The organism is Azospirillum oleiclasticum, assembly GCF_013423485.1.
Classification (GTDB): domain Bacteria; phylum Pseudomonadota; class Alphaproteobacteria; order Azospirillales; family Azospirillaceae; genus Azospirillum; species Azospirillum oleiclasticum.
Genome location: NZ_JABFFR010000005.1, coordinates 1 through 55601, shown reverse-complemented (window position 1 = coordinate 55601; position 55601 = coordinate 1). Strand labels below are relative to the sequence as shown.

The 55601-nt window shown below is 69.2% G+C and carries 54 protein-coding genes (1 of these 54 running past the window's edge); 35 read left to right on the top strand and 19 right to left on the bottom strand.

Annotation, left to right across the window (positions count from 1 at the left end; all coding sequences use genetic code 11):
• On the bottom strand, window positions 1–713 hold the 5' portion of the coding sequence (locus HL658_RS08005; protein WP_180281424.1) for a site-2 protease family protein. The gene continues 397 nt to the left of window position 1, outside the view; the window shows 713 of its 1110 coding nt (coding positions 1–713); it begins with the start codon at window positions 711–713; its stop codon lies off the left edge, out of view.
• A 123-nt stretch (window positions 714–836) separates the two neighbouring features.
• Between HL658_RS08005 and HL658_RS08000 the strand changes: the two genes are divergently transcribed.
• Together HL658_RS08000 and HL658_RS07995 are read left to right on the top strand one after the other, a co-directional pair.
• A complete protein-coding gene (locus HL658_RS08000) occupies window positions 837–2057 on the top strand; it encodes a helix-turn-helix domain-containing protein (RefSeq protein ID WP_180281423.1) in 1221 nt (406 codons plus the stop codon).
• Window positions 2058–2097: 40 nt separating this feature from the next.
• Entirely contained in the window at window positions 2098–2748 is a 651-nt protein-coding gene (locus HL658_RS07995; protein WP_180281422.1) for a Vgb family protein, read from the top strand.
• Between the two features lie 14 nt (window positions 2749–2762).
• Here HL658_RS07995 and HL658_RS07990 read toward each other — a convergent pair whose 3' ends face one another.
• Genes HL658_RS07990 through HL658_RS07975 form a run of 4 tightly spaced genes read right to left on the bottom strand, consistent with a single transcriptional unit; the run spans window position 2763 to window position 6804 of the window.
• Window positions 2763–4004: a threonine synthase gene (locus HL658_RS07990; RefSeq protein ID WP_180281421.1), complete on the bottom strand. Its 1242-nt coding sequence runs from the start codon at window positions 4002–4004 to the stop codon at window positions 2763–2765.
• 56 nt (window positions 4005–4060) lie between these two features.
• On the bottom strand, window positions 4061–4945 hold the full coding sequence (locus tag HL658_RS07985) for an ABC transporter permease (RefSeq protein ID WP_180281420.1): 885 nt from the start codon (window positions 4943–4945) through the stop codon (window positions 4061–4063).
• On the bottom strand, window positions 4938–5780 hold the full coding sequence (locus tag HL658_RS07980) for an ABC transporter ATP-binding protein (protein WP_180281419.1): 843 nt from the start codon (window positions 5778–5780) through the stop codon (window positions 4938–4940). The genes HL658_RS07985 and HL658_RS07980 overlap by 8 nt, the downstream gene beginning before the upstream one ends.
• Window positions 5781–5784: 4 nt before the next feature.
• On the bottom strand, window positions 5785–6804 hold the full coding sequence (locus HL658_RS07975; RefSeq protein ID WP_180281418.1) for an ABC transporter substrate-binding protein: 1020 nt from the start codon (window positions 6802–6804) through the stop codon (window positions 5785–5787).
• A gap of 334 nt (window positions 6805–7138) precedes the next feature.
• Here HL658_RS07975 and HL658_RS07970 point away from each other — a divergent pair, with 334 nt between their 5' ends.
• A complete protein-coding gene (locus HL658_RS07970) occupies window positions 7139–9313 on the top strand; it encodes a TonB-dependent siderophore receptor (protein WP_180281417.1) in 2175 nt (724 codons plus the stop codon).
• A gap of 186 nt (window positions 9314–9499) precedes the next feature.
• Window positions 9500–10933 (top strand): sensor histidine kinase, encoded by a 1434-nt coding sequence (locus HL658_RS07965; RefSeq protein WP_180281416.1) that lies wholly within the window; start codon window positions 9500–9502, stop codon window positions 10931–10933.
• Window positions 10934–10958: 25 nt separating this feature from the next.
• Here the strand turns inward: HL658_RS07965 and HL658_RS07960 are convergent, their stop codons facing one another.
• Together HL658_RS07960 and HL658_RS07955 are read right to left on the bottom strand one after the other, a co-directional pair.
• A complete protein-coding gene (locus tag HL658_RS07960) occupies window positions 10959–12059 on the bottom strand; it encodes a TAXI family TRAP transporter solute-binding subunit (RefSeq protein WP_180281415.1) in 1101 nt (366 codons plus the stop codon).
• 37 nt (window positions 12060–12096) lie between these two features.
• Window positions 12097–13272: a hypothetical protein gene (locus tag HL658_RS07955; RefSeq protein WP_180281414.1), complete on the bottom strand. Its 1176-nt coding sequence runs from the start codon at window positions 13270–13272 to the stop codon at window positions 12097–12099.
• Window positions 13273–13814: 542 nt separating this feature from the next.
• On the opposite strand from HL658_RS07955, the gene HL658_RS07950 reads away from it, so the two are divergent.
• The gene (locus HL658_RS07950) at window positions 13815–14495 is read left to right on the top strand and encodes a Fe2+-dependent dioxygenase (RefSeq protein ID WP_180281413.1); all 681 of its coding nucleotides are present in this window, start codon (window positions 13815–13817) and stop codon (window positions 14493–14495) included.
• A gap of 83 nt (window positions 14496–14578) precedes the next feature.
• Entirely contained in the window at window positions 14579–15613 is a 1035-nt protein-coding gene (locus tag HL658_RS07945; protein WP_211109681.1) for a sensor histidine kinase, read from the top strand.
• 15 nt (window positions 15614–15628) lie between these two features.
• On the opposite strand, the gene HL658_RS07940 is transcribed toward HL658_RS07945, so the two are convergent.
• On the bottom strand, window positions 15629–16426 hold the full coding sequence (locus HL658_RS07940) for a porin (RefSeq protein ID WP_180281412.1): 798 nt from the start codon (window positions 16424–16426) through the stop codon (window positions 15629–15631).
• A gap of 440 nt (window positions 16427–16866) precedes the next feature.
• Between HL658_RS07940 and HL658_RS07935 the strand changes: the two genes are divergently transcribed.
• The 3 genes from HL658_RS07935 to HL658_RS07925 are packed head-to-tail and all read left to right on the top strand — an operon-like array spanning window position 16867 to window position 18619.
• Window positions 16867–17166: a hypothetical protein gene (locus HL658_RS07935; RefSeq protein ID WP_180281411.1), complete on the top strand. Its 300-nt coding sequence runs from the start codon at window positions 16867–16869 to the stop codon at window positions 17164–17166.
• A gap of 1 nt (window position 17167) precedes the next feature.
• Window positions 17168–18190, top strand: coding sequence for a hypothetical protein (locus tag HL658_RS07930; RefSeq protein ID WP_180281410.1), 1023 nt, complete (start codon window positions 17168–17170; stop codon window positions 18188–18190).
• 36 nt (window positions 18191–18226) lie between these two features.
• On the top strand, window positions 18227–18619 hold the full coding sequence (locus HL658_RS07925; RefSeq protein ID WP_180287627.1) for a hypothetical protein: 393 nt from the start codon (window positions 18227–18229) through the stop codon (window positions 18617–18619).
• 112 nt (window positions 18620–18731) lie between these two features.
• On the opposite strand, the gene HL658_RS07920 is transcribed toward HL658_RS07925, so the two are convergent.
• The 5 genes from HL658_RS07920 to HL658_RS07900 all read right to left on the bottom strand — a co-directional run bounded on the left by HL658_RS07920 (window position 18732) and on the right by HL658_RS07900 (window position 23286).
• Complete coding sequence (locus tag HL658_RS07920; protein WP_180281408.1) at window positions 18732–19208, bottom strand: cupin domain-containing protein; 477 nt, start codon at window positions 19206–19208, stop codon at window positions 18732–18734.
• A gap of 76 nt (window positions 19209–19284) precedes the next feature.
• Window positions 19285–20427, bottom strand: a complete 1143-nt coding sequence (locus HL658_RS07915; RefSeq protein ID WP_180281407.1) for a LacI family DNA-binding transcriptional regulator — start codon at window positions 20425–20427, stop codon at window positions 19285–19287.
• Window positions 20428–20522: 95 nt separating this feature from the next.
• A complete protein-coding gene (locus HL658_RS07910; protein ID WP_180281406.1) occupies window positions 20523–21299 on the bottom strand; it encodes an SDR family NAD(P)-dependent oxidoreductase in 777 nt (258 codons plus the stop codon).
• Window positions 21300–21339: 40 nt separating this feature from the next.
• Window positions 21340–22200, bottom strand: coding sequence for a TIM barrel protein (locus HL658_RS07905; protein WP_180281405.1), 861 nt, complete (start codon window positions 22198–22200; stop codon window positions 21340–21342).
• Window positions 22201–22248: 48 nt separating this feature from the next.
• Window positions 22249–23286, bottom strand: a complete 1038-nt coding sequence (locus tag HL658_RS07900) for a tagatose 1,6-diphosphate aldolase (RefSeq protein WP_180281404.1) — start codon at window positions 23284–23286, stop codon at window positions 22249–22251.
• 150 nt (window positions 23287–23436) lie between these two features.
• On the opposite strand from HL658_RS07900, the gene iolC reads away from it, so the two are divergent.
• The 18 genes from iolC (at window position 23437) to HL658_RS07810 (ending at window position 39349) form a co-directional block, all read left to right on the top strand.
• Complete coding sequence (iolC, locus tag HL658_RS07895) at window positions 23437–25242, top strand: 5-dehydro-2-deoxygluconokinase (RefSeq protein ID WP_180281403.1); 1806 nt, start codon at window positions 23437–23439, stop codon at window positions 25240–25242.
• Between the two features lie 257 nt (window positions 25243–25499).
• Window positions 25500–26063: a TRAP transporter small permease gene (locus HL658_RS07890; protein WP_180281402.1), complete on the top strand. Its 564-nt coding sequence runs from the start codon at window positions 25500–25502 to the stop codon at window positions 26061–26063.
• A gap of 27 nt (window positions 26064–26090) precedes the next feature.
• Window positions 26091–27383 carry a TRAP transporter large permease gene (locus HL658_RS07885; protein ID WP_180281401.1) on the top strand — a complete coding sequence of 431 codons (1293 nt, stop codon included), beginning with the start codon at window positions 26091–26093 and terminating at the stop codon, window positions 27381–27383.
• 18 nt (window positions 27384–27401) lie between these two features.
• A complete protein-coding gene (locus tag HL658_RS07880; protein WP_180281400.1) occupies window positions 27402–28397 on the top strand; it encodes a TRAP transporter substrate-binding protein in 996 nt (331 codons plus the stop codon).
• 271 nt (window positions 28398–28668) lie between these two features.
• Window positions 28669–29268, top strand: coding sequence for a HyaD/HybD family hydrogenase maturation endopeptidase (locus tag HL658_RS07875; RefSeq protein WP_180281399.1), 600 nt, complete (start codon window positions 28669–28671; stop codon window positions 29266–29268).
• An 11-nt stretch (window positions 29269–29279) separates the two neighbouring features.
• Entirely contained in the window at window positions 29280–29600 is a 321-nt protein-coding gene (locus HL658_RS07870; RefSeq protein WP_180281398.1) for a HypC/HybG/HupF family hydrogenase formation chaperone, read from the top strand.
• 4 nt (window positions 29601–29604) lie between these two features.
• Complete coding sequence (locus HL658_RS07865; protein ID WP_180281397.1) at window positions 29605–30003, top strand: thioredoxin domain-containing protein; 399 nt, start codon at window positions 29605–29607, stop codon at window positions 30001–30003.
• A 7-nt stretch (window positions 30004–30010) separates the two neighbouring features.
• Window positions 30011–30868, top strand: a complete 858-nt coding sequence (locus HL658_RS07860; RefSeq protein ID WP_180281396.1) for a hydrogenase expression/formation protein — start codon at window positions 30011–30013, stop codon at window positions 30866–30868.
• Between the two features lie 11 nt (window positions 30869–30879).
• On the top strand, window positions 30880–31677 hold the full coding sequence (gene hybE / locus HL658_RS07855) for a [NiFe]-hydrogenase assembly chaperone HybE (protein ID WP_180281395.1): 798 nt from the start codon (window positions 30880–30882) through the stop codon (window positions 31675–31677).
• Window position 31678: 1 nt separating this feature from the next.
• Window positions 31679–32011 carry a hydrogenase maturation nickel metallochaperone HypA/HybF gene (locus HL658_RS07850; RefSeq protein WP_343055035.1) on the top strand — a complete coding sequence of 111 codons (333 nt, stop codon included), beginning with the start codon at window positions 31679–31681 and terminating at the stop codon, window positions 32009–32011.
• Window positions 32011–32901: a hydrogenase nickel incorporation protein HypB gene (gene hypB, locus HL658_RS07845; protein ID WP_180281393.1), complete on the top strand. Its 891-nt coding sequence runs from the start codon at window positions 32011–32013 to the stop codon at window positions 32899–32901. The genes HL658_RS07850 and hypB overlap by 1 nt, the downstream gene beginning before the upstream one ends.
• A gap of 6 nt (window positions 32902–32907) precedes the next feature.
• On the top strand, window positions 32908–34383 hold the full coding sequence (locus tag HL658_RS07840) for a sigma-54-dependent transcriptional regulator (protein ID WP_180281392.1): 1476 nt from the start codon (window positions 32908–32910) through the stop codon (window positions 34381–34383).
• Between the two features lie 11 nt (window positions 34384–34394).
• Complete coding sequence (locus HL658_RS07835) at window positions 34395–34694, top strand: HypC/HybG/HupF family hydrogenase formation chaperone (protein ID WP_180281391.1); 300 nt, start codon at window positions 34395–34397, stop codon at window positions 34692–34694.
• Complete coding sequence (hypD, locus tag HL658_RS07830; RefSeq protein WP_180281390.1) at window positions 34691–35815, top strand: hydrogenase formation protein HypD; 1125 nt, start codon at window positions 34691–34693, stop codon at window positions 35813–35815. Before HL658_RS07835 ends, hypD begins: the two co-directional genes overlap by 4 nt.
• Window positions 35812–36867, top strand: a complete 1056-nt coding sequence (gene hypE, locus HL658_RS07825) for a hydrogenase expression/formation protein HypE (protein WP_196242125.1) — start codon at window positions 35812–35814, stop codon at window positions 36865–36867. The genes hypD and hypE overlap by 4 nt, the downstream gene beginning before the upstream one ends.
• Window positions 36868–36905: 38 nt before the next feature.
• Window positions 36906–37466 (top strand): HupE/UreJ family protein, encoded by a 561-nt coding sequence (locus tag HL658_RS07820; RefSeq protein WP_246337392.1) that lies wholly within the window; start codon window positions 36906–36908, stop codon window positions 37464–37466.
• A 64-nt stretch (window positions 37467–37530) separates the two neighbouring features.
• Window positions 37531–38157 (top strand): LuxR C-terminal-related transcriptional regulator, encoded by a 627-nt coding sequence (locus HL658_RS07815; protein WP_180281389.1) that lies wholly within the window; start codon window positions 37531–37533, stop codon window positions 38155–38157.
• Window positions 38158–38272: 115 nt separating this feature from the next.
• Window positions 38273–39349: a class 1 fructose-bisphosphatase gene (locus tag HL658_RS07810; RefSeq protein WP_180281388.1), complete on the top strand. Its 1077-nt coding sequence runs from the start codon at window positions 38273–38275 to the stop codon at window positions 39347–39349.
• A 2-nt stretch (window positions 39350–39351) separates the two neighbouring features.
• On the opposite strand, the gene HL658_RS07805 is transcribed toward HL658_RS07810, so the two are convergent.
• The 4 genes from HL658_RS07805 to HL658_RS07790 all read right to left on the bottom strand — a co-directional run bounded on the left by HL658_RS07805 (window position 39352) and on the right by HL658_RS07790 (window position 45209).
• Window positions 39352–40425, bottom strand: a complete 1074-nt coding sequence (locus tag HL658_RS07805; protein WP_180281387.1) for an NAD(P)H-dependent flavin oxidoreductase — start codon at window positions 40423–40425, stop codon at window positions 39352–39354.
• A 99-nt stretch (window positions 40426–40524) separates the two neighbouring features.
• Window positions 40525–41871, bottom strand: a complete 1347-nt coding sequence (locus tag HL658_RS07800; RefSeq protein WP_180281386.1) for a GH1 family beta-glucosidase — start codon at window positions 41869–41871, stop codon at window positions 40525–40527.
• Window positions 41868–43766 (bottom strand): ABC transporter ATP-binding protein/permease, encoded by a 1899-nt coding sequence (locus HL658_RS07795; protein ID WP_211109680.1) that lies wholly within the window; start codon window positions 43764–43766, stop codon window positions 41868–41870. The genes HL658_RS07800 and HL658_RS07795 overlap by 4 nt, the downstream gene beginning before the upstream one ends.
• A gap of 111 nt (window positions 43767–43877) precedes the next feature.
• Window positions 43878–45209, bottom strand: a complete 1332-nt coding sequence (locus tag HL658_RS07790; RefSeq protein WP_180281385.1) for a GH1 family beta-glucosidase — start codon at window positions 45207–45209, stop codon at window positions 43878–43880.
• 273 nt (window positions 45210–45482) lie between these two features.
• On the opposite strand from HL658_RS07790, the gene HL658_RS07785 reads away from it, so the two are divergent.
• Together HL658_RS07785 and HL658_RS07780 are read left to right on the top strand one after the other, a co-directional pair.
• Window positions 45483–46259 (top strand): class I SAM-dependent methyltransferase, encoded by a 777-nt coding sequence (locus HL658_RS07785; protein ID WP_180281384.1) that lies wholly within the window; start codon window positions 45483–45485, stop codon window positions 46257–46259.
• Between the two features lie 57 nt (window positions 46260–46316).
• Window positions 46317–46784: a hypothetical protein gene (locus tag HL658_RS07780; protein WP_180281383.1), complete on the top strand. Its 468-nt coding sequence runs from the start codon at window positions 46317–46319 to the stop codon at window positions 46782–46784.
• A gap of 4 nt (window positions 46785–46788) precedes the next feature.
• Here the strand turns inward: HL658_RS07780 and HL658_RS07775 are convergent, their stop codons facing one another.
• Both HL658_RS07775 and HL658_RS07770 read right to left on the bottom strand, forming a co-directional pair.
• Window positions 46789–49113 carry a caspase family protein gene (locus tag HL658_RS07775; protein ID WP_180281382.1) on the bottom strand — a complete coding sequence of 775 codons (2325 nt, stop codon included), beginning with the start codon at window positions 49111–49113 and terminating at the stop codon, window positions 46789–46791.
• A gap of 57 nt (window positions 49114–49170) precedes the next feature.
• Window positions 49171–49938, bottom strand: a complete 768-nt coding sequence (locus HL658_RS07770) for a DUF3750 domain-containing protein (RefSeq protein WP_180281381.1) — start codon at window positions 49936–49938, stop codon at window positions 49171–49173.
• Between the two features lie 194 nt (window positions 49939–50132).
• Between HL658_RS07770 and HL658_RS07765 the strand changes: the two genes are divergently transcribed.
• The 6 genes from HL658_RS07765 to HL658_RS07740 form a co-directional block, all read left to right on the top strand.
• The gene (locus HL658_RS07765; protein ID WP_180281380.1) at window positions 50133–51224 is read left to right on the top strand and encodes a TRAP transporter substrate-binding protein; all 1092 of its coding nucleotides are present in this window, start codon (window positions 50133–50135) and stop codon (window positions 51222–51224) included.
• Between the two features lie 181 nt (window positions 51225–51405).
• Window positions 51406–52152, top strand: coding sequence for an FCD domain-containing protein (locus HL658_RS07760; protein ID WP_180281379.1), 747 nt, complete (start codon window positions 51406–51408; stop codon window positions 52150–52152).
• A gap of 49 nt (window positions 52153–52201) precedes the next feature.
• Entirely contained in the window at window positions 52202–53176 is a 975-nt protein-coding gene (locus HL658_RS07755; protein ID WP_180281378.1) for a sialic acid TRAP transporter substrate-binding protein SiaP, read from the top strand.
• Between the two features lie 174 nt (window positions 53177–53350).
• Window positions 53351–53926, top strand: coding sequence for a TRAP transporter small permease (locus tag HL658_RS07750; protein ID WP_211109679.1), 576 nt, complete (start codon window positions 53351–53353; stop codon window positions 53924–53926).
• Between the two features lie 3 nt (window positions 53927–53929).
• Entirely contained in the window at window positions 53930–55336 is a 1407-nt protein-coding gene (locus HL658_RS07745) for a TRAP transporter large permease (RefSeq protein ID WP_180281377.1), read from the top strand.
• The coding region (locus HL658_RS07740; RefSeq protein ID WP_180281376.1) for an alcohol dehydrogenase catalytic domain-containing protein at window positions 55333–55601 on the top strand (269 nt) is incomplete at its 3' end. The genes HL658_RS07745 and HL658_RS07740, both read left to right, overlap by 4 nt.

The window sequence follows — 55601 nt, the reverse complement described above, 5'->3', positions numbered from 1 at the left end:
CGTGTGATCATGGCGTCGGCCACCAGCATGCCGCGGCTGACCGCTCGCATCTGCACCGCGTGAGCCTCCGACGCGGCCCCCAAATAGACGAACAGCGCGATGAACAGCAGGATCGGGTTGCCGAACAGCCCGAGCAGCCCCAGCCCGAAGGCGACCGCCTGCCCGACCGTAGCGGCCGCCTGGGTGCCCCGCGCGTAGCCCATGCGGTACGCGAGCAGCGCACGCAGCACCCGACCGCCGTCCATGGGAAAGGCCGGGATCAGGTTGAACAGGGCGAGGAACAGGTTGACCGCAGCCAACCGTTCCAGCATGCCGACCCCGGCATTCTGCACCTCGATTCCCGCCGCCGGGAAACCGACGATCAGATACAGCGCGGCTGCGATCGCCACGTTGACCGCAGGGCCGGCCAGCGCGATCACCAGCTCCTGGGCCGGCTGCTCGGGAATGCTCTCGAGTCGCGCCACGCCGCCGATGGGCAGCAGCGTGATGTCCGGCGTGCGCACACCGTAGCGGCTGGCCGCGGCGACATGCCCGAATTCGTGCAGCAGCACGCAGGCGAACAGCAGCACGATGAACACTATGCCTTCCAGCGCCGCGTCCCAACCACCTTGCGCGTAGTGCGCTCCCCCGATCCACAGCAGGAACAGAAGGAAGGTGACATGGACGCGCAGCACCGTCCCCCGCACCACCCCGATCGGAAACGACCACGCCATCGCTGCCTCCACCCGTCACTCCGTGCTATCGGAACATGTGGGGAGCGGGGAAGGTCCGGCGGAGGTGGCGTTCGGTCGCGGGGGGTACTCGGTGGGCAGGGGGACGGACGAGGCAGTATTGCAATGGACTCGCTGATCACGGCGGCGGCCAGGGCGTTGGCGGCAGGGGATCCTCTGGACGCTCTGAACCGCGTGTCCCTGCGCGACGACGCGCCGGCGTTGGCGCTGCGTGGCATTGCCATGGCACAGCTCGGCGACCTCGACCGGGCGCGGGTGCTGGTGCGGCGGGCGGGGCAGGCTTTCGGCCCGACGGAGGCGGTGGCCCGCGCGCGCTGCGTGCTCGCTGAAGCGGAGATCGCGCTTGCGTGCCGCGACCTGGACTGGTCGGCAGCGGCGCTGGAGCAGGCGCTGACAGTCCTGGAGGCGCACGGCGACCGCGTGAACGCTGCGCATGCGCGCAATCTGGTGGGGCGCAGGTTTCTCCTTGTCGGACGGCTGGACGCAGCCGAGAGGACCCTGGCGGGGGCCGGGCCGGAGCCTCTGCCACCTGCCGTGACGGCTGTCCGAGACCTAGTCGCAGCCGGAATCGCGATGCGGCGGCTGCGCACGCAGGCTGCGCGGGCGGCGCTGGAGCGGGCAGGGCGATCGGCGCGAGCGGCGGGCATCGCCTCCCTGACGGCGGAAATCGACGGCGCCACCGCGTCCCTCGACGCACCCGCGGCCCGGCTGGTCACGGGTGGCGAGGACCGTCCACTGCGGCTCGATGAAGTTGAGGCGCTGCTGGCGTCGCCGGCTCTGGTCGTGGACGCCTGCCGTCACGCCGTCCGCCAGGGAGAGACCATGGTGCCGCTGGCACGGCGGCCGGTGCTGTTCGCGCTTGCCCGCGCCCTGGGGGAGGCATGGCCGGGGGATGCGGTGCGGGACGCTCTGCTCCGCCGCGCGTTCGGCGCCCGCGAGGCGGACGACTCCCACCGCGCACGGCTGCGGGTCGAGATGGGACGGCTGCGCGCCGCGTTGCGCCCGCTCGCCGGCGTGCAGGCGACGACGCGGGGCTTCACGCTGGTTCCAAAGGCGTGCCACGGCGTGGCGGTGCTGGCGCGGCCCATCGAGGACGAGCACGCCGGCGTGCTGGCGTTGCTCTCCGATGGCGAATTCTGGTCCAGTTCGGCCCTGGCGCTGGCGCTCGGGACCAGCCAGCGCACGGTGCAGCGCGCGCTGGACGCCCTGGCGGAGGATGGAAAGGTGCAGTCCTATGGCCGCGGTCGGGCGCGGCGGTGGACGACGCCACCGTTGCCGGGTTTCACGACGACCTTGTTACTCCCCGGTCCGCTGCCGGCCGGATAGCCTGACCGCACCACACGACATGCGGAAGGACACGAAGACCATGAACCGTTCACAGGCTGAAATCCTCGAAGAGTACGGACCGTTTCCCGGCACCGACTGCGTGCATGGTGTCAGCCACGATGGCCGCCACGTTTGGTTCGCCACCGGCGACACGCTGAACGCGCTCGATCCGGCGACTGGTGCGGTGGTGCGGTCGCTCGACGTGGGCGCACATGCCGGCACCGCCTTCGACGGCCGTCACCTGTTCCAGATTGCCGAGGACCGCATCCAGAAGATCGATCCGGCGTCCGGCGCGGTGCTGGCGACGATCCCCGCCCCTGGCGGCGGCTGCGATTCCGGCATGGCGTGGGCGGAGGGCTCGCTCTGGGTCGGCAACTATCAGGGCCGGCGGATCCATCAGGTCGATCCGAACACGGGAGCCATCCTGCGCACGATCGAATCCGATCGCATGGTCACCGGCGTGACCTGGGTGGATGGCGAGCTCTGGCACGGCACCTGGGAGGCGGAGCAGAGCGAACTGCGGCGCATCGACCCACAGACCGGCGCGGTGCAGGAGGCGGTGGAGTTTCCGCCGGGCACGGGGGTGTCGGGGTTGGAGTCCGATGGCGCCGGGCGTTTCTACTGCGGCGGCGGGCGGAGCGGCCGGGTGCGGGCCGTCCGCCGGCCGGGCTGGGGTGCGGCGGTCGTCTGACCGCCGCCTCTGCCTTACAGGGCCTTGAAGTCGATCGGCTTGTGCCGGTCGATCGTGCGGTGCACCGGGGGCAGGGGATACTTCAGCCCGGTGGCGCAGTTGAACAGCACCGCCCGCTCGTCGCGGCGGACGCGGCCGTCGGCCAGCGCCTGCTTGTAGGCGGCGTAGGTGGCGGCCCCCTCCGGGCAGAGGAGGAAGCCTTCGGACTTCGCCATCTCGTCCAACGCCACCTGGATGGCGTCGTCGGGGACGGCGATGGCGAAGCCGTTGCTTTCGCGCACGGCGCGCAGGATCAGGAAGTCGCCGACCGCCTGGGGAACGCGGATTCCGGACGCGATGGTGTGTGCGTCCTCCCAGCGTGGCGCATGCTCCTCCCCCTTCTCCCAGGCGCGGACCATGGGGGCGCAGCCGGCGGCCTGGACGGCGACCATGCGGGGCCGCTTGGACCCGATGAAGCCGATCCGCTCCAACTCGTCGAAGGCCTTCCACATGCCGATCAGGCCGGTGCCGCCGCCGGTGGGGTAGAAGATCACGTCCGGAACGTCCCAGTCGAGCTGTTCGGCCAATTCCAGCCCCATGGTCTTCTTGCCCTCGATCCGGTAGGGCTCTTTGAGGGTGGAGACATCGAACCAGCCCACCTCCGCCTTGCCCTGGCCGACGATCTTGCCGCAATCGTCGATCAGCCCGTTGACGCGGTAGACGGTGGCGCCCTGGAGCTCGATCTCGGAGACGTTCACCTCCGGCGTGTCCTCGGGGCAGAAGATGGTCGTGCGGATGCCGGCGCGGGTGGCGTAGGCGGCCAGCGCCGCTCCGGCGTTGCCGTTGGTTGGCATTGCCATGTGCGTGATGCCGAGAGCCTTCGCCATCGACACCGCCATGATCAGCCCGCGCGCCTTGAATGAACCGGTGGGCAGGCGCCCTTCGTCCTTCACCAGCAGTTCCGTGGCGCCGAGCGATTTGGCAAGGCGCGGCATGGCGACCAGCGGGGTTACCGCCTCGCCCAGGCTGACGATGTCCTCCAGCCGGCGTACCGGCAGAAGCTCGCGGTACCGCCACAGATCCTGCGGCCGGCGGGCCAGCTCGTCCTTGTTCAGTGCCTTTTTCACGCCATCCAGGTCGTACCGCACCAGCAGCGGCTTGCCGGCGGCGGACAGGTTGTGCACCCGGTCGGCCTCGTAGCGCTCGCCGGTGTAGGAGCATTCGAGATGGGTGACGAAGGTCGGCCGCTCGATGGTCAGATTGGCGTCGAAGCGCACGGGTGATGTCTCCAGGAAACGGAATCGGATGCAGGTGGAATGGACATGCCCGCCGCCTAGCGCAGCATGCCCCAGTGGCGTACGGTGTGGCCCTCGATCCAGCGGAAGACGACGTTCTCGATGAACAGCCCGATCAGGATCACCACCACCAGACCGGCGAACACCTTGTCGATGTACAGCTCATTGCGGTTCTGGAAGATGAACCAGCCGAGCCCGCCCTTGCCGGACGATACGCCGAACACCAGCTCCGCGGCGATCAGCGTACGCCACGCGAAGGCCCAGCCGATCTTCAGCCCGGTCAGGATGGCCGGGAAGGCGGCCGGGATCAGGATGCCGAACACATAGCGCAGGCCCGACAAGCCGTAATTGCGACCGGCCATGCGCAGCGTTTCCGGCACCGCCATGAAGCCCGAATGCATGTTGAGCGCCAGCGGCCACAGCACCGCATGCACCAGCACGAAGGTCAGGCTGACGGTGCCCAGCCCGAACCACAGCATGGCGATCGGCAGCAGCGCGATGGCCGGCAGCGGGTTGAACATGGATGTCAGTGTCGACAACAGGTCGTTGCCGATCCGGGTGGACACCGCGACCGAGGTCATCACGACCGCCAGCACCACGGCCACGACATAGCCTTGGAGCAGGGTGGAGAGCGATACCCAGGCCATGGTCGGCAGGCCGTCGTTGCGGATGCCGTCCCACAGCGCCAGAATCGTGTCGCTGAAGGTGGGGAAGACCAGGGGGTTGTCGAGCCAGCGGGCGTAGCCCTCCCACAGCAGGGCGATGGCCAGCAGCAGCACGGTGCGGCGAAGCGCCGTCTGGTCGGTCAGCCGTTCCCAGGCGGAGAGCGGCCGGGCGACATCGCCGATCGGGCCGGCATCGACCACCGTGCGCTCGAATTCGGGGCGCAGCGGCGGTTCGCGGCGGAGAACGGCGTCAGACATGGGTTTCCACCGCGTCGGCGAAGAGCATGTCGTGGATGCGCCGGTGCATGGCCTGGAACTCCGCCCCGCCGGCCGCGCGGTGGTCGTAGTGGTGGCAGTTCAGCTCCGCCTTCACCTGGCCAGGGTGCGGCGACAGGACGAGGATGCGGCTGCCGACGATCAGCGCCTCCTCGATGGAATGGGTGACGAACAGCAGCGTAAAGCGCAGGTCGTCCCAGAGCTGCAACAGCTCCTCCTGCATGCGGCGCCGGGTCAGCGCGTCGAGCGCTGCGAAAGGCTCGTCCATCAGCAGGATGTCCGGCTCCATGGCGAGCGCGCGGGCGATGGCGACGCGCTGCTTCATGCCGCCGGACAGCGTGTGCGGGTGGGCGTCGGCGAACTTCGACAGGTTCACCCGCGCGATGCAGTCCAGCGCCTTCTCGTGAGCCTCCTTCCTGCCGGCCTTGCGGGTGGCGATCAGGGGATAGGCCACGTTCTGGACCACGGTCTTCCAGGGCAGGAGCTGATCGAACTCCTGGAACACCATCATGCGGTCGGGGCCGGGGCCGTGCACGTCGCGCCCGTTCAGGCTGATGGACCCTTCGACAGGCTTCAGGAAGCCGCCGACCGCCTTCAGCAGCGATGACTTGCCGCAGCCGCTCGGCCCCAGCAGGATGAAGCGGTCGGCCGCGTGCACCTGGAACTGCACGCGGTAGGTGGCGGTGACGAGTTGGCGTGCCGTCTTGTACTGGAGCGTAACCCCAGACACGTCGAGCAGCGGGCGCAGGGTACCCTGCGCCGCCGACGGATCATCGTAGTTTCGCGGCTGCCGCATCGCGCCGGCGGGTCGGGCCATGGTCTCAGCTCCCCTGCTCTCCGTGGACGTCTTCGAAGAAGTAGTCTTTCCACGAGGCCGGCTTGTTCTTGAGCGCGCCGACCTTGTGCATGAACTCCGCGTACTTGCTGGTGTTCTTGGGCGCCACTGTGAACTGGATGTCAGGATCGGCCAGCATCTTCACGATTGTGGCTATGTCCATATCGGCCTTGTTGGTGGCGAGATAGATGGTCGCGGCCTGCTTGTGATCCTTGTTGATCACGTCCATCGCTTCGCGCAGCGCGCCGACGAAGGCGGCGAAGGTCTTCGGGTTGGAGTCCCGGAACGCCTTCTTCGACCAGACCGAATTGAAGGTGGAGGCGCCGCCCAGCACGTCGTAGGAGCTGAGCACCTTGCGCACCTTGGGATCCTGCAGCTGCTGGTACTGGAAGGGCGGGGCGCTGAAATGCCCGGTGATGGAGGAGCCCGACAGCAGCGCCGTCGTGCCGTCCGGATGCGGCAGGGAAACGGTGAAGCGGTCGAGCGCGTCGAACTTGCCCTCCCCGAACGCCTGTTCCGCCGCCATCTGGAGGGTGCGCGCCTGCACCGACACCTTCACCGCCGGCAAGGCGATCTTGTCCTTCTCCGTGAAGTCCTTGACCGTCTTGACGTTCGGGTTGGTGGTGGTGAGGAACAGCGGCATCGCGTTGAGTGTGGCGATGCCCATCACGTTGGCGTTGCCCTTGGTGCGATCCCAGATCGTCAGCAATGGCCCGACGCCGCCGGCACCCACATCGATGCTGTCGGACAGCAACGCATCGTTCATGGCCGCACCGCCGGAGAGCTGCGCCCATTCCACCTGGATGTCGACGCCCTGGGCCTTGCCGTGCTTCTCGATCAGCTTCTGATAGCGGATCACATGCAGCGGCAGATAACCGATACCGAACTGCTCAGCGATGCGGATGCGCCCTTCCGCGGCCGCCGGCGCGACCATGCCGACCACAAGGACGGCCGCGCCTGTGAGCCCGATGGCGACGTGCCGCAACGTCTTCGTCACTGCGCGCATGAACCCGATCCCTCCCGACTGTTCTGGTGGTGCAGCCAATTGTTTGTATGTGAGCGTATTTCGAGGCCGCGTCCGACACAACAGGAAATGCGGACCTCCAACCCACCCGGAAATTAGACAGCTCAGATTTAAACGATGCAATATAAATAACATTAAAGAATTGATGGTTGTTAAAAAATAACAAAGATATTTTGTATATTTTATGGTGCCGCGCGCTTGTCCGCAGGGGAATGCGGTGACTAAATGAGAATGAGTTGCAAAATCGCTTGCGGAACCATTGATACGCAAATAAGAGTCATTCGCATACTAAAGCACGGCAGAAGGGGTTCACACCGTGTCCATCGCCAAGCCCATCGTCGCGTCCGCGCGCGTCTCGCGCCATGTCCTCACCGCTTCCACCCTTGGCTTGGCACTCGGTGCCGTGGCCAGCTCGGCGAACGCGCAGCAAACCGGCAGCTCGTCGCCCACCCAGCTTCCGGCCATTTCGGTGGAGGGCCAGACGCCGCACCAGGATTACAAAGTGGATCAGTCCGCCTCGCCCAAGCGGACACAGCCGATCGTGGACACGCCGCAGACCATCACCATCATTCCGCGTCAGGTGATCGAGGATCAGAAGGCTACCACGTTGCGCGATGTGCTGCGCAACACGCCCGGCATCACGTTCGGCGCCGGTGAGGGCGGAGGCGGTCAGGGTGAGAATCTGCGCATCCGTGGCTTTGATGGCAGCAACGACATCCTGCTGGACGGGATGCGCGACAGTGCCGTGCGCAACAACCGCGATCCCTTCAACCTCGAGCAGGTGGAGGTGACCAAGGGTGCGGCGTCCACCCAGTCCGGCCGCGGGTCGGCCGGCGGTTCGATCAACCAGATCAGCAAGACGCCGCAGCTGCGGCGTTTCGCGACCGCCGACGTCACGGTCGGCACCGACGACCTGAAGCGTGCCACCGCCGACGTCAACATGCCGCTGACCGAAATCGGCATCACAGGCACCGCGCTGCGCCTGAACGTCATGGCACACGACAGCGGCGTGGCGGGCCGCGATTATGTGGAGAACAGCCGCTGGGGTGTGGCCCCCTCCATTGCCTTCGGACTGGGAACGCCGCTGCGGGTGACGCTGAGTTACCTGCACCAGTCCGATGACAACATCCCCGATTACGGCATCCCCGGGTTGAGCGGTGTGGCTCCGCCGGTCGACCTGTCGAGCTGGTATGGTGTCAAGGGCTTCAACACCGAGGAGCAGACCACCGACATCGGCACTGCGCTCTTCGAATACGACGTCAACGACGCGGTCAGCCTGCGCAACCAGTTCCGCTACGGTGAGTCCACGCGCTTCAACATCGTTACCATCCCACGCTTCCCGACGGGCACGACCACGGCTTTCCCGCCTGGCACCCAGGTCAACCGCGGGCAGAATTTCCGCGACTCGCTGAACACGCTGCTGGTCAACCAGACGGATGCCACCTTCCGGTTCACCACCGGGCCGGTCGCCCATACCATGGTGGCCGGGATGGAGGTTGCCCGCGAAACCTACAAGAACAAGGGCATCAGCCTGGTCGGCACCGTGCCTTCGACCAGCCTCTACAATCCCAACCCCTATGGCGTTGCGGTCGGCTGGGCCTACAACGGGTCGAAAACGGAAACCGAAGGCGACACGCTGGCCTTCTACCTTCTCGACACCATCAAGCTGAACGAGCAGTGGGAAATCACCGGCGGGTTGCGCTGGGACCGCTATGCCGCGGAGGCGACGAGCACGGCCGTCGGGGGCGCGGTCACGGAATACACGAAGACCAGCCGGATGCTGAGCTGGAACGCCGGCATCGTGTACAAGCCGCTGCCCTTCGGCAGCGTCTACGCGGCGGCATCGACCTCCTTCAACCCGTCGGGCGAGGTGCCGCAGACGGCGGTCAACGCCACCACGTCGCTGGCCGACCCGCAGGAGAACGTTACCTACGAGGTTGGCACGAAGTGGGAACTCCTCGGCGAGCGTCTTTTGGTGAGTGCCGCCCTGTTCCAGACCACCAAGACCAACGAGCGCAGCACCGATCCGACCGGGACCACCATCCTGGACGGTGAGCGGCAGGTGCGCGGCTTCGAACTGGGCGCGCAGGGCAAGATCACCGACGCCTGGCAGGTGTTCGGCGGCTATACCTACATGGACAGTGAGATCGTCAAGGGCGGCGGCGCCAACCAGGGCAACGAGCTGGCGAACACACCCCGCCATTCCTTCTCGCTGTGGACCAGCTACGACCTGCCCTGGGATCTGCGCGTGGCCGGCGGTGTGCAGTATGTCGGCGAACGCTACTTCAACGACAACAACCTCGTGAAGAACGACTCCTATGTCGTCGTCGATGCGATGGTGTCCTACAAGGTGAACGACACGTTCGGACTGCAGCTCAACGCCTACAACCTGTTCGACGAGGAGTACATCGACAAGGCGCACGGCGGTGGAGGCCACCTGATTCCCGGCCTTGGCCGGACGGTGATGCTCAGCACCAGCGTCAGTTTTTGAACCGGACCGCGCGGGCGCCGGAATCCACCGTGCGCCCGCATCCCATGAACGCCATTGACACAGAAAAACGTCGCAACACGGAGAGAGTCGAAACGTCTTCCGCTGTAGCTGCAGATCGGGGGAAAAGAGTCGTTCATCACGCGGAATCTTTGCGCGGGCTGCAGGCTTTGCTATTGTCGCTTTGCCATGTCAGGCATTGCGCAGGGCCTGCAACAAATGGTGGGATCGGTCTTGGGAGCGGCGGATTTCAGTCTCCTGGATTCGCTGGACAGCGGGGCGGTCGTGCTCGACACCCAGCACACCGTTCGGCATTGGAACGAATGGATGGCGCAGGTCTCCCCGATCAGTCCGCAGGATCTGCTCGGGCGGTCACTATGGGAGGCCCTGCCCAAAATGACGACTCACCGGCTGCGCACCGTTGTGGAGGATTGCTTTTCGCATGGCATTCCGGGGCGGCTGACCGCGTCCATCCACGGATCGATCTTCCCATTGCAACAGGCCAGTGGACGACCGCTGCGTCATGATGTGGTTGTCCGGCGGCTGACGCAGGGTTCGGAGCCGCTCTGCCTCATCCAGGTGCACGACATCACCGCCCGTTGGGAGGCGCAGGAGGCCTTGCACCGGAACGAGCTGCGGACCCGTGCCGAGCTCGCCGAGATCGAAGCGATCTATCGGACCGCGCCGATCGGACTGGGGTTGTTCGACCGCGACATGCGGTTCCTGCGTATCAACGAAGCGCTGGCGGACATGAACGGCGCGCCGATCGACCAGCATCTGGGACGTTGCGCCTGGGACCTCGTGCCGGCGCTCCGCCCGGTCGCCGAGCCGCTGTTCTTGAAAGTCTTCGAGACCGGCGAACCGCTGCTGGGGCGGGAACTCCGCGGCACGACCCCGCGCGCGCCGTCGTTGGAACGCATCTGGACCGAGGATTTCTACCCGCTCAAGGCGGCTGACGGGACCGTTGTTGCTGTTGGTGTCATCGCCCGCGAAGTCACCGAGCAGCGACGGCTTGAAGACCGCGAACGGCTTCTCGCGTCCGAACTCCATCATCGCGTCAAGAACCTGTTCGTGATGGTCCAGGCACTGGCAGGTCAGACGGCGCGTGGTGCGGTCACGGTTTCCGATTTTCTCCAGATTTTCGAGGGTCGGCTGTCGACCCTCGCCGCCGCGCAGGAGATGCTGGTGTTGGCCGGTGAGACCGGCCTCGTGGCCTTGCGCCAAGCCGTGCACACGGCCCTGGCGCCCTTCCTGGGCGACGGCGACCGGCTGTCCGTGGACATCCCGGACGCCGGCATACCTTCCAAACTGGCCGCGGATCTGGCTGTGGCGCTGCACGAACTCGCGACCAACGCCACGAAATACGGGGCCCTCGCGGACCCGGGGGGGCGTATCGCGCTTTCCGGACGGGTCGATGGTTCGGGTGTCGGCCCAGGCCTGTCACTGGAATGGCGGGAAATCGGCGGTCCCCCCGTGCGCCCGCCCGATCGCAGTGGTTTCGGCACCCGCCTCCTTGCAAGCATCGTCGACGGCCACGATGGGACGATGGCGATGGATTGGCTTCCATCCGGTGTCGTCTGCCGCCTTGAATTTCCGCTGGGCTCCGCGTCAGCGCAGGGATAGCGGGTCCGCTGTCGATCCGCCGCACCTAACGCGGTGCGGACGATGCCTGCCACAAGGAGAACTGGTCGAACAGCCGGTCGGCCTCGTCGAGGGCGATGCCGCGTTGCGCCACGAACGCGCGGAAGGCCTCGCGGCGGGCAGCGTCGGGGGAGCCGGTGTCGGCGGTCGGGGCGGCGGTCTGACGCAGCCAGGCATCGGCGGCCTCGAAGCGCGTCCAGCCGGGGATCTCGGCGGCGAGGTTGACCTCCTGCCATTTCGGATGGCGGGGAGCCCGCGTGAACTCGCCGAAGCGGTCGAAGAACCGGTCCACGAAGCGGGCGACACGCTGGAAGCGCTCGCTCTCGCGCTCCCAACCGTAAACGGCCATGACGGCACCGACCGCCACCGTGTCGACCGCCTCCCCCGGCCGGATCAGACCGCCATAGTCGGCGTCGGTCAGACGGGAGGGCAGGTAGGTCTCCAGCAATGCGGGGGTTGGTGGCACCGGCAGGAAATGCAGCCCGTCCTCCGGCTTCAGGTCGCGGAACAGCCGGGCGGGTTTGCCGGCGACATAGGCCATGGCGGTGATCTCGCCGCGACGCAGCTTGTCGAGCGCCAGGGCCTGATCGTCGTTCACCGGCTCCACCCGGATGCCCAGCGTGCCGAACAGCAGCGACGCGGTCATGGCGGTGCCGCTCCCGGTGCCGTCCACATTGACCTTGCGCCCGGCCAAATCCTCCAGCCGCGCCACGCCGGGCCCGGCCAGGATGTGGAACTCCTCGTTGTAGAGCTTGGTGATGTATTTCAGACGGCCGGCGATGTTCGGGACCAGCCGTTCGCGCTTGAGATAGGCGAGCACGTCGGACTGCACGATCCCGATGTCGATCCCCTTCAGGTAGAGGATGTCCTTGACGTTCTGCACCGACCCCTTGCCGAGCACCGGAACGACGCGGAGCCTACCCTCCTCGTCCAGAACCGAGGCGAGGTCGGCGGCGATCCGGGCGTAGGTGCCATCGACGCCGCCGGACACCACGCCGACCGTCCCCACATTGGCCGCTGTGCCCCGGAAATCCTGGGCAGCGGCGACCGTCGCGAAGGCGGCCAGGAACAGGGCGAGGACGGTGGACAACAGGCTGGTCTTCGTCATGCTGGGTTACCTCGTCGGGGAAGATCGGCCGCGCGCGTCAGCGCGTCCGTGGACGGGCGGCGCTCCAGGCGGCCAGTTCCTTCAAACGGGTGGCGGCTTCCGCATTACCGTTGGCGGCGGCACGCCCGTACCATTCGGCGGCCTTGTCGGCGTCGGGGATCAGGCCCCGCACGCGCATCCGCGCCAGGATCACCGGGTCGTGGGTCCGGCCGAGCGCGACCGCCGCGGCATCGCTGCCGTTGGCGGCGGCCATCTCATAGAAGAGGCGTGCCGCGGCCAGATCGCCCTGTGCGAACAGCGCGTCGCCGCGCGCCATCAGCGTGCTTTCCGGAACCGGTGGCGGTGATGCCGGGCGGGGCACCGCGACCTTGAGCACGGGCGGCTGTGGAAGCGCTGCGGGAGGGATTGGTGTCGGCACGGGCAGAGGGGCCAAGGCGACCATCGGCTGCGGCTGCGGCGGCTGTGGCGGTGTCGGTTGCTCCGCGACGGTTTCGGCTTGGGCTGTGTCCGGTGGGGGAACGGGCAGTGAGGCCGTCATGGCGGCGGCCAGCGGGGCTGCCGTCTCGTCCCCGACCTCCGGGATCGGTTCTGCCGTGGCAAACTGGATCGGGATGGGATCGGGAAGCGGGGCGAAAATTGGCACCGCGAGTTCTTTCGACTGCCGTGCCACGACACCGCCGCCGTGGTCGCTCACAGCGGTAACGGTGAGGGTGACGTTTCCTGCGAAGCCCGGCGGCACGGTGATGGTTAGGTCCGACAGAGCGTTGAGCGGGATGAGCCATGCGCCGTCGGCTTGGTCCGTTCCTTTGGACAGGCTCGCTCCCGGTGGCATGCGGGAGATGAGGACATGGGTCTCCGGCTCCTTCACGGCATCCGGCTGCGGCAGGGGGGCAGCGACCTGGATGAACAGGGGCAGAGGCGTGCCGGCCAGCCCTCCGATGGCCCCGGCGGCGACAAATGGGGCGAGCCGCCATTCGGGCCGTGGCTTGGCGGCCGGCGTGGGTTCGCCGCTTTCACCGCTCGGTCGCGGCTCGGTGGCCTGACCGAGCCAGGATTCCAGCGTGCCCGCCGACACCGGCCGCTCGTCATGGGTGAGGGCGAAGCCGTCACCCGGCACCGCCAGCAGGAGCATCGCCGCCATCCCAGCGGCCACAGGTCCGACGGCGCGAAGGGTCGAGCCGTGAAGGGCAGGTGGGGACTGGATCTCGTGCATCGCTGTGCCCTCCTGTACGGCCCCGTGCGACGGCCGTCTCCGGGAGAAATTTTGAGGGGAACGTGGGCAATAACTCGGCAGTATCATCGTTCACTCGCCGACAAACTGCGTCAACGTCCCACCATCATCGGTTGACCAGAGCGACCAGTTTCAGTCGCCAATCGATGCCAAGCAACGAATACTTACGAGGTTTATAGGATGAGCCAGCCGGAATCGGACTAACTCTATGTAGCCATTGCTGTTCCGAAAGCGACCGTATGGGATCGAACGCGCCAACCGCGCTTACCCTGTCGGTGGGATGCTGGTCGCCGCGCCATTGCGGATTGGCAGGGCGACTCCCCGTGGTCCTTTCCGTGCCCACAGAGATGCGAATGAGTTGCAATCGTCCTTGCGCTTCCGGAAGGACATGAATAGAACACGCGCGAGAAAGGCCCATCCGGCATGGGGCATTTCAGGGTGGCCGGTGCCAACCCCGCCTCCGGCTGGTCCCAAAGAGCCGCTGTCAACCCGGCCGCCGCCCCACAATCACGAGGACACGCGCTATGATGCTGCACATTCCCGAGGTCCTGACACCCGAGCAGGTGGCGGAATGCCGGCGTTCGCTGGAAGGGGCGGAATGGGTGGATGGCCGCGTCACCGCGGGACACGGGGCAATCGGGATGAAGGACAATCTGCAACTCCCGGTCGATCATCCGATCGCCCGGCGGATGGGCGACACCATCCTGGCCGCGTTGGAGCGCAATCCGATGTTCATCGCGGCAGCGCTGCCGCTGAAGATCCTGCCGCCCATGTTCAATCTCTACCGCGGCGGAGGCCAATTCCGGAACCATGTGGACAATGCCATCCGGCGGGTTCCAGGCACCGGGGCGACGCTGCGCACCGACCTTTCCTGCACGCTGTTCTTCACGGATCCCGACGAGTATGACGGCGGCGAGTTGATGGTGGACGACACCTATGGAGTTCATTCCGTGAAGCTGCCGGCTGGAGACCTGATCCTCTACCCGTCTTCCAGCCTGCACCGGGTGACGCCGGTGACGCGCGGTGCGCGGCTCTGCTCCTTCTTCTGGTTGCAGAGCATGATCCGCGACGAGGGTCAGCGCACTCTGCTGTTCGATCTCGACGTCGCCATCCAGCAGCTTTCCGGATCGGCACCGGACCACCCTTCGGTTGTGCCGTTCACGAGCATCTATCACAATCTTCTTAGGCGGTGGGCCGACTCCTGACCACGCCTGTCGCAGGCGGCCCCAAATCCACGACGCTCATTGGTCCTTAGAAACTGTTGCGGTCGCTGCCACGATACCGCCAAATGGATCACCATAACCAAGGCAGGGACCCGCACGCGCGCATGGAACGACGGATTCGGCGGTTGGGGGCGTGGCGCCGGCGGCCGCTGAAAGGATTTGCCTTCGCATGCGGCTCGGTCCTGCTCGCCTTCTGGGCAAGAATGGCGGTCGATCACGTTCTGCCCCCCGGATATCCGTATCTGACTTTCTTCCCGGCGGTGATCCTCAGCGCTTTCGTCGGCGGCTTGATGCCGGGGGTTGCGGCGGCGGCGGCTTGCGGCCTGCTGGCCTGGTATTTTTTCATTCCGCCCTTCGATTCCTTCGGCCTGGATGGACGGAGCGTGCTGGCGTTGGGGTTCTACGTTCTGATCGTGACGGTCGATCTTGCTTTGATCGAGCTGATGCACGGAGCTCTTGACCGCCTTGACAAGGAGCGTGCCCGCAGCGCCGCGCTTGCCGAACAGCAGTCGCTGCTGTTCACCGAGCTTCAGCACCGAGTGTCCAACAACCTTCAGCTCACCGGTTCCCTGCTCCACCTCCAGGGCATGCGGCTGACCGATCCCGACGCGCGACGCGCGTTGGCCGAGGCATCCGACCGGCTGGCACTGCTCGGCCGCATCCACCGGAGTCTGCACGACCCGCTTGGCGCGCCGGTCCGCTTCGGCCGCTTCCTCGACGACCTCTGCCGCGACGTGATCGATGCCTCGGGCGCCAAGGGGGTGAGCTGCGAGGTGGAAGCGGACGATGCGCCGCTGCACACCGACCACGCGGTGCCCATCGCGTTGATCGTCACCGAGCTGATCAGCAATGCGCTGGAACACGGGTTCGTTGGAAGCGGTGTCGGTCGGATCCGGGTGGCACTGCGACATGAAGAGGCGGCGCTGCGCCTCACCGTCCGCGACGACGGTCGGGGGCTTCCCCCGGATTTCGCGATGGACAACGGGCAGAGCCTCGGGCTTCGGATCATCCGTTCGCTGGTGGCACAGCTCGACGGCCGTCTCGAGTTCGATTCCGACGGCGGCACGGTTGCCCGCATCGTCATGCCGGCACCGCGGTGACGGCGGCCCCTGCGGTCAGAAGGCGATGCGCGTCGCCAGCCGGACGATGGTGTCCGCGCGACAGCCATCGTCGGTGCGGCCGGCATCGGCGCGGATCTGCCAGTGTTGGCTGACGCTGTAGGAGGCGTCGGCGCGCAGGCGGTCCACCGCCGGGTCCTCGCCGGTCCAGGAACGGTTCAGCTGCACCTTCAGCTTCCATGCGTCCGCCAACAGGGCGACACCGCTGCTCCAGCTCCGGATGGTGTCGCCGGCAGCCGTCAGCCGTTCACGCAGGTCGGCTGCGATGCGCAACTCGTCCCATGCGACCTGCGCGCCGACGATCCAGGAGCGCTTCGGCACACGCCACGAGCCCGATCGCACCTCGGCCCGGCTGACCCCGGCGCTGAACCGCGCGCGGGCGCCGCCGATGTCCAGCAACTTGCCGACAGCCGCTTCGACCATATGGCGGGTGTTCAGCGGATCGGGCTCCGCCGCTTCGCCGCGTGGCAGTGGCGCATAGCTGACGCCGAGCCGCAGGCCGTGCGCCATCGGGGCGTAGTAGGCGAGCTTGGCACTGCCGTCCCCCAACGACGGCGTCAGAGTCGACGCGCCGGTGGGCACCAGCCGCTGTCGCACCCCGTCGGTGCGACCGACCTCGAGATCGCCCCATCCGCCATCCACATGCAGGTAGCCGCGATCCAGTTGGTCCACCGCTTCACGTGATTGAAGCGAGTCCCAGGATTGCTCACGTTCGTAAACATCATCGGCGCGCACCGGACCGACGAATGTGATCGCAAGTGGAACCACGATCAATGTCGCATGAAACCGTCCCATCCGTACAGCTCCTCAGCCAGCTCGGAATATTCTTCTTTCGGTGTTCAATCGTTTGATTCTGTTGCAGTGCAACCCAGGCAGAGTTGTTCTCGTTTGTGTTCGAATCGTGGCGGCAGCGCTCAAGCCCTTCGCTTGGGCTGCGAATATGGGTAATGGTCACAGGACTTTCCATAACGTGGAACGCTGGAACACGTCTGTATGCAATTTATAGTTTTGAGTTTGCCATTAGATTCGCCTAAATTGCTCATCGGAATGATCCTGTGCATGCAAAGGCGTGCGCATCCGTTGGCGCCCTGCAGCGACATAGGTCCATTGACGATAAGCACTGGAGGCGAGTGGTGTTTCTGGGGTCCTTCAACGACGATCAAAAGCGAGCTTTCCTTGTGCTTGCCGATGCGGTGATCCATGCCGACCGACGCTTGGCCCCGCAGGAGGAGGCGATGGTCGCCCTTATGCGCGCCGAGATGGGCCTGTCGCCGGATGAGCCGGTTCCCGTTATGGACGAGGCGGCGGCGGTGTCGGCCTTCGACAGCCGGCGCGCGCGGGTGGCCGCCATGCTGGAACTGAACGGGCTGGGGTTGGCCGACGCCGAGATGGCGCCGGAGGAGGAGGCCGTGCTTGCCCGCATCGGCGCTGCCTTCGGATTCTCGAAAGCGGAGACGCTGGGCCAGCGTGACTGGGTGCTGCGGCAGGTGGCGCTGGTGCATGAGGCGGGCACCATGATGATGGGGGAGGGGTGACATGCCGCTTCCCCTGCTGCTTATCGGTCCCGCCATCGCCGCGGGCATCGTCGGGATCGGCGGAGCCGCCAAGGCCATGTTCGATTCTTCGAAGGCCAAGAGCATCGGCGAGGCGGCCGACCTCGCCATTCAGGAGGCGTCCGAGCGCCTGGAGGCGACGCGTGGCCGGGTGAACGATCATCTGGCTGCGCTGGGCCGGACACGGCTCGATGTCAGCGCCAGGACGCTGAAGCGGGTGGTCGCAGTGGCTGACCGCGTCCATGTCGGCAAGGACCAGATGAAGGAGGCCGCGGTGCGAGGCGTCTCCATAACGCCGGAAACGGTGGAGGAGATGAAGCGGGCGTCGCTCACCGCGATGGATCTCCTCGGCACGGGTGCAACCGCGCTCGGCACCGGCGCCTTGGCGGGGGTCGGCGCCTTTGGGTTCGCCATGGCCTTCGGCACGGCGTCCACCGGAACGGCGATCACCTCCCTCAGCGGGGCCGTGGCCACCAATGCTGCCTGGGCATGGCTGGGCGGCGGGGCCGTTTCTGCCGGTGGCGCCGGCATCGCCGGCGGCATGATGGCGGTCTCCGGACTGGTCGCCGGGCCGGTGCTGGCGGTGATCGGTATCCGCTCCGCAATTGCCGCGGCCAAGTCGCTGACCGACGCGACGGAATACGCGGCCAAGGTCGATGTGGCGGTGGAGAAGATCAGGACCGGCATCGCCGCGCTGGAGGCCCTTTGCACGCGGGCGGATCAGGTGCGGCACGTAATCGGCATGCTGGAGCAGCGCCTTCTGCCCATCCTGAACACCACCGAGGTGATGCTGGACACCAAGGGACCGGGAAAGGTGCCGTTCAACGAGCTCGCGGTGCACGAGCAGGGCCTTTACCGGATGACTGTGGTGATGGGGACCGCGCTTTATCAGTTGATCGAGGTCGATGTGATCGATGAGTTGGGCACCGCCTCCACGATCAGCGCGACCGTGCTGAACGACACCAGCCGCGTGCTCGCGGACATCGATTCCGGTGGCAGTGCATAGGAGAGGACGCGAAGGATGGCCAGCGGTACGAAAGGCGTGACGATCCCTATCCCCAAGGACCCCACCCAGTATGTGGAGGCCTTCAAGATGGTCTCCGAGCTCTGCCGGGAATGGGTCACGGTGCACGAGCAGGAAAAGACCAAGCGCACCGGCATCGAGGCCCAGCGCGACGCCTGCATGGAGAAGCTCCGCAGTCAGCGCAAGGTGATGAACCGGTTCCTGGATGGTCATTTCCAGCAGCAGGCGACAGCGCTGAACGGGCTGTTCCGCAGCCTGGACACGGCCATCGCCAGCGGCAACCCCGACCTGGTCGGACCGATCCTCACCGGCATCGTCGAAACCGTCCGCAACTCCCCGCTCGGCGATCTTGTCACGCTCGACCAGCGGATGAAGAACGACGAGTTCACGCTGGTGTTCGGCAAGGACTGACCGGGGCGCGACTGGCTCTCGGCGGTCAGGGGGCAAGGTGCGATCCCCCTGAACGTCGGAAAAGGCGACGGGTCGGCCGGTCGGCCGGTCACGTTGTCGTGCCGGATGAGCCTCAGTGATCGTGCCGGTGGATCGGGTCGGTCCAGTGGACCTCCTCCACACGCTCGGCCGCGGCGATGTCCAGATTGACGACGACCGCCTCCTGGTCGCTTCGCACCAGCACGCATTCCAGCGGCTCGTTGGTGCTGGCGTTGATCTCCTGGTGCGGAACAAAGGGCGGCACGAAGATGAAGTCGCCGGGCCCGGCCTCCGCCGTGTATTCCAGACGTTCGCCCCAGCGCATGCGGGCCCGGCCGCGCACGACATAGATCACGCTTTCCAGCGCGCCGTGATGGTGGGCGCCGGTCTTGGCGTTGGCGTGGATGGTGACGGTGCCGGCCCACAGCTTCTGCGCCCCGGCGCGGGCGAAGTTGATGGCCGCGGCGCGGTTCATGCCCGGCGTCTGCGGTGTGTTGCTGTCGAGTTCGCTGCCTGGAATGACCTTCACGCCATCATGGCGCCAGTCGCGCGCACCCTGCGGGTCCGCCATTCTTCCCTCCCGTGGACTGTTCGTTTCGTGTACCGATTATCGGGCGCGGGACGGGATGCGCAAGGGGTGTGTGCGGCTATTTCCGGCCGTTCCGCGCCGGCCGTTTCGCGGCCTCGCGGCAGCGGCCGGTGGATTCGCGGACGACGAGGTCCACGTCCACCTTCGTCGCGTGCACGACGGGCGCCCCGGTGAGCTGGGCGATCAGGTGCTCGCCGGCCAGCGTCGCCATCTGGTCCCAGCGCACGCGCACGGTGGTCAGGCTGGGCCGGATCTGCGAGGCCCATTCCAGATCGTCGAAGCCGACCACGGATACGTCGGCCGGCACCTGGAGCCCCATGTCCTGCGCCTCCAGCACCGCGCCGAAGGCGAGCACGTCGTTGTGGCAGACGATGGCCGTGGGGGCCGGCCGGCGGGACATCAGCTCGCGGAAGGCCTGGCGCGCGTCGCTGATGCCGTAGCGGCATTCCTGGACGAGCTGGTCGTCCAGCGTCAGCCCGGCGGCGCGCAGCGCGTCCTGGATGCCCTTCAGCCGGTAGGTGGCGCGGTCGTTCTCCGCCCGCTGGCCGGACAGCACGCCGATGCGGGTGTGCCCCAGCTCCAGCAGGTAGTTGGTGGCCCGGCCGATGGCGGCGGCGTTGTCGAAGCCGATGGTCGGGTGGGGGGAGGCGGGGTCGTAGACGCTGGTGTTCACATAGACGACGCCGCGCGCGTTCAGCAGGTCGTACAGCTCCGGCCGGTGCCAGCCGCCGACCAGCATCACCCCCTCCGCCCCGTTGGCGACGAGGTTCTGCATCTGCCGGAACTCGTTGTCCATGCTGAAGTCCGACAGCGCGATCACGACGTTGTAGCCGTGCTCGCTGGCGCACTTCTGCAGCGCCTCCACCTGGGCGGCGAAGATGGAGTTGGCGATGGACGGGATGACGATCCCCAGAGTGTGGGAGCGCTGGAGCGACAGCGCGCGCGCCGCGCTGTGCGGCACGTAGCGGAGCTGGCGCACCGCCTCCAGCACCTTCTCGCGGATCGGCTGGCCGACGGCCTCCGGCGTGTTCAGCACCCGGGAGACGGTGGCGGTGGACACGCCCGCGGCGCGCGCCACGTCGCGGATGCCGACCGAGCCGTTGCCGCGGCGTGTCCGTTCCGCGGCACCGCCGGGCGTGGCGGGGCTGTCCGGTACTGCCGGCTCCTGCGTGGGTTGACGGCCCGTTGCGTGCTCCGCCATGCGGCTGTTTGACCTTCGACCGGATCGGACATTCGAGCGCCGTCCCGTGCTCCCTTCGATACAGGAACACGGGAAGCCTGTTCAACAGCGGCGCGTCAGTCCATGTGCAGGCCGCCGTTGATGTCGATGATCTCGCCCGTGATGAAACCGGACATGGGGGACACCAGGAAGCGCACGACGTGCGCCACCTCGTCGGCCCCGCAGAAGCGGCGCACGGGGATGTCGGCTATCAGCTTCTGGCGCTGCTCCTCGGTCAACTGCTCGGTCACCATGGGGGTCAGCACATAGCCGGGGGCGATGCCGTTGACCGTCACGCCGTCCGCCGCCGATTCGCGGGCCAGCGAGAAGGTGAGCACACCAAGCCCGCCCTTGGACGCCACATAGGTGGTGCCGGCGGTCAGCCCGCCCGTCTTGATGCCCAGCGAGCAGACGTTGACGATGCGGCCCCAGCGCCGGCTCTTCATCTCCGGCAGCCACTCGCGCGACAGGTAGAAGGCGCCGTCCAGGTTCACCGCCATCACGCGGCGCCATTCCTCGGGTGTCGTTTCCGCCGCCTTGTTGTTGGACAGGATGCCGGCGTTGTTGATCAGCACCGACACAGTGCCGTGCTTGCGGCGGATCTCCTGGCAGGCCTCGGCCACCGCGGCGGCGTCGGAAATGTCCACGCGCATGGTGTCGACCGCGTCGCCGAAGTTCTGCGCCGCGCCGGACAGACGTGCCTCGTCGATGTCGATCATAACGACGCGGTAGCCGTCGGCGACCAGCGCCTTGGTGATCGCCATGCCGAGAACACCGACGGCGCCGGTCACGATGGCGACCTTGGTCTTGTCTTCGGTGATGGCCGGGGTGGTGGTTGTCGTGGTGGTGCTCATGGATGGGGTTCCGTGATTGTCGGTCGTCGGATGGTGGGGGTCAGGCCGCCGCCGCCGCCTCGTTGATCAGGCGCAGACCGGTGGCGGCGAGCTGGTCGGGATCGGTGTAGGTGTCGCGCCAGACGGCGAGCGCGTCGGCGTGGTCGGGCGACAGGCGGGAGCGGGAGAACGCCTCGACGCCGACGATGCCGGTGTAGCCGGCGGCGAAGAGCTGCGCCGTCCAGGCGCGCAGATCCAGGCTGCCATCGTTCAGATTGCCGCGGTTGCCCTGGTCCAGCTCGAAGTAGGAAAGGCGGGGCAGGGCGCGGCGGATGGCGCCGATCGGGTCCGCCTCCTCGATGCTCATGTGGTAGGTGTCGAGATGGAGCCACAGGTTGCTGTGACCGGCCATGTCGAGGAAGGCCAGGGCCTGATCCACCGTGTTGAGCAGGTTGGTCTCGTACCGGTTGACCATCTCCAGTGCCAACCGCACGCCGGCCGCCGCGGCGTAGTCCGCCACCTCGGCCATGCATTCGGCGGCGCGGGCGACGGCGTCCGGCTGCGGCGGTCCGCCGGCCTTGCCGAGTGGGCCGTAGAGGACGCCGTTGATCTGCGGGCTGCCCATGTCGCGGGCCATCGCGACGGCGGTGCGCAGACGCGCCACGCCGCGCCCGCGGGCATCGGCGTCGGCGCTGCCGACGTCGGTGTCCGGCGACAGACCGCAGGTGTTGAGCGGAGTCAGTCCCTGGGCGCGGAAGGCGCGGTCGAGCGCCGGCGGATCGACGTCCTCGAAGCGGCGCAGCGGTACCGCCACATGGTCGTAGCCGATGCGTGCCGCGCTCTCCAGCGTGCGGTCGAGGTCCGCGCCGCACCAGCGCGGGCCCCAGACGGCGGCGTGGATGGCGGTCTTGCAGGGTGTCACGGGTGCGCCCTCCCTTCGGCGTTCTTTGCGGATGCGTCGTGAAATCGGTTACGCAGTTGCAGCATAGAGCCGGGCGAAGTCGCCGTCGGCACCGGCGATGCGCACACCGTCGGCGAAGGCCGGGTGCGCCATCCAGGACCGCGCCGCGGTCGCGGTCAGGCGGCCCAGCCCGCGCATGGCCTCCGTCGCCTCCCCCGCCAGGGCGCGGTCGACCGCGTCGAGGTCGGGGTAGTTCTCCACGGCGCGGCCCCAGATGGCGCGGCCCGCCAGGAAGCCGCTGGCGCCGGCCCGGTAGGCGTGGGCGAGGATGCGGCCGAAGGCGTCCGTCCCGGCTCCGGCGCTCAGCAGCACCCACGGCCTGGTGGTGGCTTCGCCCAGAGCGTCGAACCAGCGCTGGCATTCCGCCGACTCCGCGCTGTCGGGATCGGGCACCGCGGCGGCGGGGAGCGGGCTTTCCAGCTTGAAGATGTCCACGTGGAAGCGCGGGTCGGTGAATGTCTTCAGCGACTCCACCACCAACTCCGGTCGCTTGCCCTTGTGCTCGGCGTAGACGCCGCCGTCGCGTTCGGACTTCAGCGGGTACTGCACCAGTTCCAGCAGGAAGCACAGGTCGTGCGTCACGCAATCGCGGCCGACCCGCTCGACGAAGGATTCCTGGTGCGCGCGGACGGCGGCCGAGGCGTCGGGGCGGTGGTAGATCAGCAGCTTCACGCCGTCGGCCCCCAGCCGCTTGATGGTGGCGGCGGACCAGCCCTCCATCTCCACGGCGCGGCGCCCCCCGTCGGCGTCCTCGGTGTAGGCGTGGTCCTCCAGCGCCACCAGCAGGCCGCCGTGGGCTGGCACGTCCATGATGCCGGCGGTGTAGCCCCAGGTCGCGTCCAGCAGCGTCGCCGACGCCTCCGGAGCAAGGGCACGGGTCAGTCGCCGCTTCAGGTCGGCGAGGTCGCCGTCGTTCGGGCGGCGCCCGCTCAGGCGCTCCATGGTGTTGAGCAGCGGCGTCCGCTGGTCCACCGCCAACATGCGGAACCGCCCGTCGGCGTCCGCGAGCCGGCGCATGGCCCAGAGCTTGCCGGCCGAGATCTCCATAACGCTTCTCCCCGCAACAGCGTGATTTCGGGCTTGCACTATGTAACCGGTTACGCAATGAATCAAGCCAGACGTTGCGCCGGGCGCCGCATCCGATGCGCGCCGCCACGGCCCCACACCCCATCGCGAGCGATCTTAAGGAACCGGAGCATGCCCCCGCTGAAGGCCCCGTCGGACGAGCGTCCCCTCGACATGATCTGCATCGGCCGCGCCATGGCCGACCTGTACAGCGACCAGATCGGCGGCCGGCTGGAAGACGCCGTGACCTTCTCGGTCTATGTCGGCGGCAGTGCGGCCAACATCTGCGTCGGCGCGGCGCGGCTGGGTCTCAGCACCGCCATGCTGGTGCGGGTGGGCGACGACCATATGGGCCGGCTGATCCGCGAGACCATGGCGCTGAACGGCGTCAACACCGACCATGTGATTACCGATCCCAGCCACCCCACACCGCTGGTGGTGTTGGGCGTGCGTGACCAGACCACCTTCCCGCGCGACCTGTTCACCCACGACTGCGCCTATCTCCAGCTCAAGCGGGAGGATTTCGACGAGGCGCTGTTCGCGTCGGCCCGTTCGGTGCTGATCAACGGCACCTTCTTCGCCACCCCCGATCTCGCCGCCGTCAGCCGTGCGGCGCTGGAGATGGGCAAGGCCGCCGGCTGCACGCTGGTGCTGGATATCGACTACCGCCCGGCGCTCTGGGGCTTGGTCAGCCACGGTGCAGGGGAGACCGCTTACATCGAGTCGGCCGCCGTTTCCGCCAAGCTGCAGGAGTTCGTGCCGCTCTTCGACCTGATCGTCGGGACGGAGGAGGAGATCCAGATCGCCGGCGGCTCGCCGGACACCATGACCTCCGTCCGCCGCCTGCGCGAGCTGGGCGATGCGACCATCATCGTGAAGCGCGGCATCCTCGGCTGCGTGGCCTTCCCCGGCGCCATTCCCGACGACATCGAGAAGGGGCTGATCGTCCCGACCTTCCCGGTGGACGTGATGAACACCGCCGGTGCCGGCGACAGCTACATGGCGGGCCTGATGCGCGGCTGGCTGCGCGGCTTCTCGCTTGAGGAGAGCTGCCGGGTCGCCAACGTCTGCGGCGCCATGAACGTGGCGCGGCACGGCTGTTCCGACTCCGCCCCGACCTGGCCGGAGGTGGACATCTTTCTGGAGAAGCGCGGCATCCGCACGGTCGGACGCGATTCCGGCATGAACCACCTGCACCGGGCGACCACCCGTCGCAACGTGCCGGCCGCGACCACCGCGCTCGACCTTGCACAGGTGCCGGCGCTTGAGGCGGCAGCAGCGCGCACCGGCGGCACCGACGCGCTGGCCCGCTTCCTGTCCGTCGCCGCGATGACGGCGCTGGAGCGTGGGTTCGACGGGCTGATGTGGTCCGATCGTTTCGACCGGGGCGAGTTGGCGCGGCTGACTGGCCGCGGCCTGTGGCTGTCGCGCGACTTCGCGTTGCCGGCCCAGCCCGGCATGCCGTCCTTCGCCGCCGGTGTGGCGGCCATGGAGACGCTGCGCTCCTGGCCGCGAGACCAGGTGGTGCGGGTGGCGGTGCCGGCGGCGTGGCGCGATTCGCTGCCGGCTCTGGTCGATGCACTGGCCGGGCTGGTGTCCGCCGCCGCCGTCACGCGGCACGAATTGCTGGTCGATGTGGCGGCGTTGGACGAGGGGGCCGGGCTGATCGCGACGCTCTACGAGCGCGGGGTGCGGCCGGACTGGTGGGGCGTGCCGGCGACCACCGACGCCGCGGGGCTGGCCGACGTGATCGCCCGGCACGACCCGCTCGCCCGCGGCTGGCTGACCGTCCACCCAGCGGGGCCGCTATCCCCGGCCGGAACCGCCGCCGGGCGGGTGCTGTCCGGCGACGCGCTGCTGGGACTCGCCGAAGAGTGGCTGGCCGGACGGATCGCGGACGGCGACCTGCCCAAGCGGATGGCCGCGGCGCTGACGTAGAGAAAGCGGTTACACGATGACTCCCTCTTCCGCCCCCGGCGGGAGAGGGAAGGGGCCCGCGGCAAAGATGTGGGAAGGGTGATGGCTGAGATTCTCGGGTAGCCGAGCCCTCACTCTCCCGTTTCACGGGCCCCTCCCTCTCCCGACGGGGGCGGGAGAGGGACAACAACCGTCCGTCCCCCTGACGGATCGCTTGACAGAACGAGTAACCGGTTTCATAGTTTTCGCAGGAAACGCAAAGAAGCGCGAAGCCAATCATGACCACGCCACCCCGCACCGACGCGATCCAGGAGACCGCGGCTGGCGGCCATCCCGCCCCCGCCGCACGCCGCGGCATACCGAAGCTGGCGCCGGAGGCGTGGGCGGCGGCGGCGCTGCTGTTCACGCTGGTGGTGATGCTGACGGCGCAGGTCGTGCTGCGGTTCGTCTTCAACATCGGCGTGAGCTGGCTGGAGGAGGTGATCCGCTTCGTCTTCGTGTGGAGCGTCTACGCCAGCTTCCTGGTGGCGGCGGAGGACGACCGGCACATCCGCGTCGCGCTGCATCTGTCCTGGCTGCCGCAGCGCTGGCAGACGGTGATGCTGACCCTCGCCGACCTTGTGTGGATCGCCTTCAACCTGACCGTCGTGTGGTTCGGCGCCGTGTATGCCCAGTCGCTGTTCGAGTTCCCCTACATCTCGCAGACGACCGGCATCAACATGGTCTGGGTGTTCCTGGTCGTGCCCATGGGCTTCCTGCTGCTGTCGGTGCGGGTGGCCCGCTTCATGGCGAAGCGCTGGCGCGGCGAGGCGACCCTGCGCGACTCCCGCCTCGACTCCTGACCGCCGCCGAAAGGGAGACAACAGACCATGGGTTCAACCGCCCTCATCGCCGTGTCCTTCGTGGCGGCGCTCGGCATCGGCGTTCCGGTCGCCATCGCTTTGGGCATCGCGGCGCTGACCGGCCTCTATCTGGCCGACATGCCGCTGGAGTATCTGGCGCAGAACGCCTACAGCGCTGTCGACAGCTTCACCGTCATCGCCATTCCCATGTTCATCCTGGCCGGCGCGCTGATGGAGCGGGGGCAATTGACCGACCGGCTGATCGACTTGTCGCGCGCCATCGTCGGCCGTGCGCCGGGTGGGCTCGCCACCGTCACCATCATGGCCTGCACGCTGTTCGCCGCCATTTCCGGGTCCGGCCCGGCGACCACGGCGGCCATCGGCTCGATCATGATCCCGGCGATGGTGCGCGACGGCTACAAGCGCAGCTTCTCCTGCGGTGTGGCGGCCAGTGCCGGCGGCATCGGCGTTGTGATCCCGCCGTCCATCCCGATGATCATCTACGGCGTCACCGCCGAAACCTCGATCACCGCACTGTTCGTGGCCGGCGTCATCCCCGGCCTGATCCTGGCGCTGGCGCTCTACGCGGTGGCGAAGGTGATCTCGCACCGCCGCGGCTACTCGTCGCCGGCGGTGGAAGGAGCCCGCGGGCCGCGCATCTGGGCCGCGTTCCTCGCCGCGAAATGGTCGCTGCTGGCCCCCGTGGTGATCCTCGGCGGCATCTACACCGGCGTCTTCACGGTGACGGAGGCCTCCGTCGCGGGCGTGGTCTACGCGCTGGTCATCGGCTTCCTGGTCCACCGCACCCTGACCTTCGCCGACCTGATCGACAGCCTGGTCGCCACCGCCCGCATCGCCGGCACCGTGCTGATCGTGCTGGCGACGGGGCTGGTCTTCGGCCGCATCCTGGCGCTCTACCAGGTGCCGCAGGACGTGTCGGGCTGGCTGACCCAGACCTTCACCGACCGCACCGCGCTGATCCTGATGATCGCGCTGCTCCTATTGTTCATCGGCATGTGGATGGAGACGATCACCCAGATCGTCATTCTGACACCGCTGCTGCTGCCGGCGGTGGTCGCCACCGGCATGGACCCGATCCAGTTCGGCGTGATGTTCGTGATCGCCTGCGAGCTGGGCTTCCAGACGCCGCCGCTGGGCGTGAACCTGTTCGTCGCCGGCGAGATCGCCGGGGCGAAGATCGAGGAGGTCACGCAAGGGGTCGTTCCCTTCGTGATCGCCGGCACCGTCGTGCTTCTGCTCGTTGGCTTCATCCCGGAGCTGTCGCTCTGGCTGCCGCGCGAGCTTGGTTACATAAGGTAATGTAGAGGAGGAGACACCATGCGTTTGCGCGCACTCATCGGCGCGGTCGCCATGCTGGCCCTGTGCGGGCCGGCGCTGGCCGCCGACTTCACCATCCGCCTGTCGCACGGCGACAACGAAGCCAACCCCACGCACCTGACGGCGCTGAAGTTCAAGGAACTGGCCAAGCAGTACACCAACGGTCGCGTCGATGTCCTGATCTTCCCGAGCAACCAGCTCGGCAGTGAGGAGGAGGTCGTGCAAGCCGTGCGCACCGGCACGGTCCAGGCGCAGATTCCGGCCATGGCGAACGTCCATCCCTTCGCCCCGTCGGCCGGCGTGCTGCTGCTGCCCTACCTGTTCAACACCAGCGCCGAGGCGCACAAGGGCCTGGACGCGCTGCTGCCGCAGTTGAACGAGCGGGTGACCAAGGAGGGCGGCATCCGCTTCCTGGGCATCCTGGAGAAGGACTTCCGCATCCTCACCAATTCCAAGCGGCCGGTGAAGACCCTGGCCGACCTCCAGGGCCTCAAAATCCGCGTCCCGCCGAACCAGATCAGCATCAAGACCTTCAAGTCCTGGGGCCTCGACCCGATCCCGATGGGTTGGGCCGAGGTGTTCACCGCACTCCAGCAGGGCGTGCTGGACGGGCAGGAGAACCCCTACACCACCGCCCAGACCTCGAAGTTCTACGAGATCCAGAAATACATCACCGAGATCCATTACCAGATCTGGACCGGGCCGCTGCTGATCGGCGAGCGCTTCTTCCAGCGGATGCCGCCGGACGTGCGCGAGGCGGTCGCCAAGGCCGGCTTCGAGGCGGTCGCCTACGGCCGTCAGGAAAGCGCCAAGCAGACGGAAGCCGCCAAGGTCTTCCTGCGCGAGAAGGGCATGATACTCCAGGGCGCGCCGGAGGATGAGCCGAAGTGGCAGGAGGCGGCCCGCACCACTTGGCCGGACCTCTACGCCAGCGTCGGCGGGGAGGCATGGGCCAAGACCGCGGTTGGCGTCATCGAGCAGGCCAACAAACAGTAACGGCACAGCGCCCACTGACGGCCAAGCCCCGTTCCCCGAAAGGGAACGGGGCTTTTTCATGATTGGACGGTGTCACCCGCGCCTCCGCGGCCATCCCCGAACCTGCCACTGGCAGGCGGAAAGCATCTTTTCAATCTACCAGCAAACCGAAAGAATGGTTTCCAGTCAGGGGTGCCGGATCTGTTGGATTCCCTGATCATTTGTGCTGGCACGAAACTTGTAACTCCCGAGGTCCCGGTGGTGTGCGACCGCCGGCGGTCGGGAGGAAACGATGGGCGTGCTGGTGCTCGGGATCGGCAACATCCTGTGGGCGGACGAGGGGTTCGGTGTGCGGGTGGTGGAGCGGCTGGGGGAGGGCTGGCGCTTTCCCTCCGGCGTCACGCTGATGGATGGCGGGACCCAGGGGCTCTACCTGCTGCCGCACATTGAGGAGGCGGACGCGCTGGTCGTCATCGACGCCATCGATTATGGCCTGCCGCCCGGCACGCTGAGGCTGATCCGCGACGGCGACGTGCCGGCCTTCCTCGGTGCGAAGAAGATGAGCCTGCACCAGACCGGCTTTCAGGAGGTGCTGGCGACCGCGCAACTCACCGGACGCTGCCCGGGGCGGCTGCGGCTGGTCGGCGTGCAGCCGGCGGTGCTCGACGATTACGGCGGTGGGCTGACCGACGTGGTGGCCGCGCAGGTTGAGCCGGCCGCGGCGCTGGCGCTCGACATCCTGGGCCGCGAGTTCGGCATCGTCCCCGAGCCTCGCGGTGCCGCCACCCCGTCCGACCCGGTGTCGCGCCACGCCTACGAGGGCGGGCGCCCGAGTGCCGCGGACGCCTGCCGCATCGGCGACCCGCGTGTGCTCGCCGGCCGTTTCGCCTAGGAAGCCCTGTCGTGTGCATCGGCTTTCCCATGCGGATCGAGCGGATCGACGGCGACCGGGCCCACTGCGTCGCCGACGGCATCGTGGAAACGGTCGACGTGGCGCTTCTGCCGGAGGCCGCAGCCGGCGACTGGGTGCTCGTCTTCCTCGGCAGCGCACGGCGGGTGCTGGACGCCGCCGAGGCGGCGCTGATCGGCGACGCGCTGGGCGCCGTCCGCGCCGCCATGGAGGGCCGCGGCGATGACGACGCCTTCGCCGACCTGACCGGGCGCGAGCCCACCCTTCCCCCCCATCTCCAGGCGGCCCATGCCGCCGGGCTAACCGAAGGCTGACCCCATGGCGCACGCGCACCCCTTGCCACCCCTGGTCGACCGGCTGTTGACCGTGCATGGCTATCCGCTGCTGGAGACCGGGGCCGAGGCACTGGCCGAGGACGCCGAGGGCGTTCGCGTCGTCTTCCTGCCCGGCCACGGCAAGGGCAGCGGGGAGACGGCGGACATCGCCGTCATCCTGCCGGAGCTGGTCAAGGCCGCCCCGGTTCCGCTCACCGCCGCCGTGGCGGGGCCGCAGGCGGAGGCCGCGCTGGTCGCCCGCGTCGGCACGCTGGGCCTGCCGGCCCTGGTCTTCCTGCACCGTGGCGAGGTGCTGGGCAGCATCCCGCGGGTGCGCGACTGGTCCGACTACCTCGCGCGCATCCGCTCCTTCCTCGCCGTTCCCGCCGACCGCCTGCAGTGAGGGTGTCATGAGCCTGTTGTCCGGAATGACCCGCCCGCCGGTCGGCTTCGGCCCCGGCAGCCAGACCCCGGAGCCGGGGGAGGAGGGGCTGGCCTATCTGCCCATGCCGTCGGGCATGCGCACCTACGAGCCGCACCTCCCAGATCTCGACGCCTGCGCCGCCGGCTGCGCCGGCATGGCGCTGCTGGAGCGGCTGCACGCCGCGCTTGCCGGCTGGACCGCAAGCGAGGAGCGGCATCTGCCGCTCGCCGGGCTGGACGACCCCGCCCGCACCCTGCTGGCCGAGGTGCTGGGGGAGGGCGAGGTCTCCGTCCGCGTCGCACGCCCCGACGGGCGCATCGACATCCAGGAGGCGGCGCTGGCCGGCGTCTGGCGCGTGCGCGAGCATGGCGCGGACGGTGCGATGCTGAGCGAGGCCCTGCTGGTCGGCGCTTTCCCCACCGTCGCACGCGCCCGCGCCTTCCCCGCCGCCGCCGAGCCGCGCTGGCCGGTGGCGCAGGAAGGGGTGATGAACGGCCCCGCCATCCTGACCGAGCTTCTGGACCGCAGCGCCGCCGGTCGCCCCGGCGTGCCGGCGCACGCCGTCAACCTCAGCCTGCTGCCCCACACGCCGGAGGATCTGGCGTGGCTCGACGAGGCGCTGGGGACGGGCTGCACGACCGTGCTGTCGCGCGGCTACGGCAACTGCCGGGTGGAGGCGACGGGGGTGCGCCATATCTGGCGCGTGCGCTACTACAACTCCGTCGATACCCTCATCCTCGACACCATCGAGGTGTCGGGCGTGCCCGAGGTGGTGTGCGCGGCACCGGAGGACATCGCCGACAGCGCCGAGCGCCTGGGCGACATCCTGTCCGCCATCCGCTGAGGGAACGGACCATGACCACCGCTGTCCGTTTCGAGGGCTCCTACCTCGGCGACGCCGCCCGCATCCCCGCCACCGCGCGGATGGAGTGCAAGATCTGCTGGCACGTCTACGACCCGGCGGAGGGCTGCTCCGTCTGGCAGGTGCCGGCCGGCACGCCCTTCGCGGCACTCCCCCACGACTGGCGCTGCCCGGTCTGCGACGGTGCGCCCGAGCAGTTCATGCGGCTGGACGATGGGGAGGCCGCCCCCGCCGCGATCCCCCCGCAGCCAGCCTTCACCGCCAGCGCGCGCGCGCTGGAGGCCGCCTTCCGCGAGATCCACATCGGCCAGATGCGCGGCGTGCCGCTGGTCAACGAGGCGCTGGCGGTCAAGGCCGTCGGCTTCCGCGCGTGGGAGGGGCGGGGCCTCGGCGTGCTGGTCACGCCCTGGTTCATGAATCTCGTGCTGCTGCCGGGCCCGGCCGACGACTGGTCGGGGCAGAATCCGGGTGCGAAGGAACTGGTCGAGTTCCCTTCGGGTCATTACGAGTTCGTGCACGCGCTGCGGGCGGAGGTGGGGCCGTACAAGGCCTGCTCCCTGTTCTCCCCGATGTTCGAGTTCACCACCATGCTCCAGGCCACCGACACCGCCGACGCGGTGCTGGTGGCGCTGTTCGACCCGTCCATCCGCGAGGAGGGCAGCCGGTCGGACGAGATCCGCCGGCTGGCCGAGACGCCACCCGAACCCGCACCGCAACCGGCCTCCGAACCCGCCGGCGGCCTGTCGCGCCGCAACCTCCTCGGCGGATCGGCGGCCTTGCCGGATGCATGAGATGGCGCTGTGCGAAAGCCTGCTCCAGGCGATGGAGGAGGCGGCCGTCGCCAACGCCTTCACCCGCGTGCGGCGGGTGCGGCTGGAGGTCGGCCGCTTCGCCGGGGTGGAGGTGGAGGCGCTGCGCTTCGGCTTCGACGTGGTGACGCGCGGCAGCCTCGCCGATGGGGCCGAGCTGTTGGTTCTCGAACGGCCGGGGCAGGGCTGGTGCTTCGACTGCGGCGACACGGTGGAGCTGACGGCCCGGCTGGACCCCTGCCCGCGCTGTGGCGGCGAGCGGCTCGCCCCGAACGGCGGCACCGAAATGACGATCAAGGATTTGGAGGTCGAGTGATGTGCACGGTCTGCGGCTGCTCCGGTGCCACGGTGGACGGGTCCGACCACCATCACGGTCATGATCATGACCACGGCGATCACCACGCCCATGGACATGATCATGACCACGATCACCGCCACGAGGCGCATGATCACGGCGGCACCATCGATTTCGGTGCCGGCCCGGCGCGGGCGCATGTGCCCGGCCTGTCGCAGGCGCGGATGGTTGAGATCGAACGCGGCATCCTGGCGAAGAACGACGGCTACGCCGCGGCCAACCGCCGCCGCTTCGCCGGCAGCGGCACGCTCGCCGTCAACCTGCTGTCCAGCCCCGGATCGGGCAAGACGACGCTGCTGGTCGCCACGCTGGAGCGGCTGCACGGCCGGCTGCCCCTGGCCGTGATCGAGGGCGACCAGCAGACCGAGCTGGACGCCGACCGCATCCGCGCCACCGGCGTTCCGGCGGTGCAGGTGAACACCGGCAAGGGCTGCCATCTCGACGCCCACATGGTCGGCCACGCGCTGGAACGTCTTCCCGGTGTGGGTGGCGGATTGCTGTTCATCGAGAATGTCGGCAACCTCGTCTGTCCGGCCGCCTTCGACCTGGGGGAGGCGGCGCGGGTGGCGCTGCTCTCGGTCACGGAAGGGGAGGACAAGCCGTTGAAATACCCAGACACCTTCGCCGGTGCCGATCTGGTACTGGTCACCAAGACCGACCTCGTGCCCCATCTCGGCACCGATCTCGCCGCCATCGAGCGCGCGGTCGCGCGGGTGAACCCCAAGGCCACGCTGCACCACGTCTCCGCCCGGACCGGCGAGGGGATGGACGGCTGGCAGGCGTGGCTCTTGGAGCGGCGCGACCGTTGGCTGGCGGACGGCGCCGCCCGCGTCACCCGCGCCGCGGAGTAGCCCGCCATGTCCACCGCCCCCCGCCCCGGCATCCTGGTCGTGGACGACGAGCCGCGCTCGGTCGAGGTGATCGCCCGCGTGCTGGAGGAGGAGTTCGACGTCCACACGGCACTCTCCGGCGCCGACGCGCTGCGCGTGCTGGAAAGCGAGTATGTGCAGGTCGTCTTCTCCGACCACCGGATGCCGGAGATGTCGGGGGTTGAGCTGCTGACCCGTGTGCGGGAGCGCTGGCCGGACATCGTGCGCGTGGTCATCACCGGCTACACCGACCCCGACGACATCATCCGCGCCATCAACGACGCCGGCATCCACCAGTTCATCACCAAGCCCTGGCACCCCGACCATCTGCTGCTGACCGCGCGCAACGGCGCGCGGCTGTTCCAGCTCCAGCGCGACCACGACCGCCTGTCGGTCGAGCTGAAGCTGATGGCCTCGGTCGCCGAAAGCCGCGTCGGCACGCAGCGCGAACGGGTGCAGCGCCAATACCGCTTCGACGCGCTGGTGCGCGCGCCGGACAGTCCGCTCAACGCGGTCTGCCGCACCGCCGCGCAGGTCGCCACCTTCAACGTCCCGGTCCTCATCCTGGGGGAGACGGGCACCGGCAAGGAGCTGCTGGCCCGCGCGCTGCACTACGGCAGCCTGCGTTCCGACAAGCCCTTCTTCGCGGAGAACTGCGGCGCCATTCCGGACGAGCTGCTGGAGTCCGAGCTGTTCGGCCACCGCAAGGGCGCCTTCACCGGCGCCCACGCCCACCGCGTGGGTCTGCTGGAGCAGGCGGACGGTGGCACCGTGTTCCTGGACGAGATCGGCGACATCTCCCCAGCCTTCCAGGTGAAGCTGCTGCGCTTCCTGCAGGAAGGGGAGATCCGGCCGGTCGGCTCCAACGAGGCGCGGACCGTGGACGTGCGCGTCGTCGCCGCCACCCACCGCGACCTGACCGCCGACGTGCGTGCCGGGCGCTTCCGGGAGGATCTCTACTACCGGCTCTGCGCCATGACGCTGACCATGCCGCCGATCCGCGAGCGGCGGCGCGACATCCCGGTGCTGGCGCAGCATCTGCTCGACCGTCTCGGCAACACCCACCGCAAGACCGCGACGGGCTTCACGCCGGAGGCGATGGCGCGGCTGGAGGCCTATGACTGGCCGGGCAACGTGCGCGAGCTGCACAACGAGATCACCCGCATGCTGGTGCTGGCCCAATCCGACGAGCTGGGGGCGGATCTCCTTTCACCGCACATCCTGCGCGGCCGCAGCGAGACCAGCATCCCCGCCACGGCGGAAGCCGCGGCGCTGGCCGTCTCCGGTCCCCTCAGGGAGCGCATCGAGCGGCTGGAGGCCGACATCCTGCTGGAAACGCTGGTCCGCTGCCGCTGGAACAAGAGCCGGGCGGCGGACGAGCTGGGCCTGTCGCGCGTCGGATTGCGCGCCAAGCTCGACCGTTACGGCATCACCCGCGGCACCGCCACCCAGCGCCGCCATTGAGGACCCGAAACATGTGCCTCGGCATACCCGGCCGCATCACGGCCATCACCGATCCGGGCGCCATGCTGGCGACCGTCGATGTCTCCGGCATCCGCCGCACGGTCGATGTCCAGTGCGTGGCCGAACCCGGCCGGCCGCTCGACGACCTGATCGGCCGCTGGGCGCTCGTCCATGTCGGCTTCGCCATGGCCCTGGTGGACGAGGAGGAGGCGCGGGCGACGCTGGCGCTTCTGGAAACGCTTGGCGAGGCGGAGGCGGAACGCGACGCCATGCGGCTGACCGCCGATCTGGACCGGGGAGAAGCGGCATGAGCGTCTGGGACGGTTTCAAGGACGCGGCCCTCGGCCGGTCACTGGTGGAGCGCATCGCGGAACGGCTGGACGCGCTCGGCGCCACCGAACGGCAGCCGGTGCGGTTGATGGAGGTGTGCGGCGGGCACACCCATTCGATCTTCCGCTATGGCTTGGCGACCGTGCTTCCGCCGGCCCTGGAGTTCCTGCACGGCCCCGGCTGCCCGGTCTGCGTGCTGCCGATGGGGCGCATCGACGACTGCGTGGCGATCGCCGAGGACCCGCGGGTCATCTTCACCACCTTCGGCGACGCCATGCGCGTGCCCGGCTCGCGCAAGAGCCTGATGCAGGCGAAGGCCGACGGCGCCGACATCCGCATGGTCTATTCCCCGCTCGACGCGCTGGCGCTGGCCCGCAGGAACCCCGACCGGGAGGTGGTGTTCTTCGGGCTGGGCTTCGAGACGACCATGCCCTCCACCGCGCTGACCGTGCTGCGGGCGGAGGCGGAGGGGATCGCCAATTTCTCCCTCTTCAGTCAGCACGTGACCATCATCCCCACGCTGAAGGCGGTGCTCGACACCCCCGGCCTGACGGTGGACGGCTTCATCGGGCCGGGGCACGTCAGCATGGTCATCGGCCTGCGCCCCTACCGCTTCATCGCCGAGACCTACCGCAAGCCCTTCGTGGTCGCGGGGTTCGAGCCGGTGGACGTGCTGCAATCGGTGTGGATGCTGCTGGGCCGGATCGCCGAGGGCCGGCCGGTGATCGAGAACCAGTACGGCCGCGTGGTGCCGGAAGACGGCAATCAGCGGGCGCGGGCCGCCATGGACGCGGTGTTCGAGGAGCGGGAGCGTTGCGAATGGCGCGGGCTCGGCTCCATCGACCGGTCCGGCGTGCGCATCCGCGACCGCTACGCCCGCTTCGACGCGGAGCGCCGCTTCTCCGTCGGTGGCGCCGTGGTCGCCGACCCGCAAGCCTGCCAGTGCGGGGAGGTTCTGACCGGCACGCTCAAGCCCTGGCAATGCCGCCTGTTCGGCAACGGCTGCTCGCCGGAAACCCCGGTCGGCGCGCTGATGGTGTCGTCGGAGGGGGCCTGCGCGGCTTGGTACCAGTATGGCGGCGCGCGCCGGGGGGCGGCATGAACGCGATCACGCCCTTGCGTCGCCGCCGGCTGTCGGTGCCCACGGTCACCCTGTCGCACGGCGGCGGCGGCACCGCGATGCGCGACCTGGTGGAGGACGTGTTCGTGTCCGCCTTCGCCGGCGACGCCGCCGCCCCGCTGGAGGATCAGGCGCGGATGGATCTGGCGGCGTTGGCCGCAGGTGGCGACCGGCTGGCCTTCACCACCGACGGCTTCGTGGTCGATCCGCTGTTCTTCCCCGGCGGAGACATCGGCACGCTGGCCGTCTGCGGCACGGTCAACGACCTCGCGGTCGGCGGTGCCGTGCCGGTGATGCTGTCCTGCGCCGTGGTCATCGAGGAGGGGCTGGCGGTCGACACGCTGCGCCGCGTTGCCGCGAGCATGGCGGATGCGGCACGGGCGGCCGGCGTGCGCATCGTCACCGGCGACACCAAGGTCGTCGCCCGCGGCGCCTGCGACAAGCTGTTCGTCACCACCAGCGGCGTCGGGGTGATCCGCCGCGGCATCGAGGTGGGCATCGGCAAGGCCCGGCCGGGCGACGTCGTTCTGGTCAACGGCCCGCTCGGCTGCCACGGCGCCACCATCCTGGCCGCCCGCGGCGACCTCGGTCTCGACGCCGATCTGGCGAGCGACTGCGCGCCGCTGAACGGCCTGATCGGCGACCTCCTGGACGCCGCGCCCGGCACCCGGCTGATGCGCGACGCCACCCGCGGCGGGCTGGCCGCGGTGTTGACCGAGCTGGCGGAGGCGTCCGGCGTCGGCGTCCTCATCGCTGAGGAGGCGCTGCCGGTGACGCCCGCGGTGCGCGGCCTGTGCGAGCTGCTCGGCCTCGACCCGCTGCACCTCGCCAACGAGGGCGTGCTGGTCGCCGTCGTTCCCAGGGAGCAGGCCGCGGCGGCGCTCGCCGCACTCCGCGCCCATCCGCTGGGCGGCCAGGCCGCGCTGATCGGAGGGGTGACGTCCGAGCGGCCGGGCCGCGTCGTCATGGACACCGCTTTCGGCCAGCGCACCATCGACCTGCCGGTCGGCGACCCGCTGCCCCGCATCTGTTGAAGACTACCCCTGTGTCACCAACGATAAGGAAAACCCCCATGCGCAATTGCTTCCATGCCCCCGTCGGCGTGCTGGTGCCGGCCCTCCTGCTCCCGATGCTGTCGGCCGCACCGGCCTTCGCCCATCCCGGCGACCTCCACACCCACGGCTTCGCGGACGGGGTGTTGCACCCGCTGTTCGGGATCGATCACATGGCCGCCATGGTCACGGTCGGCCTCTACGCCGCGCTGATCGGCGGCCGGGCGGTGCTGGGGGTGCCGGCGGTCTTCGTCTCGGTCATGCTGGTCGGCGGAATTCTGGGTATGGCCGGCTTCCCCCTTCCGCTGGTCGAACCGATGATCTACACTTCGATTCTGGTATTCGTGGTGCTGGCGGCGCTGCCGGTGACCCGCCGTGCGTCCACGGCGGCGGCCGTGGCCGGCTGGTTCGCGCTCTTCCACGGCTACGCCCACGGGGCGGAGATGCCGGCGGACGCGTCGGCCATCGGCTACGCGGCGGGCTTCGCCCTGGCGACGGCCCTGCTGCATGGCGCCGGCATCGGGATCGGGATCGGCGCGCGCCACCTGTTCGCGCGGCGGGCGGTGATGCCACGGGGGTAAGGGCGCGGCCCCGCCCCCTGCGGCAAGGAACGACCAACCAACAACAGAAACGGGGGAACGGCCGATGATCGATGTGGTGGTGGCGGACAAGAGCCCGCTCGTGACCCGGGGGCTGGTGAAACTGTTCGAACAGGACGAGCGCTTCAACCTCCTGGCGACGGCCCCCGACGGCGCCCGCTTCCTGGAGGCGTGCGAGCGCTGGCCCTTCCGCCTGGGCGTCGTCGGCTGGGACATGCCGGGCCTGTCCGGCCGCGAGGTGCTGGAGCGGGTGAAGGAACGCGGGCTGCCGCTCCGCATCGTCATCTACACCGGCAACGGCGACGCGGCCACCGTCCGCTCCGCTATGGCGCTGGGTGCCGCCGGCTTCTGCCACAAGGCGGAGCCGCCGGAGCGGCTGCTCGACGTCTGTGCCTCGGTCGCCGCAGGGCGCATGGCCTTCCCCTATGTGGATGTGGGCGCCATCAACGACGACCCGCTGGACCAGCTCACCGCGCGTGAACGGGAATTGCTGAACGCGCTGGCGTCGGGCCGCACCAACGCCCAACTCGCTCGCGTGCTCGGCATCTCCATCCACACCGTGAAGTTCCACCTGAAGAACCTGTACGACAAGCTGGGTGTGCTCAACCGGGCGCAGGCGGTGGCGCTGTCCATGTCCGGGTCGATGGCGGGGGCGGAACGGCGCCCTGCCTGACCGGGCAGGGTCCCGCCCGCCCGGCGGAGCGTGCGGGCCTGTCCGGGCGGGCGTTCCCGGCGGCGGCGGCGGCGCCTAGTCTGTCCCCAGCACACCGAGAGGGAGCCAGACGTCCATGCCGAACGCCGACACCGTCACCATCGCCCGCTGGCTGATCCACGAGGGGCGCCGCGGCGCCGGGCTCGACGACGGGCTGATCGCGCTGCTGATCGAGGTGGCGCGCGCCTGCAAGATCGTGTCCTGCCGGGTGGCCATGGGCGGCCTCGGCGACATCCTCGGCACCGCCGGGGCGGTCAATGTCCAGGGGGAGGAGCAGGCCCGCCTGGACGTGATCGCCGACGACATCTTCCGCCGCGGTACCGAGTTCGGTGGCCATGTCGGCGCCGTCGCCTCGGAGGAGCAGGAGGAGCCTGTGCCGGTTCCCGCCCACTACCCGCGCGGTGACTACCTGCTGCTGTACGACCCGCTCGATGGCTCCTCCAACATCGACGTGAACGTGTCGGTCGGCAGCATCTTCTCCATCCTGCGGCGACCGGAGGGGACCGACGCGGTCACGACCGCCGATTTCCTCCAGCCCGGCCATGCCCAGGTGGCGGCGGGCTACGCCATCTACGGGCCGTCAACCATGCTCGTGCTGACGGTCGGCACGGGCGTGGCGGGCTTCACGCTCGATCCCGTGCATGGCGACTTCGTGCTGACCCACCCCGCGCTCGCCGTGCCAGCCGAGACGCGGGAATTCGCGGTCAACGCGTCGAACAGCCGTTTCTGGGAGCCACCGGTGCGCCGCTACGTGCAGGAGTGCCTGGCCGGGGCGGAAGGGCCGCGCGGCAAGGACTTCAACATGCGCTGGATCGCCTCGCTGGTGGCGGAGGCGCACCGCATCCTGATCCGCGGCGGCGTCTTCCTCTACCCGCGCGACACCAAGCAGCCGCGCCGCCCCGGCCGCCTGCGTCTGCTCTACGAGGCGAACCCCATCGCCTTCCTGATGGAACAGGCGGGGGGCGCCTGCTCGACCGGCGAGCGGCGCATGCTGGACCTGGTGCCGGACAGTCTCCACCAGCGCATCCCGCTCGTCTTCGGCTCGCGCGAGGAGGTGGAGCGCATCGAGCGTTACCACACCGCAGCCGACGACACCCCGCACGACATGCCCCTGTTCAACGCGCGCGGGCTGTTCCGCACCATGGCGGGCTGAGGTCACCCGCCCAGCTTTGCCAACGCCTCCTCCGCCAGCCGCCGCGTCAGCGCGCCGGTCCCCATCGGGCGGGCGAGGCGGGCTGCCTGTCCGGACCACAGGCTCTGGAAATCGGCGTTCCCCTGCGGCTCCGTCCTGGCGCGCAGCGGGGCGAGCGCGCCGCCCGCCAGCGGAAAGGCGGGCGCGTCGGGGGAGAGGGGGCCGAGCTCGCGCATCAGCCGGTTCATGATCCCGCGCGCCGGACGCCCGGTGAACAGGTTGGTCAGCGCGGTGTCGGCCTCCGTCGCCGTCTCCAGCGCCTTGCGGTGGAGAGGCGAAATCTTCGCTTCGGGCGTCAGCAGATAGGCGGTGCCGATCTGGACGGCCGACGCCCCGAGTGCGAGCGCGGCGACGATGCCGCGGGCATCGGCGATGCCGCCCGCCGCGATCACCGGCACCGACACCGCGTCCGCCACCTGGGGCACCAGGGCGAAGGTGCCGACCTGCCGGGCCATGTCGCCGCCGAGGAAGGTGCCGCGGTGGCCGCCGGCCTCCAGCCCCATGGCGATCACCGCATCGCAGCCCTGGCGCTCCAGCCACATGGCCTCATCGACCGTGGTCGCCGACGAGATCACCTTGGCACCCGTCGCCTTGACGCGGCCGAGCAGCCCCGGCTCCGGCAGGCCGAAATGGAAGCTGACCACCTCCGGCCGGTGCTTTTCGACCAGCGCGCAGTAGGCGTCGTCGAAGGGCGCGCGGGCGGAGGCGGGCACCGGTGCCTCCGGATCCAGCCCCTGCTCGACGTAATAGGGGGCGAGGCGGGCACGCCACGCCAGCAGGCGCACCGGGTCGGGTTCGGGCGGCGCGTGGCAGAAGAAGTTGAGGTTGAGCGGGCATCGGGTGCGCTCCCGGATGACGGCGATCGCCCTGTCGGCCGCCTCCACCGCCAGCATCGCGCAGGGCAGTGAGCCGAGCGCGCCGGCATCGCAGGCGGCCACCACCATCTCCGGCGTGGTGGCACCCGCCATCGGCGCCTGAATGATGGGGTGCTCGATCCCGAACAGGTCGGGGATGCGGCGATCAGGCCAGCCGGCCATGGTGGGGTCCTCCGCGGGTCGGTCTTGCGGCCAGCATAGACCGGTACGGCCGCCGATCGCCAACGTCCAGCGATGCGCCCTCCTCCCGACCTCCCAACCCTACGCCGCCACCGTCCGCGACCGGCGGATCAGCTCGGCGTACCAGCGGGCCGAGCTCTTGGGCGTGCGCGTGCCGGTGGGGAAATCCACATGCACCAGACCGAAACGCGGGCCGTAGCCGCTGCCCCATTCGAAGCTGTCGAGCAGCGACCACACGAAATAGCCGCGCACGTCCGCCCCGGCCCGCATGGCGTCCCGCATGGCGTCGGTGTAGAGCGTCAGATAACGGATGCGGCGGGGGTCGTCCACCGCGCCGTTCGCGTCCGGCGTGTCGTTGCCGGAGCAGCCGTTCTCGGCGACATAGACGGGCAGGCGGTAGCGGCGGGTCAGGCGGACCAGCTCGTCGCGGAACATCTCCGGGAAGACCGGCCAGCCGATCCCGTGGTCCTCCGCCCCGTCGGGCAGGTCGGCCCATCCGAAGCCCCAGGTGGTGGAAGCGTCGGCCTTGGCGAAGATCGGGCCGTAGTGGTTGAGGCCGATCCAGTCGGTCGGCCGGCAGATCCGCGCCATGTCGCCGGCCTGCATGTGCGGCTCGATCAGCGCGGCCAGCCGCGACGGGTAGCGGCCGAGCAACTGCGGGTCGGGGAAGGCGAGGTTCCAATGCTCGTCCAGGAAGGCGGCGGCCTCGCGGTCGGCCTCGCTGTCGGTGGCGGGGATCACCGGCTGGCAGTTGTGGATGGCGCCGATGCTGACCCCCGGCACATGGTCGCGCAGCACATCCACCCCGGCCCCGTGGGCGAGGTTCACATGGTGGATGGCGCGCAGGTTCATGGCGCGGTCGGTGATGCCGGGGGCGGCCCACGGAATGGCGTAGCCGAACAGGGTGAAGACGCTGGGCTCGTTCACCGTCGCAAAATGCTTCACCCGGTCGCCGTAGCGGCGGGCGACCAGCACCGCGTAATCGGCGAACCAGCCGGCGACGTCCCGGTTGGCCCAGCCGCCGAGATCGTGGAGGGACTGCGGCAGGTCCCAATGGTACAGGCACAGCCAGGGCTCGATCCCCGCCTCCAGCACCGCATCGATCAGCCGGTCGTAGAAGTCGAGCCCCTTGTCGTTCGGAGCGCCGCGCCCGCGCGGCAGCACCCGCGGCCACGCCACCGAGAAGCGGTAGGCGCCGACGCCCAGGCCGCGCATCAGCGCGATGTCCTCGGCGTAGCGGTGGTAGTGATCGCAGGCGACGTCGCCGGTGTCGCCGTTCACCACGCCGCCGGGCACACGGCAGCGCGTGTCCCAGATGCTGGGGCCGCGCCCGTCCTGCGCCGCCGCCCCTTCGATCTGGTAGGCCGAGGTGGAGACACCCCACAGGAATCCGGGCGGGAAGCCCTCGGCGCTGGTCGCGGCGGTCATGACGGGGTCAGCTCCCTGTCTGGAAGTGTGGGGTCTGGAAGTGTGGGGTCTGGAAGTGTGGAGTCTGGAAGTCTGGGGTCTGGAAGTGTGGAGTCTGGAAGTCTGGGGTCGGGAATTGTGGCATCCGGGGTGGCGGCGGGGTCGGCGTCGGCCACGCGCAGGCGGACGGAACCGTTGGTGCGCTCCAGCAGCAGGGCGCGCTGGTGGTGCACCGCCAGCCCGCCGGGATGGCCGACGAAGATCAGGGTCGATTCGGGGAACTCCGCGTCCAGCAGGTGCAGCATGTCCTCCTCGCCCCGAGGGTCCAGCGTGCTCGCGGCACCTTCCAGGAAAATCCAGTCCGGTCGCCGCACCAGCAGGCGGGCGAAGCCCAGCCGCTGCTGCTCCGACATGGGCAGCGTCTCGTTCCAGCGCTCCATCGCGTCGATCATTGGAACGAGGTGGTCGAGACCGACCCGCTCCAGCACCTCGCGCGCCTGCCAATCTTCGATCGACTCCGCGGCAATCGGGTAGCTGAGCACCCCCCGCAGCGGACCGGAGGGCAGGTAGGGGCGCTCCGGCATGAAGAAGACACGCGAGCGCGCTGGCAGCACGATGCGCCCGCGGCCCCACGGCCACACGCCGGCCACCGCCTTGAACAGCCGCACCGCCGCCCCCGGATCGCCGGCGATCAGCAGCCGTTCGCGGTGCGGAATCTCCAGGTCGAACGGCTCGATGGTGACGTGCCCGTTGGGTTCGGACAGCGTCACCCCCTCGAATCGGATCGAGCGTACATCCTCCACCCGCTCCACGACGATCCGCTCCGTCCCGTTGCCCGCCAGCTCGTGGTCGAGCAGGCGCAGCGCATCGTGCAACCCGAGCACCCGCTCCACCGAGGCCCGCCACTCCGCCGCACGGGCGAGATTGTCGATGGGCCAGGACAGGGCGGCCACCGTCTGCTGGAAGGCCTGCGCCGTCTGCATCAGCACGCCGAGCGAGATGGCGCCGGAGATGTAGCGGGGGGCGGCCACCAGGATGGGAAAGGCCACCGACAGCACGCTGTAGGCGGAGCTGAACGCCATCATGTCCGACAACGCGCGGGTCTGCCGCTTCCAGCCGAGTTTGACGCCGTGGAACAGCCCCTCCAGCCGGCGGCGCTCCTGCACCTCGCCGTGCAGCAGGGCGATGGGCTGCGCGCGTTCGCGCACGCGGGCGAGCGCGAAACGGAAATCGGCCTCGTAGCCCTGGCGGCGGTTGGCCGCGTGCACCAACGGCTGGCCGACCAGCAGGGCGATGGTGGTGCCGGCCGCCGCGTACAGCAGTGCCACGTACAGCAGCCAGCCGGGCACGCGTACGGTCACGCCGAACAGCGTCACTTCCGGCGCGCCGGAGATCGACCACAGGATGCTGGTGAAGCCGATCAGCAGCAGCAGGCAGTAGGACAGCGACAGGGCGAGGTCGATGGCGTACTCCGTCGCCACCCGCACATCTTCCGCGATCCGGCCGTCGGGGTTGTCGTGGTCGCCGGGCACCAGTGAGATCAGGTGCTGCCGCCCGCCGACCAACCAGCCTTCCACCACCCGCCGTGTCAGCCAGCGCCGCCAGCCGAGCTGGAGCTTCCGCTTGACCCGCAGATGGCCGACCATGACCGCGACGTTGAACAGCAGGATGCCACCCGCTGCCAGCACCAGCGTCATCAGCCGCTCGGTCGAGCGCTGCTCCAGCGCATCGAACAGCCGCTGGCTCCACAGGTTGATGGCGACCGGCACGAACACCTGCCCGACCGTCAGTGCCGCCAGGGAGACCGTCATCAGACGGACGGTCCATTTCGTCTCGCAGCTCCAATAGCCCCCGGCGATCGCGAAAAAACGCCGGAAGATGCTCGCCGCTTCGCGGCTTCTGCTGCGGATCGACATGGGTGCTGTCCCTGCGGCCGCCATCCGGCTAGGCCGAACGGGGTGTGACGGACCCCGGACTATACCTCAAATGGCAGGGGATGCCACCGCCGGTCGCTGTGAGAAAAAACGTCAGCCTCCCAGCATTCCCGTCCGCGCGACCTGGGACAGGAACCGGTAGCTGTCCTTCGGCGTGCGGACCAGCGTGTCGTAATCGACCCGCACGATCCCGAACCGCTTGGACAGGCCGAACGCCCATTCGAAATTGTCGAGCAGGCTCCAGCACAGGTAGCCCTTGACGTTGCAGCCATCGGCGAGCGCCTGCGCGACCGACTCCAGATGCTCGCGGTAGAACAGCACCCGTTCCGCGTCGTGGATGGCGCCGTCGGGCGACACCACGTCGTCGTAGGCGCAGCCGTTCTCGGCGACATAGCAGGCGGGGTTGCCGTAGTCGCGCTTCAGCTCCACGAGCAGGTCGTACAGCCCCTCCGGCTGAACCGGCCAGGCCATGCCGGTCCAGCGCCGGCAGCGCGCCTCGCCCCAGCCCACGTCGAAGGGCCGCCCCGCCTCGTGCTTCATCGTCGAGCGGGAGTAGTAGTTGATGCCCAGCAGGTCGATGGGGAAGCGGATCAGGTCGGTGTCGCCGGGCAGCACGAAGCCGGCCATCCGGTCGGCCAGCAGCTCCGGGATGGTGCCGCGCATCACGCCGTCCAGCGACACCCGGTTCCACACGGCGTCCCAGCGGGCGGCGGCGGCCACATCCTCCGGCCGGTCGCTGTCGGGGACGGTGGGCTGCAGGTTCAGCACGGTGCCGAGCGTCAGGCCCGGTCCCTCTTCCCGCAGCGCCCGCAGGGCGGCACCCTGGGCAAGGTTCTGGTGATGCAGCGCGCGCAGGATGCCGTCGGCGCCGAGCTTGTGCCCCGGCGCATGCTCGCCCACGCCATAGCCGAAGATGGCGACGACGTTGGGCTCGTTCAGCGTCATCCAGTCCTTCACCCGATCGCCGAGCCGGCGCACGCAGGCGCGCGCGTAAGCGGCGAAGGGCTCGATCACCCCACGGCCCTGCCAGCCGCCGGCGTCCTCCAGCGGCTGCGGCAGATCCCAATGGTACAGGCAGGCCATCGGCCGGATGCCGGCCGCCAGCAGCCCGTCGACCAGCCGGTCGTAGAAGTCCAGCCCGGCCTGGTTCACAGCACCGCTGCCGTCCGGTACCACCCGCGGCCAGGCGATGGAGAAGCGGTAGGCGTTGAATCCGGCGTCCTTCAGCAGCGCCACATCCTCCGGCCAGCGGTGATAGTGGTCGCAGGCGATGGCGGCGCTGCTTCCGTCCTGGATGCGGCCCGCGGCGGTGAAGCTGTCCCATACACAGGGGCCGCGTCCATCGGCGTCCAGCGCCCCCTCGATCTGGTAGGAGGAGGTGGAAGCGCCCCAGAGGAAGCCAGGAGGAAAGGCGGGAGTGGTCATGGTGCGGGATCCGACTGATGGTCACGCCAACAGGATGCGCCACAGCCTGCCGGACCGCCAGAGCACACCCGGCATGCCGGGGCTCCACGGGGCTCTACCCCCTGCGGCGTGCCGCCGCAGATCGACGAAACCGTCGCCCGGCGCCTTCCGGTCCCGTCGGTGGAGCAACCCTGGCGCGACCCTGCGAAGGCGCTGGAGCCCGTGCGACCCAAAGCGCGTTCACCTTGGGGGGCTGTCCGCGCTAATCTGTCTCAAAAGCCGGAGGAGGCGGGCATGAGCGGCGGTGGCTTCAAGGATCTGTTCTCGGGGCATGCGGCGGCCTACGCCGAGCACCGGCCGACCTACCCGCCCGAGCTGGCGGCGATCCTGGCGGAGCGTGCGTGCGGGCAGGGGCTCGCGGTGGACTGCGGCTGCGGCTCGGGGCAGCTTTCGGTGCTGCTGGCCGATCGCTTCGACCGGGTGGTCGCCACCGACGCCAGCGCCGGGCAGATCGCCCATGCCTTCGCGCACCCGCGGGTCGAGTACCGCGTCACCCCGGCCGAGCGCAGCGGGCTGGATGACCATGTGGCCGACCTCGTGGTCGCGGCGCAGGCGGCGCACTGGTTCGACCTGCCGGCCTTCTGGGACGAGGCCGACCGCATCACCCGGCCCGGTGGACTGGTGGCGCTGGTGTCCTACGGCATGCCGTCGGTGTTGCCGGAGATGGACACGATGATCCGCGCCTTCCACGACGACACGCTGGGCCCGTATTGGTCGCCGGAGCGCTGGCTGGTGGTGGAGGGCTACCGCTCGATCGCCTTCCCCTTCCGCGAGCTGGAGCCGCCGCCCGTCGCCATGGCGATCGACTGGACGCTGGGCGCGCTGCTGCACTACCTGAACACCTGGTCCGCCATGAAGCCGGCGGCGCAGGCGCTGGGCGCCTCGCCCCTGCCGGACTTCGCCGAGCGCATCGCGCCGCTGTGGGGCGACCCCGGCTCCACGCGCACCGTGCGCTGGCCGCTGACGCTGCGGCTCGGCGTGGCGGGGAGCCGCTCCTTCACCGGCGTGTAGGCGCGGAGCCCACCCGCCTGCTATCCTTCGCCGCCGTGACGGGGGAGAGACGAGGGGATGGGCGGGGGGCTGGCGGCCTTTCTCGGCGTGGGCACGAGCGTCTCGGTCGCCTCGGTGACGGCGGGCGGTCGGCCCGTGGTCGGGCGTGGGCTCGGGTGGCGGGTGGAGGCGGACGGGCGCACCGTGACCGTCTTCCTGGACGACGCCGCCAACGAAGAGCTGGTCGATGCGCTCGCCGCGTCCAGCCTGGTGGCGGTCGTGCTGTCCCAGCCGACCACCCACCGGTCCATTCAGGTCAAGGGGCTCGACGCGCGCGTCGCCCCGGCGCCGGCGGAGGCCGCGGCGCTGGTCGACCACCACATCGCCGGCTTCGCGCGCGAGCTGGCGGCGATCGGCTATGGCGAGGTCTTCACCCGCGCGCTCTGCGCCTTCGAGGCGGCCGATCTGGTGGCGGTGTCCTTCACGCCCGACGCCGGATTCGACCAGACGCCGGGACCACGCGCCGGGGAACCTTTGCCCCAATGAGCGGTCACGGCCGGCCGCGCGCCAGGGTGAAGTCGCGGCCGACCAGGGTGAAGACGGGAACCTGCGCCAGATTGAAGGTCCGTTCGGCGATCAACGGCACCCGGCTGCGCGCGTAATCGCCCAGCGCGCGCGCCGTGACCTCCCGTCCGGCGGCACCGGACAGCCCCTCCAGCAGCACCGCGGTCAGCACACCATGGCCGTTGTAGCCCTCCGCCGCGACCTGCTCGTCCGAGGCGGCGCTGAGGAAGCCGCGGCCGGTGGCGCGGGCCAGCCGGTTGTGCGCGGTCCGCATCAGCAGGTTGCGATCGACGATCTCCGCCACCCCACCGGAGTAGCAGGTGTCCAGCACCACGATGGCGCGATCGGCGGGCACGGCGGCCAGCAGCTCCTGCATGCGGTCCTGCGACAGACCCTTGCGCGCCACCTCGTCCAGGGTCGGGCGCCGCACGTCGTGCGACAGGAACCGGTAATCGCCCTTCAGGTTGACCCCGTGCCCGGCGAGGAACAGCAGGAAGGTGTCGGTCTCCGCCATGCCCTCGGCCATGCGGCGCACCGCGGCGGCGATGGCGTCCGCGTCGGCGTGCTCGTCGAGCAGCGGCGTGACGTGCACCGCGGTGAACAGACCGGCCGCGCGCTCGGACAGGGCCGCGGCCAGGGCGCGGGCGTCGCCCGCGGCGTAAGCCAGCCGCATCCGCTCGTCGGCGTAACGGTCGATGCCGACGACCAGCGCGTGCAGCGCACCCTGCCGGCCGCCGCCCCGCCCGTCCACCACCACGCCACGGACCGGCGCCGACTCCACCGCGTTCGTCGCGTCCAGCGCCACCACCTCGATCTGGTTCGGGCCGTCGATCAGCGGCACGCTGCGCCGCAGCCGCAAGGGCGCCGCGGTGCCGGCGTCATCGAGCGCGACGACCACACCGTTGCGGCGGTACAGCACCCGGCCGATGCCGCCACCGCCGTCCTGCACCTCGACCGTCACCGTCGCCCGCCGACGGTCGGCGTCGGGTGTGACGGTGGCCGTGACGGTGGGCGGCAGGCCGCGGGCCAGAACCTCCCCCGGCCGATCGGCATCGCCCGCGGCCAGCGCCGACGCGGCGCGTCCGGCTCCCAGATGCGCGCGACGGACGAGGTCGGGGCGATAGGCGACGTCGTAGACCTGCGCGATGGTCACGAATTCCGCCGCCCGCTCATGGCCGCGGTTGACATGCCAGCCGGCGAGGTTCCACGCCGCCTCCGCATGGTCGAAGAAGCCGTCGGGAGTCCAGGCGATCCAGGCGCCGGTCGTGGAGTGCAGGAACAGCGCCAGCCGCTCCCGCCCGTCTTCCAGCCCGAACCAGCGCAACGTGCCGTCGCCGAGCGCCGCCACCGCCGCACCTCCGGCCGGCGCCGCCGCGACAGCCAGCACGCGGCTGTCCAGCACGGTACGCCACAGCGGCCGACCATCCGCGGCGGTCCGGAGCAGCGCGGCACCGTCGGTCCGCAGGGAAGGATCGGGCGGGGCGGCGGCGAAGGGCGCCGTCGGCGGCTCGTCGTCCATGGTGGCGACGGAGAAGCTCCGATCGCCACCCGGCCACACGATCCGCAGGACTGAACCGTCCGCGCTGACGGTCAACGCCGACGGTGGCGGAGCCACCGGCTGAACCGTCCAGACCGCCGACCCGTTGGCGTTCGTCATCCGCAGGCCGCCGTCCGGCGCACCCTCGACCCGCCGCCCGCCGGGCAGCGGCAGGGCGCGCGGCGCCGACCCCGGCGGCAGCGGCCCGGCCTCCACCGCCGGCTGGCCGTCGGGCACGCCGTACCACCGGGTCGCCCCGTCCGCGCGGTAGCGCACCCCCAGCCGCCGCCCGTCCGCGGTGAAGGCCAGCCGCTCGACACCCCCGGCGGTGTCCGTGGAGCCGGGACGCGTGATCCGCGCGACCAAGCGACCGTTTCCGGTGTCGAACACCAGCGCGGCGTCGGCGAGCGGTCCGGCGGCGATGCCGGCAACGGCGGCCAGACGGCCATCCGGGGACAGCGCCACCGCGTCGATGCGGCCACGGTCGCCGTCGCCGATGGGGGGACGCAGCACGCCGCGCTCAGCGCCATCGACCAGCGACCACAGCCGCGCCGTCTTGTCGGCACCACCGCTCAGCAGCAGGCTCCCGTCCGCATCGGCCGCCAGCACCGTGATGCCGTCGGTGTGGGTGCCCGTCTCCACCCGCAGGCTGCGGTAGACCTCCGACGCCGCCGCCCCGGTCCCGCCGGCGCCGGGCCTCCGCGCCACGCCCGCCGGATCGACGCACCCGGCGAGCAGCAGCACCGCCAGCATGAGGATTACACGACCGACCATACGTACCGCCACGGCTGGAGGAACCGGAACCGATGGTAGCGGGTGCTCAAAGGATCGTCACCGCTCCTTCGCCTCCGCCGACCACAGCCCCACCCGTCCGACGCCGGGCAGCTTCAGGGCGCCGTCCAGCGGGTCGAAGCCGAAGGTCATGCCGAGCAGGTTGACCTCCACCCCCTCCTCCAGCGCCACCAGCACGCCGAACAGGCCGAACAGGCTGACTTGCCAGCCGGTGCCGCTGGGGACGCGGGCGATCGGCATGGCGCCGAGATAGTCCTTGCCCAGAGCGGTGGGCGGCAGGTCGAGGCGGAGTTCCGGCACCTCGCGCCCGATCCAGGCGAGGAACGTGTTGCTGTTCGGCCCCGGCCACACCCGGTACTGGTCGGCGTAGGGATAGCGCTCCGCCGCCGCGGCGATCTTGGGGATGGCGGCCTCCGCCTCCGCGCCGCGCAGCTCGGCGATCACGGTGGGGGCGGTGCCGAACCAGCGGCCGTCGGGATCCCGGGCGCTGACCACCACCCCGCTGGAGCCGCGGTAGACCCGCCAGCCGATCACCTCGTAGACGGTGAAGCGCTCGGCCCCGCGCTCCTTAACCGCCACCCAGGGGTGGACGCCGAAGGCGCCGCGCCAAGCCAGCGCGCGGGCGGCGTAGACCTGCACCACCGCTTCCGGCGTGCTGGCGGGATCGGGGGCCAGCCCGGCCGGACTGCGGTCCGCCCCGGCCCAGCGGGCGCGCAGGTCCACCTGGCCGGACGCGATCACCCAGCCCGGTCCGGCCAGAAGCAGCGACAGGATGAGCAGCGTACCCAGCACAATGCGGACGACCATCGGCTCCACACTCCCGCGATCCTTGGGGGCGGATCGCACAAAGATGCCCGTCCTATCTGGTGTCGGGATGGCGGAACCCCCACCCCTCCGGTGCGACGTTTCGCAGCGCGGCATGGCTGGGTTGTCCGGTTGCGGTTTGACGCCGCGGGCTTTCGCAATCTTTCCTCGCGCCAGAGCAGTCCGTGGAGAAGATCGTGAAAAGACGTGCATTCCTGGCCGGCGCCGCGGGCGGCGTGGCCGGATCGGCCATCGCCGCCCCCGCCATAGCGCAGGAGCGGCCGGCCGTGAGCTGGCGACTGGCCTCCAGCTTTCCGAAGAGCACCGACATCCTGTTCGGCACCTCCGAACTGATCGCGCGCCGCGTCGCCGAGATCACCGAGGACAAGTTCCAGATCCGGGTGCACGCGTCCGGCGAAATCGTCCCCGGCCTGCAGGTGATGGACGCGGTGCAGAAGGGCACCGTCGAGTGCGGCCACACCTGCGGCTACTATTACGTTGGCAAGGACCCGACGCTGGCTTTCGACACCGCCATCCCCTTCGGCCCCAACGCCCGCCAGCAGAACGCCTGGTTCCAGTATGGCGGCGGGCGCGAGGTGATGCGCGAGCTGTTCAAGCAGTACAACATCGTCCAGTTCCAGGCCGGCAACACGGGTGCCCAGATGGGCGGCTGGTTCCGCAAGGAGATCCGCAGCCTCCAGGACCTGTCCGGCCTGAAGATGCGCATCGCCGGCATTGCCGGGCAGGTGATGGCGAAGCTGGGCGTGACCCCGACGCAGATCGCCGGAAGCGATGTGTACCCGGCGCTGGAGAAGGGCACCATCGACGCCACCGAGTTCGTCGGCCCCTACGACGACGAGAAGCTGGGCTTCGTGCAGGTCGCCAAGAACTACTACTACCCCGGCTGGTGGGAGGGCGGCCCGCAGGTGTCGCTCTACGTCAACATGGACGCGCACGAGGCCCTGCCCAAGCCCTACAAGGCGGCGCTGGAAGCCGCCTGCGCCGAGGCCAACGGCGCCATGCTCGCCCGCTACGACGCGGAGAACGCCAAGGCGCTGAAGCGCCTGATCGGCCGGGGTGCCGTGCTGCGGCCCTTCCCGCGCGACGTCCTGGAGGCCGGCCACAAGGCCGCCATGGAGCTGTACGACGAGCTGTCCGCCAGCAACCCGCGCTTCAAGACCGTCTACGAGAGCTGGCGCCCCTTCCTCGACGACACCCGCCTGTGGTTCCGCGTGGCGGAGCTGCCCTTCGATGGGTTCGTGAGCTCGGTCGGCGCGCAGAAACGCTGACCGGACCTGTTCGCGAGACACAAGGCCCTCCCCTCCGCGGGAGGGCCTTGTTCATTGGCGGCGATGGGGCGCCCATCCCCTTGACAGCACGCCCACAAAGGATCACGGTACGGACAATTGGTCAGACCAAATGTCCGTGCGGGGCGCAGCGTGTCCCGGCGGCAGAACCGGGTGAAACGCCGTGCCGATCCGGGCCATCGAACCGCGCCGCCTCTACCGACAGGTCGCCGACCATCTGCGCGAACTGATCGACAATGGCGACTTTCCGGCCGGCGGGCGGCTGCCGACGGAGCGCGAGCTGGCGGAGCGGCTGGGCATCTCGCGCCCGACGGTGCGCGAGGCGCTGATCGCGTTGGAGGTGGAGGGGCGCGTGCGCATCCGCGTCGGCTCCGGCATCTATGTGACCGAGGCGCCGACGGCCCCGGTCGCGGCGCTGCACACGCTCCAGCCCGTCGAGGGACCCATCGAGCTGCTGCGCGCGCGGGAGTTCGTGGAGGGTGCCGTGGCGGCGGAGGCGGCGACGCTGGTCACCCCGGCCGACATCGAGGCGCTGGACGACGTGATCGCCCGCATGACCGCCGGCGGGCTGCCGTCGCAGGAGACGGTGGCGCTGGACCGCGAATTCCACACGACCGTCGCGGCGATCCTCGACAACGCCGTGCTCGTGCGGTTCGTCGGCGAGCTGTTCGACCAGCGGGTCAACCCCTATTTCCGCCGCCTGGCCTCCTACTTCGAGAACGAGGAGTCCTGGAGGGCGGCCATCGAGGAGCACAGGGTCGTGCGCGACGCCATCGTCGCCCGCGATCCGGCGCGCGCGCGCGCCGCGATGCAGCACCACCTGCAGCAGTCGCAGCGGCGCTTTTCCAAGGAGTTCGGCGAGGATGGCGGAACCGCGGCCGAGGACGGGCCGGGGACCGCCCCACCCTGACCGGGTGGCGGCCGCAGGACGCGTTTCAATCCAGGGAGGACAACCACCAATGCTCAAGCTCTCCGCAACCATCCTCGGCGTCGTCGCCGGCATCGCGCTGGCGGCCCCCTCCGCCAACGCCCAGACCAAGCTGCGCTGGGGCCACGTCTACGAGACGTCGGAGCCGTTCCACACCGAGTCCGTCTGGGCCGCGGAAGAGATCGCCAAGCGCACCAACAACCGCTACCAGATCACGGTCTTCCCGGCCTCGCAGCTCGGCAAGGAGAACGACCTGAACCAGGGGCTGTCGCTGGGCGCGGTCGACATCATCATCTCCGGCTCGAGCTTCGCCTCGCGCGCCTTCCCGCCGATCGGCGTGACCTATTACCCCTACATCTTCCGCAACCCCGACCACCTGCTCGCCTACACCAAGAGCGACGTGTTCAAGGAGCTGACGGCCGGCTACGAGAAGGCGTCGGGCAACCACATCGCCGCGGTGACTTACTACGGCGTGCGGCACACCACATCGAACAAGCCGATCGCCAAGTGCGCGGACATGCAGGGCCTGAAGATCCGCGTGCCGGACGTGCCGGCGTACCTCGCCATGCCGCGCGCCTGCGGCGCCAACACCTCGCCGATCGCCTTCGCCGAGGTCTATCTGGCGCTCCAGAACGGCACGGTCGAAGCCCAGGAGAACCCGCTGACCACCATCGAGGCCAAGAAATTCTACGAGGTGCAGAAGCACATCGTGCTGACCGGCCACATTGTCGACCACCTCAACACGGTCGTGGCCGGGGGCGTGTGGAGCAAGCTGTCGGACGCCGACAAGGCCCTCTTCACCGAGGTCTTCCAGGAAGCCGCCACCCGCGCCACCAAGATCATCCAGGAGCGTGAGGCGGCATTGGTCCAGACCTTCAAGGACAAGGGCATCTCGGTGACCGAGGTGGACAAGGCCGACTTCGAGAAGACCGTGCTGGCCAAGGTGCCGATGGAGGACTTCAAGTACCGCCGGGCCGACTACGACCGCATCCGCGCGGTGAAGTGAGCCGACGCGGCGGCGCATCGCCCCCACCCGGCGCCTGCGGCGCCACTCTCCCCCGCGTCGCAGGGGAGGGGAATCGCTCCTCCCCCTGCGACGCGGGGGGAGGCCGGGAGGGGGGCTGGCGCCGCGGCCTCCCCATAAGCCCTCCACCATCCATCAGCCAGGGTAATCCGCGCCGTGAATCATCCCATCGTCCATCCCTCCGCCGTCGCGGAGGAGATCGCGCACGCCTTCGAGGAGGAGGAGAAGCCGGTCGACCTCAGCGGCTACGCCTTCGAGGACTGGGTGACGCTGGCCCTGTTCTGGTGCATGGCGATCTGCGTCTTCCTCCAGTTCTTCACCCGCTACGTGCTCAACAGCAGCCTGGCGTGGACCGAGGAGATCGCCGTCTACTGCCTGGTCGGCGTGGTGTTCCTGGGTGCGGCCATGTGCGTGCGCATCTCGCGGCACATCCAGGTGGACGTGGTCTACCGCATGGTGCCGCCGGCGGTGGCGCGGCCGATGTCGCTTCTGGTGGACGTCATCCGCATCGTCTTCTTCGCCTACGCCGCCCAACTGATGTGGCGCTATTCGGCGGTCGTGTCGCACGAGAGCATGGTGACGGTGGATCTGCCGAAATGGCCGGTCTTCTACACCGTGTTCGCGGCGTTCGTGCTGATGGCGCTGCGGTCGGTGCAGATCTTCGTTCAGAACCTGCGGCGCGGCTACTCCGTCCTGGAGCGTCCCGACGCCTTCGACGAGGCGGAGGCCTGACCCATGCTGCTGCTTCTCGGAGCCTTCATCGGGCTCATGATCCTCGGCGTTCCGGTGGCGGTGTCGCTGGCGGTCTCGTCGGTGGCCTACATGCTGATCTACGGCGTCGCCCCCGACCTGATCATCGCGCAGCGCATGATCGCCGGTGTGGAGAGCTTCCCGCTGCTCGCCGTGCCCTTCTTCATCCTGGCCGGCAACCTGATGAACATCGCCGGGGTCACCGGACGCATCTACACCTTCGCCGTGTCGCTGGTCGGCTGGATGCGGGGCGGGCTGGCGCAGGTGAACATCATCGGCTCGGTCATCTTCTCCGGCATGTCGGGGACCGCGCTGGCGGATGCGGCCGGCATCGGCACCATCGAGATCAAGGCGATGAAGGACCATGGCTACCCGGTGGAGGCGGCGGTGGGCGTCACCGCGGCGTCGGCCACGCTGGGGCCGATCATCCCTCCGTCGCTGCCCTTCGTCATCTACGGGATGATGTCCAACGTCTCCATCGGCGCGCTGTTCCTGGCCGGCATCCTGCCCGGCATCGTGATGACGGCCCTGATGATGCTGACCGTCGCCATCATCGCCCACCGCCGCGGCTGGGGCTCCGACTCGCCGTTCAGCTGGATGCAGCTGGGCGAGGCCTCCCTGGAGATCCTGGTCGTGCTCGCCTTCCCCGTGGCGGTCTACGCCATGATGTGGATGGGGCTGTCGCTCAACATCGCTGTGCTGGTGGCGCTGGCGGTGCTGGTGGCGCTCGACTGGTACTTCGACTTCTCCGCCGTGATGGCGCTGATGACGCCGGTCATCCTGATCGGCGGCATGACCATGGGCTGGTTCACGCCGACCGAGGCCGCGGTGGCGGCCGTCATCTGGTCGCTGTTCCTGGGGCTGGTCCGCTACCGCACCATGACGCTGAAGACGCTGGCCAAGGCCAGCTTCGAGACGATCGAGACGACGGCGTCGGTGCTGTTCATCGTCACCGCCGCGTCGGTCTTCGCGTGGCTGCTGACCGTCAGCCAGGCGGCGGAGATGCTGTCCACCGCGATCCTGTCGGTGACCGACAACAAATGGGTGTTCCTGATCCTGGTCAACCTGCTGGTGCTGTTCATCGGCTGCTTCCTAGACACCATCGCCGCCATCACCATCCTGGTGCCGATCCTGCTGCCGATCGTGCTGAAGCTGGGGATCGATCCGCTGCATTTCGGGCTGATCCTGACGCTGAACCTGATGATCGGGCTCCTGCACCCGCCGCTGGGCATGGTGCTGTTCGTGCTGAGCCGCGTCGCCAAGCTGTCGGTGGAGCGCACGACCATGGCGATCCTGCCCTGGCTGGTGCCGCTGTTCATCGCGCTGATCGCCATCACCTTCATCCCGCAGATCACCTTGTGGCTGCCGCACACCATGGGAATGACCCGATGACCGCCGAGGCCCTGTCCGCCACCCTGTTCGGGCCGGAGGACCTGCGCATGGTCCGCCGGAGCCTGCCCGATGTCGCCCCCGGCATGGTCCGCGTGCGCATGCGGGCGGGTGGCATCTGCGGGTCCGACCTGCATTACTTCCGCCACGCGCGCACCGGCGATTTCGTCGTCACCTCCCCCCTCACCCTCGGGCACGAGGTGGCGGGCGAGGTGGAGGCGGTGGGCGACGGCGTGTGTAGCGCGCCAACTGGTTTGACACATTCGGA

What these genes read in the sequence shown, in the direction of transcription:
- HL658_RS07900 (WP_180281404.1), bottom strand. Translation starts at nt 23,286, where the DNA reads ATGGAGATCTCGGCCGGCAAGCTCTGGGCCATGCGCCGGCTCGCGGAC.
- HL658_RS07835 (WP_180281391.1), top strand. Translation starts at nt 34,395, where the DNA reads ATGTGCCTCGGCATACCCGGCCGCATCACGGCCATCACCGATCCGGGC.
- hypE (WP_196242125.1), top strand. Translation starts at nt 35,812, where the DNA reads ATGAACGCGATCACGCCCTTGCGTCGCCGCCGGCTGTCGGTGCCCACG.
- HL658_RS07935 (WP_180281411.1), top strand. Translation starts at nt 16,867, where the DNA reads ATGGTCGCCCTTATGCGCGCCGAGATGGGCCTGTCGCCGGATGAGCCG.
- hypD (WP_180281390.1), top strand. Translation starts at nt 34,691, where the DNA reads ATGAGCGTCTGGGACGGTTTCAAGGACGCGGCCCTCGGCCGGTCACTG.
- HL658_RS07960 (WP_180281415.1), bottom strand. Translation starts at nt 12,059, where the DNA reads ATGACGAAGACCAGCCTGTTGTCCACCGTCCTCGCCCTGTTCCTGGCC.
- HL658_RS07840 (WP_180281392.1), top strand. Translation starts at nt 32,908, where the DNA reads ATGTCCACCGCCCCCCGCCCCGGCATCCTGGTCGTGGACGACGAGCCG.
- HL658_RS07985 (WP_180281420.1), bottom strand. Translation starts at nt 4,945, where the DNA reads ATGTCTGACGCCGTTCTCCGCCGCGAACCGCCGCTGCGCCCCGAATTC.
- HL658_RS07860 (WP_180281396.1), top strand. Translation starts at nt 30,011, where the DNA reads ATGAGCCTGTTGTCCGGAATGACCCGCCCGCCGGTCGGCTTCGGCCCC.
- HL658_RS07815 (WP_180281389.1), top strand. Translation starts at nt 37,531, where the DNA reads ATGATCGATGTGGTGGTGGCGGACAAGAGCCCGCTCGTGACCCGGGGG.
- HL658_RS07805 (WP_180281387.1), bottom strand. Translation starts at nt 40,425, where the DNA reads ATGGCCGGCTGGCCTGATCGCCGCATCCCCGACCTGTTCGGGATCGAG.
- HL658_RS07920 (WP_180281408.1), bottom strand. Translation starts at nt 19,208, where the DNA reads ATGGCGGACCCGCAGGGTGCGCGCGACTGGCGCCATGATGGCGTGAAG.
- HL658_RS07775 (WP_180281382.1), bottom strand. Translation starts at nt 49,113, where the DNA reads ATGGTCGGTCGTGTAATCCTCATGCTGGCGGTGCTGCTGCTCGCCGGG.
- iolC (WP_180281403.1), top strand. Translation starts at nt 23,437, where the DNA reads ATGCCCCCGCTGAAGGCCCCGTCGGACGAGCGTCCCCTCGACATGATC.
- HL658_RS07965 (WP_180281416.1), top strand. Translation starts at nt 9,500, where the DNA reads ATGTCAGGCATTGCGCAGGGCCTGCAACAAATGGTGGGATCGGTCTTG.
- HL658_RS07795 (WP_211109680.1), bottom strand. Translation starts at nt 43,766, where the DNA reads ATGTCGATCCGCAGCAGAAGCCGCGAAGCGGCGAGCATCTTCCGGCGT.
- HL658_RS07780 (WP_180281383.1), top strand. Translation starts at nt 46,317, where the DNA reads ATGGGCGGGGGGCTGGCGGCCTTTCTCGGCGTGGGCACGAGCGTCTCG.
- hybE (WP_180281395.1), top strand. Translation starts at nt 30,880, where the DNA reads ATGACCACCGCTGTCCGTTTCGAGGGCTCCTACCTCGGCGACGCCGCC.
- HL658_RS07955 (WP_180281414.1), bottom strand. Translation starts at nt 13,272, where the DNA reads ATGCACGAGATCCAGTCCCCACCTGCCCTTCACGGCTCGACCCTTCGC.
- HL658_RS07800 (WP_180281386.1), bottom strand. Translation starts at nt 41,871, where the DNA reads ATGACCGCCGCGACCAGCGCCGAGGGCTTCCCGCCCGGATTCCTGTGG.
- HL658_RS07770 (WP_180281381.1), bottom strand. Translation starts at nt 49,938, where the DNA reads ATGGTCGTCCGCATTGTGCTGGGTACGCTGCTCATCCTGTCGCTGCTT.
- HL658_RS07980 (WP_180281419.1), bottom strand. Translation starts at nt 5,780, where the DNA reads ATGGCCCGACCCGCCGGCGCGATGCGGCAGCCGCGAAACTACGATGAT.
- HL658_RS07950 (WP_180281413.1), top strand. Translation starts at nt 13,815, where the DNA reads ATGATGCTGCACATTCCCGAGGTCCTGACACCCGAGCAGGTGGCGGAA.
- HL658_RS07890 (WP_180281402.1), top strand. Translation starts at nt 25,500, where the DNA reads ATGACCACGCCACCCCGCACCGACGCGATCCAGGAGACCGCGGCTGGC.
- HL658_RS07745 (WP_180281377.1), top strand. Translation starts at nt 53,930, where the DNA reads ATGCTGCTGCTTCTCGGAGCCTTCATCGGGCTCATGATCCTCGGCGTT.
- HL658_RS07940 (WP_180281412.1), bottom strand. Translation starts at nt 16,426, where the DNA reads ATGGGACGGTTTCATGCGACATTGATCGTGGTTCCACTTGCGATCACA.
- HL658_RS07785 (WP_180281384.1), top strand. Translation starts at nt 45,483, where the DNA reads ATGAGCGGCGGTGGCTTCAAGGATCTGTTCTCGGGGCATGCGGCGGCC.
- HL658_RS07875 (WP_180281399.1), top strand. Translation starts at nt 28,669, where the DNA reads ATGGGCGTGCTGGTGCTCGGGATCGGCAACATCCTGTGGGCGGACGAG.
- HL658_RS07915 (WP_180281407.1), bottom strand. Translation starts at nt 20,427, where the DNA reads ATGGCGGAGCACGCAACGGGCCGTCAACCCACGCAGGAGCCGGCAGTA.
- HL658_RS08000 (WP_180281423.1), top strand. Translation starts at nt 837, where the DNA reads ATGGACTCGCTGATCACGGCGGCGGCCAGGGCGTTGGCGGCAGGGGAT.
- HL658_RS07790 (WP_180281385.1), bottom strand. Translation starts at nt 45,209, where the DNA reads ATGACCACTCCCGCCTTTCCTCCTGGCTTCCTCTGGGGCGCTTCCACC.
- HL658_RS07755 (WP_180281378.1), top strand. Translation starts at nt 52,202, where the DNA reads ATGCTCAAGCTCTCCGCAACCATCCTCGGCGTCGTCGCCGGCATCGCG.
- HL658_RS07865 (WP_180281397.1), top strand. Translation starts at nt 29,605, where the DNA reads ATGGCGCACGCGCACCCCTTGCCACCCCTGGTCGACCGGCTGTTGACC.
- HL658_RS07885 (WP_180281401.1), top strand. Translation starts at nt 26,091, where the DNA reads ATGGGTTCAACCGCCCTCATCGCCGTGTCCTTCGTGGCGGCGCTCGGC.
- HL658_RS07945 (WP_211109681.1), top strand. Translation starts at nt 14,579, where the DNA reads ATGGATCACCATAACCAAGGCAGGGACCCGCACGCGCGCATGGAACGA.
- HL658_RS07820 (WP_246337392.1), top strand. Translation starts at nt 36,906, where the DNA reads ATGCGCAATTGCTTCCATGCCCCCGTCGGCGTGCTGGTGCCGGCCCTC.
- HL658_RS07850 (WP_343055035.1), top strand. Translation starts at nt 31,679, where the DNA reads ATGGCGCTGTGCGAAAGCCTGCTCCAGGCGATGGAGGAGGCGGCCGTC.
- HL658_RS07810 (WP_180281388.1), top strand. Translation starts at nt 38,273, where the DNA reads ATGCCGAACGCCGACACCGTCACCATCGCCCGCTGGCTGATCCACGAG.
- hypB (WP_180281393.1), top strand. Translation starts at nt 32,011, where the DNA reads ATGTGCACGGTCTGCGGCTGCTCCGGTGCCACGGTGGACGGGTCCGAC.
- HL658_RS07995 (WP_180281422.1), top strand. Translation starts at nt 2,098, where the DNA reads ATGAACCGTTCACAGGCTGAAATCCTCGAAGAGTACGGACCGTTTCCC.
- HL658_RS07910 (WP_180281406.1), bottom strand. Translation starts at nt 21,299, where the DNA reads ATGAGCACCACCACGACAACCACCACCCCGGCCATCACCGAAGACAAG.
- HL658_RS07930 (WP_180281410.1), top strand. Translation starts at nt 17,168, where the DNA reads ATGCCGCTTCCCCTGCTGCTTATCGGTCCCGCCATCGCCGCGGGCATC.
- HL658_RS07880 (WP_180281400.1), top strand. Translation starts at nt 27,402, where the DNA reads ATGCGTTTGCGCGCACTCATCGGCGCGGTCGCCATGCTGGCCCTGTGC.
- HL658_RS07975 (WP_180281418.1), bottom strand. Translation starts at nt 6,804, where the DNA reads ATGCGCGCAGTGACGAAGACGTTGCGGCACGTCGCCATCGGGCTCACA.